48 protein-coding genes are annotated in these 53,303 nt (G+C 38.5%); 39 read left to right on the forward strand and 9 right to left on the reverse strand.

Annotation, left to right across the window (positions count from 1 at the left end; genetic code table 11):
- The 4 genes from J7E63_RS00655 to J7E63_RS00670 all read left to right on the forward strand — a co-directional run.
- Positions 1 to 188: transposase (locus J7E63_RS00655; protein ID WP_215009856.1), on the forward strand; the 188-nt coding region annotated here is incomplete at its 5' end.
- Positions 189 to 597: 409 nt separating this feature from the next.
- Complete coding sequence (locus J7E63_RS00660) at positions 598 to 1,890, forward strand: CitMHS family transporter (protein ID WP_215009857.1); 1,293 nt, start codon at positions 598 to 600, stop codon at positions 1,888 to 1,890.
- A 59-nt stretch (positions 1,891 to 1,949) separates the two neighbouring features.
- Positions 1,950 to 2,099: a hypothetical protein gene (locus J7E63_RS00665; protein ID WP_214712967.1), complete on the forward strand. Its 150-nt coding sequence runs from the start codon at positions 1,950 to 1,952 to the stop codon at positions 2,097 to 2,099.
- 147 nt (positions 2,100 to 2,246) lie between these two features.
- Positions 2,247 to 3,170 carry an AEC family transporter gene (locus tag J7E63_RS00670; RefSeq protein WP_215009858.1) on the forward strand — a complete coding sequence of 308 codons (924 nt, stop codon included), beginning with the start codon at positions 2,247 to 2,249 and terminating at the stop codon, positions 3,168 to 3,170.
- A 57-nt stretch (positions 3,171 to 3,227) separates the two neighbouring features.
- Here the strand turns inward: J7E63_RS00670 and J7E63_RS00675 are convergent, their stop codons facing one another.
- Together J7E63_RS00675 and J7E63_RS00680 are read right to left on the reverse strand one after the other, a co-directional pair.
- Positions 3,228 to 3,884, reverse strand: a complete 657-nt coding sequence (locus tag J7E63_RS00675) for a Crp/Fnr family transcriptional regulator (protein WP_215009859.1) — start codon at positions 3,882 to 3,884, stop codon at positions 3,228 to 3,230.
- Positions 3,881 to 4,516, reverse strand: a complete 636-nt coding sequence (locus J7E63_RS00680; protein ID WP_215009860.1) for a Crp/Fnr family transcriptional regulator — start codon at positions 4,514 to 4,516, stop codon at positions 3,881 to 3,883. The genes J7E63_RS00675 and J7E63_RS00680 overlap by 4 nt, the downstream gene beginning before the upstream one ends.
- Positions 4,517 to 4,899: 383 nt before the next feature.
- Here J7E63_RS00680 and J7E63_RS00685 point away from each other — a divergent pair, with 383 nt between their 5' ends.
- The 15 genes from J7E63_RS00685 to brnQ all read left to right on the forward strand — a co-directional run bounded on the left by J7E63_RS00685 (position 4,900) and on the right by brnQ (position 20,288).
- Positions 4,900 to 6,378: a 4-hydroxyphenylacetate 3-hydroxylase family protein gene (locus J7E63_RS00685; RefSeq protein ID WP_215009861.1), complete on the forward strand. Its 1,479-nt coding sequence runs from the start codon at positions 4,900 to 4,902 to the stop codon at positions 6,376 to 6,378.
- A 32-nt stretch (positions 6,379 to 6,410) separates the two neighbouring features.
- The gene (locus tag J7E63_RS00690; RefSeq protein ID WP_215009862.1) at positions 6,411 to 6,935 is read left to right on the forward strand and encodes an FAD synthetase family protein; all 525 of its coding nucleotides are present in this window, start codon (positions 6,411 to 6,413) and stop codon (positions 6,933 to 6,935) included.
- 61 nt (positions 6,936 to 6,996) lie between these two features.
- Positions 6,997 to 7,563: an NADPH-dependent FMN reductase gene (locus J7E63_RS00695; protein WP_215009863.1), complete on the forward strand. Its 567-nt coding sequence runs from the start codon at positions 6,997 to 6,999 to the stop codon at positions 7,561 to 7,563.
- A 35-nt stretch (positions 7,564 to 7,598) separates the two neighbouring features.
- The gene (locus tag J7E63_RS00700) at positions 7,599 to 8,138 is read left to right on the forward strand and encodes a 3-hydroxyanthranilate 3,4-dioxygenase (RefSeq protein ID WP_215009864.1); all 540 of its coding nucleotides are present in this window, start codon (positions 7,599 to 7,601) and stop codon (positions 8,136 to 8,138) included.
- The gene (locus tag J7E63_RS00705; RefSeq protein WP_215009893.1) at positions 8,129 to 9,133 is read left to right on the forward strand and encodes an amidohydrolase family protein; all 1,005 of its coding nucleotides are present in this window, start codon (positions 8,129 to 8,131) and stop codon (positions 9,131 to 9,133) included. The genes J7E63_RS00700 and J7E63_RS00705 overlap by 10 nt, the downstream gene beginning before the upstream one ends.
- Before the next feature lie 22 nt (positions 9,134 to 9,155).
- Positions 9,156 to 9,629: a RidA family protein gene (locus J7E63_RS00710; RefSeq protein ID WP_215009894.1), complete on the forward strand. Its 474-nt coding sequence runs from the start codon at positions 9,156 to 9,158 to the stop codon at positions 9,627 to 9,629.
- Entirely contained in the window at positions 9,622 to 11,088 is a 1,467-nt protein-coding gene (locus J7E63_RS00715; protein ID WP_374193690.1) for an aldehyde dehydrogenase, read from the forward strand. Before J7E63_RS00710 ends, J7E63_RS00715 begins: the two co-directional genes overlap by 8 nt.
- A gap of 69 nt (positions 11,089 to 11,157) precedes the next feature.
- On the forward strand, positions 11,158 to 11,937 hold the full coding sequence (locus tag J7E63_RS00720) for a 2-keto-4-pentenoate hydratase (RefSeq protein ID WP_215009866.1): 780 nt from the start codon (positions 11,158 to 11,160) through the stop codon (positions 11,935 to 11,937).
- A gap of 45 nt (positions 11,938 to 11,982) precedes the next feature.
- Positions 11,983 to 12,774, forward strand: coding sequence for a 2-keto-4-pentenoate hydratase (locus tag J7E63_RS00725; protein WP_215009867.1), 792 nt, complete (start codon positions 11,983 to 11,985; stop codon positions 12,772 to 12,774).
- 49 nt (positions 12,775 to 12,823) lie between these two features.
- Positions 12,824 to 14,095 carry a kynureninase gene (gene kynU, locus J7E63_RS00730; protein ID WP_215009868.1) on the forward strand — a complete coding sequence of 424 codons (1,272 nt, stop codon included), beginning with the start codon at positions 12,824 to 12,826 and terminating at the stop codon, positions 14,093 to 14,095.
- A 24-nt stretch (positions 14,096 to 14,119) separates the two neighbouring features.
- Positions 14,120 to 15,535 carry an amino acid permease gene (locus J7E63_RS00735; RefSeq protein WP_215009869.1) on the forward strand — a complete coding sequence of 472 codons (1,416 nt, stop codon included), beginning with the start codon at positions 14,120 to 14,122 and terminating at the stop codon, positions 15,533 to 15,535.
- Positions 15,536 to 15,591: 56 nt separating this feature from the next.
- The gene (gene kynA, locus J7E63_RS00740; protein ID WP_215009870.1) at positions 15,592 to 16,440 is read left to right on the forward strand and encodes a tryptophan 2,3-dioxygenase; all 849 of its coding nucleotides are present in this window, start codon (positions 15,592 to 15,594) and stop codon (positions 16,438 to 16,440) included.
- Between the two features lie 214 nt (positions 16,441 to 16,654).
- On the forward strand, positions 16,655 to 17,425 hold the full coding sequence (locus tag J7E63_RS00745) for a L,D-transpeptidase family protein (RefSeq protein ID WP_308161865.1): 771 nt from the start codon (positions 16,655 to 16,657) through the stop codon (positions 17,423 to 17,425).
- A 177-nt stretch (positions 17,426 to 17,602) separates the two neighbouring features.
- On the forward strand, positions 17,603 to 18,814 hold the full coding sequence (locus J7E63_RS00750; protein WP_215009871.1) for a GNAT family N-acetyltransferase: 1,212 nt from the start codon (positions 17,603 to 17,605) through the stop codon (positions 18,812 to 18,814).
- A 148-nt stretch (positions 18,815 to 18,962) separates the two neighbouring features.
- A complete protein-coding gene (gene brnQ, locus J7E63_RS00755) occupies positions 18,963 to 20,288 on the forward strand; it encodes a branched-chain amino acid transport system II carrier protein (protein WP_215009872.1) in 1,326 nt (441 codons plus the stop codon).
- A 190-nt stretch (positions 20,289 to 20,478) separates the two neighbouring features.
- Here the strand turns inward: brnQ and J7E63_RS00760 are convergent, their stop codons facing one another.
- A complete protein-coding gene (locus tag J7E63_RS00760; RefSeq protein WP_168243139.1) occupies positions 20,479 to 20,814 on the reverse strand; it encodes a hypothetical protein in 336 nt (111 codons plus the stop codon).
- Between the two features lie 197 nt (positions 20,815 to 21,011).
- Between J7E63_RS00760 and J7E63_RS00765 the strand changes: the two genes are divergently transcribed.
- Together J7E63_RS00765 and splB are read left to right on the forward strand one after the other, a co-directional pair.
- Positions 21,012 to 21,260 (forward strand): transcriptional regulator SplA domain-containing protein, encoded by a 249-nt coding sequence (locus tag J7E63_RS00765; protein WP_215009873.1) that lies wholly within the window; start codon positions 21,012 to 21,014, stop codon positions 21,258 to 21,260.
- Positions 21,253 to 22,281, forward strand: coding sequence for a spore photoproduct lyase (gene splB, locus J7E63_RS00770; RefSeq protein WP_215009874.1), 1,029 nt, complete (start codon positions 21,253 to 21,255; stop codon positions 22,279 to 22,281). The genes J7E63_RS00765 and splB overlap by 8 nt, the downstream gene beginning before the upstream one ends.
- A gap of 34 nt (positions 22,282 to 22,315) precedes the next feature.
- Here the strand turns inward: splB and J7E63_RS00775 are convergent, their stop codons facing one another.
- Together J7E63_RS00775 and J7E63_RS00780 are read right to left on the reverse strand one after the other, a co-directional pair.
- Entirely contained in the window at positions 22,316 to 23,920 is a 1,605-nt protein-coding gene (locus J7E63_RS00775) for an MDR family MFS transporter (RefSeq protein ID WP_215009875.1), read from the reverse strand.
- A 111-nt stretch (positions 23,921 to 24,031) separates the two neighbouring features.
- Positions 24,032 to 24,892, reverse strand: a complete 861-nt coding sequence (locus tag J7E63_RS00780) for a TetR/AcrR family transcriptional regulator (RefSeq protein WP_215009876.1) — start codon at positions 24,890 to 24,892, stop codon at positions 24,032 to 24,034.
- A gap of 154 nt (positions 24,893 to 25,046) precedes the next feature.
- Here J7E63_RS00780 and J7E63_RS00785 point away from each other — a divergent pair, with 154 nt between their 5' ends.
- The 14 genes from J7E63_RS00785 (at position 25,047) to J7E63_RS00850 (ending at position 42,871) form a co-directional block, all read left to right on the forward strand.
- Positions 25,047 to 28,211, forward strand: a complete 3,165-nt coding sequence (locus J7E63_RS00785) for an efflux RND transporter permease subunit (protein ID WP_215009877.1) — start codon at positions 25,047 to 25,049, stop codon at positions 28,209 to 28,211.
- A 462-nt stretch (positions 28,212 to 28,673) separates the two neighbouring features.
- Positions 28,674 to 30,629 (forward strand): lipoteichoic acid synthase, encoded by a 1,956-nt coding sequence (gene ltaS / locus J7E63_RS00790; RefSeq protein ID WP_215009878.1) that lies wholly within the window; start codon positions 28,674 to 28,676, stop codon positions 30,627 to 30,629.
- Between the two features lie 132 nt (positions 30,630 to 30,761).
- Positions 30,762 to 32,789 carry a YhgE/Pip domain-containing protein gene (locus J7E63_RS00795; protein ID WP_215009879.1) on the forward strand — a complete coding sequence of 676 codons (2,028 nt, stop codon included), beginning with the start codon at positions 30,762 to 30,764 and terminating at the stop codon, positions 32,787 to 32,789.
- A gap of 73 nt (positions 32,790 to 32,862) precedes the next feature.
- Positions 32,863 to 34,398: a spore germination protein gene (locus J7E63_RS00800; protein ID WP_215009880.1), complete on the forward strand. Its 1,536-nt coding sequence runs from the start codon at positions 32,863 to 32,865 to the stop codon at positions 34,396 to 34,398.
- Positions 34,391 to 35,653: a Ger(x)C family spore germination protein gene (locus tag J7E63_RS00805; protein ID WP_215009881.1), complete on the forward strand. Its 1,263-nt coding sequence runs from the start codon at positions 34,391 to 34,393 to the stop codon at positions 35,651 to 35,653. The genes J7E63_RS00800 and J7E63_RS00805 overlap by 8 nt, the downstream gene beginning before the upstream one ends.
- Positions 35,654 to 35,662: 9 nt before the next feature.
- Complete coding sequence (locus J7E63_RS00810; RefSeq protein WP_214712941.1) at positions 35,663 to 35,872, forward strand: hypothetical protein; 210 nt, start codon at positions 35,663 to 35,665, stop codon at positions 35,870 to 35,872.
- Between the two features lie 21 nt (positions 35,873 to 35,893).
- Positions 35,894 to 36,985: a GerAB/ArcD/ProY family transporter gene (locus J7E63_RS00815; RefSeq protein ID WP_215009882.1), complete on the forward strand. Its 1,092-nt coding sequence runs from the start codon at positions 35,894 to 35,896 to the stop codon at positions 36,983 to 36,985.
- Between the two features lie 185 nt (positions 36,986 to 37,170).
- Positions 37,171 to 37,326 carry a YezD family protein gene (locus J7E63_RS00820; RefSeq protein ID WP_285289242.1) on the forward strand — a complete coding sequence of 52 codons (156 nt, stop codon included), beginning with the start codon at positions 37,171 to 37,173 and terminating at the stop codon, positions 37,324 to 37,326.
- Positions 37,327 to 37,405: 79 nt separating this feature from the next.
- Complete coding sequence (locus tag J7E63_RS00825; RefSeq protein ID WP_215009883.1) at positions 37,406 to 38,122, forward strand: phosphoadenylyl-sulfate reductase; 717 nt, start codon at positions 37,406 to 37,408, stop codon at positions 38,120 to 38,122.
- A gap of 8 nt (positions 38,123 to 38,130) precedes the next feature.
- On the forward strand, positions 38,131 to 39,228 hold the full coding sequence (locus tag J7E63_RS00830) for a sulfate permease (RefSeq protein ID WP_308161867.1): 1,098 nt from the start codon (positions 38,131 to 38,133) through the stop codon (positions 39,226 to 39,228).
- Positions 39,229 to 39,233: 5 nt separating this feature from the next.
- A complete protein-coding gene (gene sat / locus J7E63_RS00835) occupies positions 39,234 to 40,382 on the forward strand; it encodes a sulfate adenylyltransferase (protein WP_215003324.1) in 1,149 nt (382 codons plus the stop codon).
- 16 nt (positions 40,383 to 40,398) lie between these two features.
- Positions 40,399 to 40,998, forward strand: a complete 600-nt coding sequence (gene cysC, locus J7E63_RS00840) for an adenylyl-sulfate kinase (RefSeq protein ID WP_215009885.1) — start codon at positions 40,399 to 40,401, stop codon at positions 40,996 to 40,998.
- A 24-nt stretch (positions 40,999 to 41,022) separates the two neighbouring features.
- Positions 41,023 to 41,748 carry a sirohydrochlorin chelatase gene (locus tag J7E63_RS00845; RefSeq protein ID WP_215009886.1) on the forward strand — a complete coding sequence of 242 codons (726 nt, stop codon included), beginning with the start codon at positions 41,023 to 41,025 and terminating at the stop codon, positions 41,746 to 41,748.
- A 238-nt stretch (positions 41,749 to 41,986) separates the two neighbouring features.
- The gene (locus tag J7E63_RS00850) at positions 41,987 to 42,871 is read left to right on the forward strand and encodes a YitT family protein (RefSeq protein ID WP_215009887.1); all 885 of its coding nucleotides are present in this window, start codon (positions 41,987 to 41,989) and stop codon (positions 42,869 to 42,871) included.
- Between the two features lie 48 nt (positions 42,872 to 42,919).
- Here the strand turns inward: J7E63_RS00850 and J7E63_RS00855 are convergent, their stop codons facing one another.
- Complete coding sequence (locus J7E63_RS00855) at positions 42,920 to 44,134, reverse strand: MFS transporter (protein ID WP_215009896.1); 1,215 nt, start codon at positions 44,132 to 44,134, stop codon at positions 42,920 to 42,922.
- Between the two features lie 228 nt (positions 44,135 to 44,362).
- On the opposite strand from J7E63_RS00855, the gene J7E63_RS00860 reads away from it, so the two are divergent.
- Positions 44,363 to 44,788, forward strand: a complete 426-nt coding sequence (locus J7E63_RS00860) for a MarR family winged helix-turn-helix transcriptional regulator (protein ID WP_215003315.1) — start codon at positions 44,363 to 44,365, stop codon at positions 44,786 to 44,788.
- Between the two features lie 42 nt (positions 44,789 to 44,830).
- A complete protein-coding gene (aspA, locus tag J7E63_RS00865; RefSeq protein WP_215009888.1) occupies positions 44,831 to 46,249 on the forward strand; it encodes an aspartate ammonia-lyase in 1,419 nt (472 codons plus the stop codon).
- An 87-nt stretch (positions 46,250 to 46,336) separates the two neighbouring features.
- On the opposite strand, the gene J7E63_RS00870 is transcribed toward aspA, so the two are convergent.
- Positions 46,337 to 47,503: a polysaccharide deacetylase family protein gene (locus J7E63_RS00870; RefSeq protein ID WP_215009889.1), complete on the reverse strand. Its 1,167-nt coding sequence runs from the start codon at positions 47,501 to 47,503 to the stop codon at positions 46,337 to 46,339.
- A 361-nt stretch (positions 47,504 to 47,864) separates the two neighbouring features.
- Between J7E63_RS00870 and J7E63_RS00875 the strand changes: the two genes are divergently transcribed.
- Positions 47,865 to 48,896, forward strand: a complete 1,032-nt coding sequence (locus J7E63_RS00875) for a VanW family protein (protein WP_215009890.1) — start codon at positions 47,865 to 47,867, stop codon at positions 48,894 to 48,896.
- Between the two features lie 577 nt (positions 48,897 to 49,473).
- On the opposite strand, the gene J7E63_RS00880 is transcribed toward J7E63_RS00875, so the two are convergent.
- A complete protein-coding gene (locus J7E63_RS00880) occupies positions 49,474 to 50,892 on the reverse strand; it encodes a sigma-54 interaction domain-containing protein (protein ID WP_215009891.1) in 1,419 nt (472 codons plus the stop codon).
- Positions 50,893 to 51,390: 498 nt separating this feature from the next.
- Here J7E63_RS00880 and J7E63_RS00885 point away from each other — a divergent pair, with 498 nt between their 5' ends.
- Positions 51,391 to 52,833: an amino acid permease gene (locus tag J7E63_RS00885; RefSeq protein WP_215009892.1), complete on the forward strand. Its 1,443-nt coding sequence runs from the start codon at positions 51,391 to 51,393 to the stop codon at positions 52,831 to 52,833.
- Between the two features lie 282 nt (positions 52,834 to 53,115).
- Here the strand turns inward: J7E63_RS00885 and J7E63_RS00890 are convergent.
- Positions 53,116 to 53,303 (reverse strand): transposase (locus tag J7E63_RS00890; protein ID WP_215009856.1); only part of this gene is annotated, 188 nt, incomplete at its 5' end.

Consider the following 53,303-nt stretch of genomic DNA (forward strand, 5'->3'; position numbering starts at 1 on the left):
TTAGAAAGGAAAAAATTGAGCGAAGCTTCGCAGACTCAAAAGAGCTGCACGGGCTTCGCTATTGCCGGTTACGGGGATTGAAGAAAGCAAGCGAACAGGCTCTCCTTACGGCAGCCTGCCAAAATATGAAAAAGATTGCAACACAATTAGCAAGGCTAGAAAAAGTGTGTTGCAATTCTTTAGGTTGATTACCTCCCTGTTGATTTCCGCGGAAGGCACGCAGACTCCTGCGGGAGTACGGGGCAGGGGAGACCCCGCAGGAGCATAGCGACGAGGAGGCTCCCCGGCACGCCCGCGGAAAGCGAAGTGCCTAGAGCGGAAATCAACAGGCCCATTAGCAGGTACAATGAATAATTAAATGCTGAGAATAAAAAATTGCCGAGAAAAATACCCTTTCTCGACAATCTAAGGGTGCCTAAAGGCATCCTTTTTTTATGTGCAAACCATTTAAGGAAACTCCAGTAGTCAGATAGGATTCTACCGTGAACAATATGAACAAAATATAGATTAATGTACGATAATAACTTTATTTTGGAAACGTTTTCACCTTAGAATATTTAGATTATTATTAATTTACAAACAAAAGGGGTGGAAAAGATGCTGGCAACTTTAGGATTTTTAATGATTATTATTTTTATGGTATTAATTATGACAAAACGCTTATCCGCAATGATTGCTCTAATGGTGATACCTGCTGTATTTGCATTGATAGGCGGATTCGGAAAAGAAATGGGACCAATGGCGCTTGAAGGTATAAAAAGCGTGGCACCAACGGGAATCATGATTCTATTTGCGATTCTCTTTTTTGGAATCATGATAGATGCAGGGGTTTTTGATCCTATCATTTCGACAATCTTGAAATTCGTAAAAGGGGATCCCGTAAAAATAGCGATTGGAACAGCAGTTCTTGCGTTAATAATCTCCCTTGATGGTGACGGAACAACTACATATATGATCACCATTTCTGCCATGCTTCCTTTGTATAAACGTATTGGCATGAAACCATTGGTACTTGCAGGAATCGCTGTATCATCTTCAGGTGTTATGAACCTTCTTCCTTGGGGAGGACCAACAGCTAGAGCAATGACAGCATTACATCTAGAGATGGGAGATATTTTTACTCCCGTAATTCCTAGTATGGTGGGGGGAGTGTTGTTTGTATTATTTATGGCCTACTGTCTTGGTAGAAAAGAGCGTAAACGGATAGGTGTTATGGAAATTGATTATAGCACATTGTCTTTGATGGCAGCTACATCTGAGGCTGCTTTCCTTAAACGTCCCAAATTAATTCTTGTAAACTATCTGCTAACTATTCTGCTTTTAGTTGCACTAATCCAAGAGATGCTGCCTACAACGGTATTATTTATGATAGGATTTGCAATTGCGATCACCATCAATTATCCGAATCTAAATGAACAAAAAGAACGGATTATGCACTACGCTGATAATGCACTATCAGTTGTGTCAATGGTTTTTGCTGCAGGTATTTTTACAGGTATTCTTTCTGGAACGAAAATGGTAGATGCTATGGCAACTACGATGATCTCTCATATTCCAGATGCTTTGGGCTCCCATTTTGCTATTATTACTGCGATTATTAGTGCACCATTAACATTTTTTATGTCCAACGATGCATTTTATTACGGAGTTTTGCCATTACTTGCCAAAGCAGGAAGTGTATATGGAATTGATCCGGCTGCAATTGGACGAGCGTCACTCATGGGGATGCCAGTACATTTATTAAGTCCTCTCGTACCTTCGACTTACTTATTAGTCGGTATGGTTGGAGAAGAATTCGGAGACTTGCAGAGAACATTCTTTAAATGGGCCTGTGGATCCACAGCGGCAATGATTTTTGTTGCTATAATTTTGTCCATTTTTCCCTTTTAATTTAAATTTGCTGAATTCTCATGAAAATCATTTAATAATTTGACTGGAGATGAATGATTATGTGGATACTCACTGTCTATTCAGAAGGGAAAATCCCTGCATTGTTTGAATATAATACAGAAAAAGAAGCTTTAGAAGCTTTTAATAAAGTAAAAGGTTGTAGGATTCTCTCAGAGGTTATTTACTATAACGACACTAAAGTATCCTGAATTTTCTGGTAAATAGGTACTATTAAACAGACTCTGTAACCTCCTTTGCTTAGTTGGAAACTCCAACTAAGCAAGGAGGTTTCTTATGTATCAATATGCTGTAGTATAGCAGTCCCGCTGCATTAGGTTTTAATTGGAGGGGAATTTTTGAGTGTTTTACTTCTTATCATATTAAATGTCATTTTACCTGTTTTTTGTCTTATTGGAATTGGTGCGTTTCTTCATCGAAAAATTACATTTGATATGAATACATTATCAAAATTAAATAACTATTTGCTCATGCCTGCTGTAAGTTTTGTCAACATTTATCAGACTAAAATGGAGGGAGAAACAGTCTTAAATATTCTTACTTTCTTAGTAGTCCAAAGTCTTTGTCTAATTTTCTTCAGTACCATCATATCTCGATTAGCCAAATTTGATAATAGACTATCTTCGACCTTCAAAAACAGTGTGATACTAAACAATTCTGGGAATTTTGGGTTACCTGTAAGTCAACTTGTATTTCAACATAATCCACTTGGTTTATCCATCCAAGTGGTGGTAATGATTTATCAAAATCTTCTTACCAATACATATGGGTTGTTTAATTCAATAAGAGTAAATTACAAAGGTTTACAAGCAATGAAAGTATTTATGAAAAATCCAGTTGTTTATGCCTTTTTGTTAGGTTTGGTTTTTAATTCACTTTCTATCAAAATACCAAAATACTTGTGGACTCCGCTTGAAAATATTTCAAATGCCTTTGTGGCTGTGGCACTGGTTACGCTCGGTGCACAAAGTGCTTTTTTAAAAATAAATCGATTCTCCATCTCACTTATTCTAAGTCTCTTTGGCCGTTTAATACTTTCTCCCTCCATCGCGATGATCATAATATTACTTTTAAAATTGGATGGAACGACGGCACAGGCTTTATTTATAGCAAGCTCGTTCCCAACTTCAAGAAACAGTGCCCTTTTCGCGTTAGAATACGGAAATCACCCAGAATATGCAGCACAAGTGGTCTTATTGTCTACATTACTAAGCATGATTACTGTGACTACGGTTGTATATTTGTCGACTATTTTATTTTAATACTGTGAAGACTAGTAAAAAGAAGCAGGAAACCTTAATGGCACCTGCTTCTTTCATCTATAGAGATAACATTAATACATCCAAGTTCGAAATGTCGATTGCACCAGAGTCTCGAATTTCTTTTAATGATTTAATATCTAGGATGTCAATTGTACGGGTTGATATTTGGATCCATTGTTGGCTTTTCCATTTATTCAGTATTTTATTTACCGTAATCCTAGAGGTCCCTATGTAACGGGCAAAAGAAGATTGGTCGATTGAAAAATTACCATTTTCGCTTACTAACTTTAATAGGAAGTGGGCCATTTGCTGCTCAATCGGCGAATTAAGAAAGGAAATAATTTCTGCAAGAATCCTAAATTTATAAATTAGTGAGTTGGTGAAAATACACGCTACCTCAGGATGTTCCTCACAAATCATGAATAAAGTCTCATCAGAAAAAAAATAGATCTCAGATGAACTACTCGAGGTGGCTGAGGTTAAATAGGGTTCATTTTTCACACCGTGCTCCCCAAATAGCATTCCTTCTGGTACATAATTCACCGTCCGTTCCACACCTTCTTGTGAGAGAAGGGTTATCTTTATCCCACCCTTAGATAAGTAGAAAAAACCCTTGCCTTCACTTCCCTGATGGTATACAACTGAATTTTCCTCAATCTCTAGTTTTTTTCCATATTTTAAAAATGGGCTCCACGAATATCGAAGATTTTTCATATTATCACCTTACCAAGAAGCTTTTTTAATTCATCAGGTTTCTTTATTAAAAACTTCTTACCACGAATCTCCATAATTTCTTCAGCTTTCCATTGTTTTATAATCTTATATAAGGTGATTCTCGTTAAGCCTGTGCATTTTGTAAGGTCTTGTTGTGTGAGAGGAACTTCGTAATTCTTAAATTCGTAACAAATATTTAGTAGTATCACCGACAGTTGTTGTTCTGGTGTGAGCGAGTCCAAATAAATTTTATCAGCTAATATGTGCATTTTATGAATAACGGTTTTGATAAAAATGTTAAGGATAGAAGGTTGAGCTTTAATTAATTTTTGAAAATGTTCACATGAGAAAAAATAGAGAATAGAGTCATTTACTGCCGTTGCGGTAGTAAAATGTGGCTGTCGGTCCATCGCTTGAACTCCTAATAGCTGCCCTGGAATAGCGATGTTTAACATACGCTCTTTTCCAATCGAAGTGGTAGTCGTTACTTTAATTAATCCCTTTTGGATATAATAAAATCCATCCCCGAGCGTCCCTTGCTGGTAAATAGCTGATTTCTCCTTGAAGAATTGTCTAGTACCAAACTGCAAGCATGATTCCCAATTAATATCACTGTCAAACAAGAGCGCCAACTAATCAACTCCTAAGTGAAATGTATGTAAAAACAATAAAACTGTAAATCTAGGAAATATGTAATTAATCAAATGCTATAAAATAGTTACACTAAATTGTTAACGCTTACATCTAAATGCAAGGAAAAAGTTTATATGCGTTAACCACTTAACAACAGTGTAAAAGATTAAAGATATAAAATCAATATTGGGTGGATGAAGTCTAGCATATATAAAAAGAAAAGCAGTTCACATCATTTGAATTCAGTATGATGTGAGCTGCTTTATTTATTTATTTTAATTAAATGAAAATTTTATTTTTTTAGAAAAAATGTTAATCAGACTACAATGACTTTAAAAAATCAATTTTATAATGAAAATATGAAATTAAAGGAGGATGTTTTATGGGAATTCGTACAGGAGCACAATATATCGAGGCATTAAAATCCCGAAATCCAGAAGTTTGGTTATCAGGAAAAAAAGTAAAAAATATCTTTGAAGAGCCAGTTTTTCATCAGCCAATTCTTCAAATTGCAAAGCTATATGATATGCAGCATGACTCCAAATTTCAAGAGGACATTACTCATATTTGTGAAGAAACGGGAGATAGGATCTCGAATGCATTCTTGGTACCAAAAAGCTATCAAGATTTACAAGCACGGAGAAGAACTTTCGAAGAGTTTGCCAAAGCGACCTTTGGATTAATGGGAAGAACACCTGATTTCTTAAATGTCGTCGTTACATCCATGGCGAGCAATTCGGAGTTCCTGGACAAATACAATCCTGAATGGGGAAAAAACATTCGATCGTATTATAAGCATATCCGCGATAATGATTTATTTTTAACTCATGCAATTATTAATCCGCAAAATGACCGCAGCAAATCATCACACGAACAACAGGATATGTTTACCCATCTAGGTGCTGTTAAAGAAACACCTGATGGCTTAATTGTAAGAGGAGCAAAAATGCTAGCTACCCTTGCACCGATCACTGACGAAGTGATTGTTTATTCTTTTCCTGGATTTAAGCCTGGTGATGAACGTTATGCGCTTGCGTTTGCACTTCCACTTGATACACCGGGTCTACGCATTATCTGCCGTGAAGCGATGCAGGATGGACAGCGTTCGGTTTATGACCATCCATTAGCATCAAGATTCGAAGAAATGGATGCGGTATTAGTCTTTAATGATGTTTTAGTACCTTGGGATCGTGTATTCCTTTATAACAATGTTGAAGCAGCCAATTTACTCTATCCGAAAACAGGAATTGCTCAGCAGCCAGCTCATCAGTCTGGTGTAAGAGGGTTAATTAAACTACAATTTGCAACCGAAGTGGCATGTAAAATCGCCGACTCCATCGGTGTGGATGCCTACCTAAATGTACAAAATGATTTAGGAGAATTAGTCCAATCGGTTGAATCGATTAGGGCATTACTCCGAATTTCAGAGTATGAACATGAAGTAACTGCTACTGGGGAAGCGATGCCGGCCTATGCACCACTTGAAACAATTAGAGGTTTGCTGCCAAAAATGTACCCACGTGCGATTGAGGTTATGCAAATCATTGGTGCAGGTGGACTTCTCATGTCTCCTACAGATGCTGATTTCGAGAATCCGGAATTAAGAGAGGATTTAGAGAAGTATTATCTTGGAAGAGAGGGAGTTTCAGCGGAAGAGCGCGTTCATCTCTTTAAGCTAGCATGGGATTTATGTGGCGAGGCATTTGGACAAAGAGTTCTTCAATACGAACGCTATTATACTGGCGATCCAATTCGTAAAAGAGCGATTTTCTATAACAACCACAAAAAGCAGAATTCCTTTGATCTGGCTGATGAAGCAATGAAAATATTTAATCGAAAAAATGAGGTTACAAGCTTATAAAAGTAAATCAAAAGTAAGAGGAGGTGTGAACGATGCAAACGCTAAAAGATGGAGTTTTGACATTATCTGGTTCGGTGATTGCTATTGGTGCTTTTGATGGAGTCCATAAAGGACATCAAGCTGTGATTAAGCAAGCTGTGGAAAAGAGTCGGGTTTATCAGGTTCCTAGCGTTGTATATACTTTCGACCCGCCTCCTCGAAATTTTTTTAAGGGCGTTCAAATTTTGACGCCAATTAAAGAAAAGATCAGCAGGATTGCGAAGTTAGGTGTAGATTATGTCATCGTTGCCAGCTTTGCTGAATGGTATGCGACCCGGCCACCTGAAGATTTTATTTGTGAATTATCAAAACTTAACCCGGTAGAGATTTCAGTTGGTTCTGATTTTCATTTTGGAAAGAATAGAGCTGGGGATGTAAATCTTTTAGAAAAGTATTTTCATATTAATATCACTCCCCCAGTTTATTGTAAGGGCGGAAAACTTATTTCATCGACGAGAATCCGCCAGTTGATTTCAGAGGGAGATTTCCAACAGTCCTACTCGTTACTAGGACTTTAGACGGGTCTACAGTAAATGTGGCTACGTGTTTTCTACTCAGCACTAGAAAGGAGTTCACTCTATGAAGTTATTAGGAATTTCAGGCACCATTATTGGTGCAAAAACAAGTATTGTTGTTCAAAAGGTATTAGAGGAAGTAAAGAAACATCATCCTAACGTTGAAGTAGAGCTGCTTGATTTAAGAGACTATGATGTTCAGTTCTGTGATGGAAGAAATCCTTCAACCTATACAGGTGATACGAAAAAAGTTCTCGATATTGTTAATTCTGCTGACTTCTATATTATCGGAACACCGATTTTCCAGGGATCATTAGCAGGTCCGCTCAAAAACTTATTTGATTTAATTAATCCAAAGGATATTCGCAACAAAATAATTGGTTTTGTTGCAACAGGTGGAACGTACCAGCATTTCCTTGTGATTGAAAATCAATTGAAGCCAATCGCAGGATTTTTCCGGGCTTTTGTGGCACCAAGTTATGTCTACGTCAATAACGATCATTTTAATAAAGAAAATGAAATTATCTATTCTGAGGTTCTTACTAGAATTACTGCCTTAGCCAAAGAAGTCGTCTTCATGCAGGAGGCATTAAAATCAACAGAGGAAAAATTTGCAACAATAAATGGATAAGCTTTTGTATTTAAAGTTGAGAGGAGAAGATTTTTATGACAAACACATTAAAACCAATTAACCTTTGGGGATTTATTGAAGAAAATAAGGATTTACTTAAGCCGCCAGTAAATAATAAAGTAGTTTGGAAGGATTCTGAAATAATGTTCATGGTCCTCGGGGGTCCAAACAAACGACGTGATTTTCATGTGGACCCATCTGAAGAGATATTTTATCAATTAAAAGGTGATTGCTACGTTGAAATTATTAATGCGGAAGGTAAAAGAGAAGTAATTACAGTGAGAGAAGGAGAAGTATTTCATCTCCCTCCAAATGTTCCCCACTCCCCACATCGGGTCGCTGATACAATCGGGATCGTAATTGAACGTGACAGAGGTGAAGGTGAATTAGAGGATTTTGTTTGGTTCTGTGATGAATGTGATCATGAAATGCACCGCGTTACCGTCCAATTGACAAATATTGAAGTCCAGGTAAAAGAAGCGATTCATGGATTTAACAGTAATTTAGAGCTTCGCTCTTGTAAGAACTGTGGACATATTATGCCCGAAGAAGCGAGTGAATGGAAATGCGAGTAGATTTTCATACACATATCATCCCTGAAAATTTCCCTGATTTTGCGAAAAAGTACCAAAACGACAAGTGGCCAGTCCTCCAGCCTACCTGCTCTTGCGGTGCTAATATAATGGTGGCTGGGAAGGTTTTTCGAGAAGTGACCGACCAAGTTTGGAGTCCAGAAAAAAGGATTCACGATATGGATGTAGAAAATGTAGACATACAAGTTTTATCGCCAATACCTGTAACGTTTTCCTATTGGGCTCCTACAGAAGAAGCGGTAGCTATGGCTAGATTTCAAAATGATTTTATCGCCGAAACAGTAGCCCAGCATCCCACCAAGTTTATTGGTTTAGGGACGGTTCCGCTGCAAAATGTCGAAGCAGCAATTCGTGAACTAGACCGCTGTATACATCAACTTGGCTTAAAAGGGATTGAGATTGGCACAAACATTAATGGCAAAAATTTAGACGATGAATCATTACTTGATTTCTTTGCGATGTGTGAGAAATGGAATGTTCCCATATTTGTTCATCCATGGGAAACACTGGGTGGAGATCGTTTTTCCTCCCATAACTTAATGTATACGGTTGGAATGCCAAGTGAAACAGCATTGGCTGCAGCAAGTCTGATCCTAGGAGGTGTCATCGAGAAATTTCCAAAACTTAAAATTTGTTTTTCTCATGGCGGCGGGTCACTTCCTTACATTCTCCCTAGACTTGATCATGGTTGGAATGTTTGGCCGCATTTGCAGCTCACGGAGCATCCTCCAAGTTTTTATGCCAAGAAATTTTTCTATGATTCAATCGTAAATAACCCTGTAAATATTAAATTCTTAGTCGAAAAATTTGGTGCTGAACAAGTCATCATGGGATCGGATTACCCATTCTTACTGCGGGAAACTCCACCAGGGAAGATTATTGATGACACCTTAACACTGAGCGAAGAACAGAAAAGAGCCATGTTAGGTGAAAATGCACTAAGATTTTTAAATATACCGGTTAATTTATTAATTTAATAGGAAATGAGATGAGAAGATGATAGACAAGGTGATTACCCCAGAAGAGAGATTAGAGGAACTTGGATTAAAGCTGCCGGCACTCCGCCCCGCATCTGGTAATTATGTAAGTTGTGTTCGGACAGGGAATCTTATTTTCACATCAGGTCAAGGTACAGATGAATACCGTGGAAAACTTGGTGAAGATGTATCGATAGAAGTAGGCTATCAAGCAGCAAGACAATGTATGCTTAATCTATTAGCAGTAGTCAAAAATGAACTGGGTGACCTTAGCAAAGTGAAAAGGATTGTTAAAATCCTTGGTATGGTCAACAGCACGCAGGATTTTAAAGACCATCCTAAAGTAATGAATGGATCCTCCGATTTGTTGGTGGAAGTGTTTGGTGAAAAGGGAAGGCATGCGAGATCAGCTGTTGGGATGTCACAGCTGCCACACGATAACGCTGTTGAAGTTGAGATGATTGTAGAAGTTGAGGATGGTGATCTTGGTGAGTAACGTCCTAGAAAAACAACTTCAAATTAACGATGCCAAGCTTTTTATTAATGGAGAATATCTAAGCGCTATTTCAGGAGAAACCTTTGACACGATTAATCCTGCCACGAATCAAAAATTAGCTGCTGTTGCTAGTGCAAGTGAGCAAGATGTAGAAAGAGCGATTCAGGTCGCAAAGCGTACCTATGATAGTGGTATTTGGAGTAAAATGCCAGTAGAAGAAAGAGCAAAGATCCTGTGCAGAATGGCAGATCTTGTCATGGAACGTGTCGAGGAGTTAGCGCTAATTGAAACATTAGATGTGGGTAAGCCCATTAGAGAAAGCAGAGATTTTGATATCCCGCGCGCCGCATTAAACTTAAGATTCTTTGCAGAAATGGCAAAATACATCAACCACGAGCATTACGAACAATCCAAGCATATGAGTTATACCAAATACGCTCCTGCTGGTGTTACTAGTTTAATTATTCCTTGGAATTTACCATTCATGCAAATGACATGGAAAGCTTCTGCTGCGTTAGCCGCTGGTAATACCGTGATCGTTAAGCCTGCATCCTATACACCGCTTAGTGCAGTCATGTTAGGTGAAATTGCCAACGAAGCAGGATTACCGCCAGGCGTGTTGAATATACTTACAGGTCCGGGTGGAACAGTAGGAACGGCAATGACCACTCATCCATACGTTCGCAGAATTTCCTTTGTCGGGGAAAGCTCTACTGGGAAAACGGTTATGAGAAATGCAGCATTACAATTAATTCCAGTATCATTAGAATTAGGTGGAAAATCCGCTAATATTGTATTTGAGGATGCTGACTTAGATGAAGCAGTGGCAGGCTCGATTGAAGCAATTTTTAGAAATCAAGGGGAAATCTGCTTAGCCGGTTCTCGACTATTGGTGCAAGAATCGGTTTATGATAAATTCCTAGAAAAATTTGTTACTGCTGCGAAGAACATCAAAGTGGGCGATCCATTGGATGAAACTACTGATATGGGTGCGCTTATATCAAAAGGTCACTTAGAAACGGTTGACAACTATGTGCAAATTGGAATTTCTGAAGGTGCGAAACTTGCTGTAGGCGGTAAGCGTGTGGCAGGATTGTCACAAGGAAACTTTTACGAGCCAACCGTGCTCTATGATGTAAATAACAAAATGAGAGTTGCACAGGAAGAAATCTTTGGCCCGGTATTAGTCGTCATTCCATTTAAAACGGAAGAGGAAGCGATTCAAATTGCCAACGATTCGATTTATGGTTTGGCAGGAGTCGTTTGGTCAAATGATTTAAGACGAGCTCATCGTGTCGCTTCTCAAATAGAATCAGGCTTATTCTGGATCAATTGCTGGTACTATCGAGATTTAAGAACGCCATTTGGTGGTTCAAAGGCGAGTGGTATTGGTCGGGAAGGTGGACGTCATAGTTTTGAATTTTACACGGAAGCCAAGACGATCACAATGAAATTATAAGATAAAAGTAAAGGTGGCTGAATGGCCACTTTTTATCTATTAATATAGAAAAGGAAGGTGTAGGAAGAAATGGGATTATTAGTAGAAAAGATTGCAAAAGAATTAATCGACGCAGAAAATCATCAATATTCTGTCGCACCACTAACGGAGCGCTTTTCCGAGTTGGATGTAAGCGATGCCTATCAAATCCAACTCGAAGTCATAGGTAAAAAGTTAGAAGAAGGACATAAAGTGATTGGGAAAAAGGTTGGGCTAACAAGTAAAGCGATGCAGCAAATGCTTGGCGTCGATGAACCTGATTACGGCCACCTGTTAGATACTATGAAAATAGCAGATGAAGCAACGGTGAAAATGGCTGATTTTATCAGTCCGAAAGTTGAGGCGGAAATTGGTTTTATTTTGGAGGAAGACTTGGTGGGTCCAAATGTGAATTATCTAGATGTGTTAATGGCAACGAAATATGTAGTACCAACCATTGAGATTATTGACAGCCGTATTTCAGATTGGAAAATCAAATTGGTTGATACGGTGGCAGATAATGGCTCGTCAGCTAGAGTAGTCGTTGGGAAAAAGCTGAGCACGATTGAAGGCTTGGATTTGCGAGCTCAAGGAATGGTCCTTTATAAAAACGATGAGCTTGTGGCTACAGGAGCTGGAACGGCCGCTCTAGGACACCCGGCCCAAGCCGTTGCTTGGTTAGCCAATAAATTGCATGAATTTGGGATTACTCTAAAAGCAGGTGAGTTAATTCTTCCCGGAGCACTTTCTGGTGCGATTGCAGTAAAAGAAGGCGACACGATACTAGCAGATTTTGGCCCATTAGGTAATGTATCTGTAACATTTAAGTAAGTAAGTTATTTCTCGAATAAAATTATTAAAAGTGGAGGTTCCATTATGACAATATTGCAGGGAACAGAACAAGAAATCGTAGACTACCTATTAGCTGCAGAAAAGGAAAAGCGGGAAGTCGAAAAAATCACCACTAGTTACCCTGATTTAACATTTGAGCATGCTTATGAAATACAACAAAAATTAATTGAGCAAAAAGAACAGGAGGGGCTTCGCCGAATTGGAGTGAAACTCGGTTTAACAAGTAAGGCAAAGCAAGAGATGATGGGTGTCCATGAAGCAATCTACGGTTACTTAATGGATGATATGCTTGTAACTGAATGGGAACCAGTCCAATTTAGCAGTTTTATCCATCCCAAAGCAGAGCCGGAAATTGCTTTCTTAATTAATGAAGATATCCAAGGCACTAGCGTTACCGCCGATGATATTTTAAAAGTGACGAAATATGTAGCACCAGCTATTGAGATAATTGATAGCCGGTATTTAGATTTTAAGTTTACACTGGTAGACGTTGTAGCGGATAACTGTTCTTCCTCCAAATTTATTGTAGGGAACAAATGGGTATCGCCGGATGCACTAAGCCTGAAAGAAATTGGCGTATACATGTCTAAGAATTCGGAGGTTGCAATAACTGGGACCAGTGCTGCTGTATTAGGAGACCCCGCTGCTGCGGTTGCATGGGCTGTAAACAAGCTAGGAGAAACTGGGCGGGGATTAAAGAAAGGTGATATCGTTCTAAGCGGAGCGATAACAGAAGCAATTAGTTTTCAAGCAGGTGATACGATTTTGGCACAATTTGCGGATCTAGGTAGTGTCTCATTTTCTTGTAAATCATAGATTATCTTCACCCACCAGCTAAAGAGAAAAAAATTAGAGGAGGATTAGTATGCTGATGACTTTAGAGTATTCACATCAATTGGACCAAGAAGATAGCCTGAAGAGATTTCGCGAAGAATTTTACATAAAGCCGAATTCCATTTATATGGACGGGAATTCATTGGGGCTTTTTTCGAAAAGAGCAGAACGGACTCTCTTGGAGTCCTTAAATGATTGGAAAGAGCATGGAATTGACGGGTGGACAAATGGGAAACACCCTTGGTTTTTTTTATCGGAAAAACTAGGAGAGATGGTGGCTCCGTTAGTAGGTGCTTTAGCTAATGAAGTGATTGTAACTGGATCCACAACTGTCAACTTGCATCAGTTAGTTGCTACCTTTTATAAGCCAGAAGGGAAACGGACTAAAATATTGGCTGACGAATTAACATTTCCATCAGATATTTATGCACTTCAAAGTCAGCTACGTATTCATGGATTTGATCCCGATACACATCTTATTCGTGTAAAAAGTCGGGATGGTCGCTTTTTAGAGGAAGAAGATATTATCGAAGCGATGACTGATGAAATTGCGCTTATCATTTTGCCAACAGTACTCTATCGAAGCGGCCAAATCTTGGACATGAAGCGTCTGACAGCGGAAGCGAACAGAAGAGGGATATTAATCGGTTTTGATGGATGTCATTCGATCGGAGCGATTCCACATTCGTTTAGTGAATGGGGCGTTGATTTTGCCTACTGGTGCAATTATAAACACTTAAATGGTGGTCCAGGAAGTGTTGGAGGATTATATGTGAATTCCAAACATTTTGGCACAGCCCCTGGATTGGCTGGCTGGTTTGGTTCCAAAAAAGAGAAACAATTCGATATGGAGCATTCTTTAACACCTGCTGATTCGGCCGGAGCCTATCAGATTGGGACACCGCATGTGTTGAGTCTTGCCCCATTACTTGGCGCTTTGGAGATTTTTGCAGAGGCTGGGATTGAAAATATTCGTGCTAAGTCATTAAAGATAAATCAATTTTTAATGGACCTATTGAAACAAGAATTAGCAGATTCGGGGTTTACAATTGGAAACCCTAGCGAAGATATCCGTCGAGGTGGCCATGTAAGTTTAGAACATAAAGAAGCCGCGCGAATTTGTAAAGCGTTGAAAGAAAATGGTGTGATTCCGGATTTCCGTGCACCAAATATCATTCGTCTTGCTCCTGTTGCACTTTATACCTCGTATACAGAGGTTTGGGAAGTAGTCCAGATTCTTAAGAAAATCATGCTTGAGAAGCAATATGAACTGTTTAAAAATGAACGTGAAGTTGTAGCTTAATCTAATCGAAAGAGGAGGAATTATATGGCGAACAATCATTTGAAAAATGGAAATGGATCAGGGCTAAAGCGTGAATTAAAAACCAGTCAACTAACAATGATTGCGATGGGATGTGCGATTGGAACAGGTCTTTTCCTTGGTAGTGGACTGGCCATTAGTACAGCTGGTCCTAGTGTATTAATCAGTTATGCCATTGGTGCTTTCATTGTCTTGCTTTTAATGGGATGTTTATCAGAAATGACTGTTGCCCATCCTACATCAGGGTCGTTTGGAACCATATCTGAGAAGTATATTAGTCCATTCGCAGGTTATCTTGTCCGCTATTCCTATTGGATTGCGAACGTTCTCGCTATAGGGGTTGAAGTAAGTGCAATTGCCGTTTATATGAAGTATTGGTTTCCAGATGTGCCTGGGTTTGTCTGGATTTTATTGTTCGCCGCTATCCTTATTTATGTAAATGCAACAAGTGTAAATACATTTGCAACTTTCGAGTATTGGTTCTCGATGATAAAAATCAGTGCAATCGTTGGGTTTATTCTACTAGGAGCTTATGTTTTCCTTGGAGGCTCGGCTCAGCCGGATATGGGACCTGAAAACCTTGTCAATGCTGGTGGTTTCTTACCGTTCGGCTGGTGGGGAATGTGGGTGGCTATCTTTATATCTTTATTTAGTTTTTTAGGAACAGAAATGATTGCGGTTACAGCAGGCGAAGCGAAGGACCCAGATGTTGCTGTGCCGAAAGCTCTGAAAGCAACCGTCTTCCGTTTATCGACATTTTATATTATTACTCTTGGCATCATGTTAATGATTGTTCCATGGAAATCAGCAGGAGTTGAGGAAAGTCCTTTCGTAAAAGTGATGGAACTCTTAAATATTCCAGGCGCTAGTGGAATTATGAATTTTATTATTTTAACAGCCGCACTATCGGCAATGAACAGTCAGCTTTATGCATCTACTAGAATGATGTTTTCATTATCTAGAGGAAATCATGCACCAGCCTTTTTAGGACATTTAAGTAAAAAAGGCGTTCCATTGAGTGCTCTTGCCATTTCTACATTGGGGATTTTTCTTGCAGCTGCAGTAAATGCGTTATTACCAGATTCTTCCTACGCTTTTATGATGGGAATTTCTATGTTTGGCGCCATCTTCACCTGGTTTATGGTGTTTGTTTCCCATTTGTTTTTTAGAAAAAAGTGGGAGAAGTCAGGCGGCCGTAAATTACCAGTAAGGATGATTGGGTTTCCTTATTTGACGATTGTTGGAGCAGTCCTTCTCCTTAGTTTAATGATCACCACTTGGTTTACAGGTTTTAAAATCATGCTCCAATTCGGTGTTCCTTGGTTACTGTTTTTATCTGTAGCCTACTTTATTCTTAATAAAAGAAGAAACAATCCTGAAAAGAACGAGTCGGATGCTGTTCTTAACAAAAAGGTAAATTAACGTGGTAAAATCTCATAAATAACTTAACTACAATAGAATGATGGAGGTCTAATATCATGAATTCACAAGAAAAAAACACGAACAATGGACTGGAGAAAGAGATTCAAACGGATTTTAAAAAAGCGATGTCCTATGGGGATTATCTTCATCTTGATAAAATCTTATCAAGTCAGCATCGGCAGTCAGATCACCATGATGAAATGTTATTTATCGTTATCCATCAAGCCAGTGAATTATGGATGAAATTAATCATTCATGAATTGTCAGCAGCAATTGAGTATATCCAAAACAATGATCTCGAGCCATCATTCAAAATCCTCTCGCGTGTGTCGAGGATACAACAGCAATTGATTCAGTCATGGAGTGTACTTTCGACGCTAACACCTGCTGAGTACTTAGAGTTTCGGGATAAATTGGGTCAATCGTCAGGATTCCAGTCGTATCAGAACCGTTTAATTGAATTTGCATTAGGAAACAAAAATGCTCATACATTAGCAGTCTATCAACATCAAACAGAACTTTATGAAAAAATGCAAGAGGCCCTTCATAAGCCAAGTATTTATGATGCTGCGATACAGGCTCTTGTTGCGCGTGGATTACCTATTGATCATGAAGTTCGTCATCGGGATTTGTCCAAAAACTATGAACCGAATGCTAGTGTCGAAGAAGCATGGCTAACAGTCTATCGAAATGTTGATCAATATTGGGACTTATACGAGTTGGCAGAGAAGTTAGTGGATATCGGCAATCAACAGCAATTATGGCGATTTAATCATATGAGTACGGTGGAAAGAATCATTGGTCATAAACAGGGGACTGGTGGGTCGTCAGGTGTGACTTATTTAAAAAGAGTACTAGATCAACAATTTTTCCCTGAGCTGTGGAGTCTAAGAACAAGGCTTTAGCTTGAAAAGGATGGGGTACAATAGGCCGCAAAACCTTGTTTTGCGGTTTTCTTATAAGATTAATAGGTGTTTCTGATTCCCGTGAAGAGGGAAATATCGGCACTAAACTACTCTTTGCCCAATTTGTAATATCTTTATTAAAATTGTAATGTGTACAAGCCCTTCCGACATATGATACACGGATTAGTATTTATGTCGTATAGGAGGGGTTCAATTGCCCAAAAAATGGTTGGTTTTTTTTGTATTTGCTTTTTTTATGCTGTCTAGCTTTTTTGTAGGTGTTCCGACAGGTTCAGCAGCCTCCAGTGGAAAGTTGATTATTATTAACAAGACTACCAACCGGCTTGCGTACTTTGAAAATGGAGTGTTTAAAAAACAGTTTAAAGTAGGAACAGGGAGAAAAAGATCGTATACACCAGAAGGCAAGTTCAAGGTTGTAGTTAAGATTAAGAACAGGCCTTATTATAAGGGACATATTCCAGGTGGAGATCCACGTAATCCACTCGGTAACCGCTGGCTTGGTTTGAACGCCCGGGGAACCTGGGGAACGACATATGCTATTCATGGTAACAACAATCCCGCCTCCATTGGAGGGTACGTAAGCAGCGGTTGTATTCGGATGTATGATAATGAAGTAGAATGGCTGTTCAATCAAGTACCAACTGGTACCCCAGTAATCATCACATCGTCAGGGAAATCCTTCAATGCAATTGCGGCTGCCAATGGGTATAAAGTTAATGGCGGGTCTAGTGCACCATCTGTTCCTGTTAGTACCAGTGGCGAAATCCTTAAAAAAGGCAGTCGGGGTCCTGCGGTCCAAGAACTTCAGCGCAAGCTGACTTCACTAGGATATAGTACAAAAGGTGTAGATGGTGTCTTTGGAGCAAACACAGATAGTGCAGTCCGCAAATTTCAACAGGCCCGTAAATTAACAGTTGATGGGGTGGTGGGGCCAGCCACGAAAAAAGCGCTCGGTATTAAATAATAATTTTAAAAAAGTTGCTCAACTGCTGAGCAACTTTTTATTATTTAATAAATAAGTACATCTATTAAATTTCTTGTGACAATAGGGAAATTTGAGTCAGTTTTTTTAATAGCCTTACATAAATTTACACAAAATACATGAACCTAGAGTAAGATTATTATTTTTGGAGGTAATGGTATGAGTCGATTGGACAGGCTCAAGATGGAGAAAGTGGAACCGAAACATTGGCGGCAGTTCAACGAGTTATTGCGTTATGTGTTCCAAGTGACCAAAAAAGACTTACAAACGGTGGGTTGGGAGGAACGTGAAATAGCATTAGCAAAACTTCCCGTTTTGGAACAGGCTGATGTGTTAGGCTGGTTTGATGGAGAAAAATTGATTTCCCAAATAGCTGTTTATCCCTTTCAAATAAATATTTTTGGGCGCACATTTGAGATGGGTGGTTTGACAGGCGTCGGTACATACCCTGAATACGCAAACTTGGGCCTAATGAATAAGTTGATTTGGCAGGCACTAGCGGATATGAAGGAAAGGAAGCAATCTATTTCCTATTTATACCCCTATTCATTGCCTTTTTACCGTAAAAGAGGTTGGGAGATTATTTCTGATAAGATGACCTTCGAAGTCAAAGACTATCAATTGCCTAAGGTAAAAAAAGTGTCAGGCTATGTTGATCGGCTAACTACCGATCATCCTGATATTAAAACGGTTTACAAACTCTTTTCTAGAAAACGCCATGCCGCTATGATTCGAAATAATTTGGCCTGGGAGGAGTATTGGCGATGGGATTTGGAGGATTTAACAGCAGCTGTTTATTATGATAGTTCCCACCAGCCCCAAGGGTATCTGTTGTACTGGATTTCACATGATGTGCTTCATATAAAAGAAATGGTCTATATAAATGAAGAGGCGCGGATTGGACTTTGGAATTTCATCAGTGCCCATTTTTCTATGGTTTCTAAAGTTTTAGGGGCCATCTATACGGATGAACCATTGGCATTTTGGCTGGAAGACGGGGATATAAAAGAAACAATCGCACCCTATTTTATGGCAAGAATTGTGGATGTTAAACAGTTTATATATCAATACCCGTTTAGAGCACCAGGCATAGATATAAACATGACGATTTTGCTTAATGATCCACTACTTGAGTGGAACCAGGGGTTATTCACACTCCATGTTTCCGCCACAGGTCAGGGAGAACTAACTCAAAGTGAGGATCAGCCTCTAGTGGCTGTTGATATCCAGACACTGACGACAATGTTACTCGGGTACAAACGACCATCCTATTTGGCAGCTATCGGCCGATTAACCAGCAATGACCAAACCGTGGGAATATTGGAAAATTTAATTGAACGACAGACTCCCTATTTCTCAGATTATTTTTGAATTAGATAAAGAAACAGTTAATTTCCTCTTTCGAAAAAATAAGAAAGAGGATTTTTATTAATTAGTTGTTAAAAATAAATATACCAACAAAGGGCAAATATAGTTTATTATTATGGAATAATATTTTTTTTCTTAAAGGAGATTTTTAATGAATTTTTCTGCCAAACAAATTGTCTTTATTAGTTTTATGCTTTTTTCAATGTTTTTCGGTGCAGGTAACCTTATATTTCCACCTTTTTTGGGGCAATCAGCGGGTACTCATCTTTGGACAGCTCTTGCTGGTTTTATAGTTTCAGCTGTTGGACTACCTATTTTAGGCGTTATAGCGGTTGCAAAGGCAGGAAGCTTTAACGAGCTAAACCAAAGGGTTCATCCTTTTTTTGCTTTCATTTTCCCATTTTTGATTTATATCGCTATCGGACCTGGACTAGCTATTCCTCGTGCAGGGAGTCTTGCGTTTGAAATGGGGTTAGCTCCTTTTTTGCCAGGACATTTAGTAGGCAACCCTGTTTCTTTGTTAGTGTATAGCATCATCTTTTTTGGATTAGTGGCATGGTTGTGTATGTTTCCGTCGAAACTTATTGACCTTTTCGGGAAATTATTGACTCCTATTCTTTTAGCTTTAATTACGATTATTTTTATAAAGAGCTTAATTGACCCAATGGGTACATTTGCAGTACCGAAGGGAAATTATGAGACAAACCCTGTATTTCAAGGGGTGTTAGATGGTTATTTAACTATGGATGCACTTGCTGCTTTAGCTTTTGGTATCGTGATTGCAAACACATTAAAAGCACAAGGTGTCCACGACAACAAAAAAAGATCTTTATACATGATGTACGCAGGATTAGGTGCTGGATTGCTGCTAACCGTGATTTATCTAATATTGGGGTATTTAGGGGCAGCAAGTTCGTCTTTAGGACAAACGGAAAATGGGGCACAAATATTGTCCAATGTAATGACTCACTTATTTGGTCAAAGCGGCACCTTAATTTTAGGCTTAGTCTTTACAATTGCATGTTTCTGCGTGTCAATTGGTTTAGTTACTTCCTGCAGTCAATTTTTCGCAAATGCCATACCAAAAATAGATTATAAGAAGTGGGTTATTATCTTATCTGTTCTGAGTACCGCCATTGCAAATTTAGGATTAACGCAAATATTACAGATTTCCGTTCCGATACTTGGGATGATCTACCCGTTGGCGATCGTAATTATCTTTTTAGGCCTCATCGATGATTTTATTAAAAGATATCCGCAGATTTATATCTATGTTGTAAGTTTTGTTGCCCTTTTTAGTATCATAGATACGATTAATAAAACTTTCCTTGCAAATAAATGGAATGGGGTACTTGATATTCTTCCTTTTTACATGGAAGGACTTGGGTGGATTATTCCTGCCCTTATCGGTTTAGTAGTAGGATTTCTTTTTGGAATGTTTAGGGGAACCTCTTCGGAAGATACAATAACCCAATAACGGTTAAATCTTCTTCATAGGATGAACAAGAAAAAACACGGCTAGTGATCAGTCGTGTTTTTCTTATATTAAAAATCGGAAAAGTTCCGATTGAGGTTATTGACGACTGATAGTGAGAAAAAAGGAAGGTTACTATAGTCAATAGGGGTTATTGACGACCGAAAGTTAACCGGCACCCTTTTACAAAAATCTACGATTGTTTTTTATCAGTTTTCTTCTCACTTAGAGCACGATAAATTTGCGTATACATACTGCCTTGAACAATATTTTGTAGGAAAAAGTCTCCAATAAGCTTTAAGTATTCCTCATCCTCAAACATTTTTTTGTTTTGTAATTCCATTTCAGCTAAGCCTTCATATTTGGTAAGTAGTGCGTATGTATGATCCTCACCTGAAACGGGTGTTAAGATCTCCACATTTTGATCATAATTCTCATTTCTGAATGTTTTTAGTTCCTTTAAATTTTCAATACCTTCTTTAAATTTATCCTGTTTGATCTCAAATGTCTGATACACAAAAATTGCCACTGGCAGCATCCCCTAGATTTTATTTTACAAACCTATCATTACATTTCCCTCAGATACTAAATTTATTCTTCATCAATGCTCTTTCATTAAAGCTGTAGGTTCCACGTTGGAAATGGAAATATTTCGTTCCACTTAAAAATCTCCTCTGGAGAATAATATCAATAGAAAACCTAGATATGAAAGGATTAGGTGGAAAAATGGAATCATACAAACCAGGACAAATCGTCCATATAATTATTCGGAACCCGCATGCACAGGATGTAGCCAATATCCAAGAAGCCGCAGTTGTGCAGAATCCTGAGAACCCTGATCAACTAGCACTTTTTGTCTACGAAACCTATTACCCCTTAACAGATGAAATTGCTGTCTATTCGTCGGCAAATGAGGCGGAATCTGCTTATCAGGAGGTGTTTGGAATGGCAGAGATGGGGGATTATTATGGTTAAGCCTTTTGTTCCTCAACTCGTTTACGTTGAACCAAGTGCACTGGAATATCCACTTGGGAAAGAGTTAATTGCCAAATTTGAACATATGGGCATTGAAATAAGGGAAACAACTTCACACAATCAAATAAGAAATTTACCTGGGGATAATGACTTTCAAAAATACCGCACCGCCAAATCCACGTTGGTCATTGGGGTAAGGAAAACATTAAAGTTTGATACCTCCAAACCATCTGCAGAATATGCCATCCCGTTTGTGACAGGATGTATGGGCCATTGCCATTATTGCTATTTACAGACAACTATGGGCAGTAAACCTTATATTCGTACCTATGTCAATCTTGAAGATATTTTTGAGGCTGCAGAGAATTACATGAAAGAACGTGCACCTGAACCAACCAGGTTTGAAGCCTCCTGTACATCCGATATCGTAGGCGTTGACCATTTGACCCATACATTAAAAAAGGCGATAGAGTTTTTCGGACAGTCTGAATATGGCAAGCTCCGCTTTGTCACTAAATTTGCCCATGTAGACCATTTGCTTGATGCTAAACACAATGGAAAAACTCGTTTTCGCTTTAGTGTCAATGACGATTATATTATCAAGAACTTTGAACCGGGAACATCAAGACTGCCCGATAGAATAGAGGCAGCAGGTAAAGTGGCAGGCGCTGGGTTTCCTTTAGGTTTCATTATTGCCCCGATATATCTGCACGAGGGATGGAAGGAAGGATATAAAGAAATGTTAGAAAAGCTGGAGGCGGAACTTCCGGAGTCGGCTAAACAGGATTTAACCTTTGAAATGATTCAGCATCGTTTTACAAAACCAGCTAAGCGTGTGATTCAAAAAAATTACCCGATGACAAAACTTGAATTAGATGAGACCAAACGTAAATGGAAATGGGGACGCTACGGGATTGGTAAATTCGTCTATACGAATGAAGAGCAAGAAGATATAAAAGATACTCTTGGCAGATATATTAACACCTATTTTCCGCAAGCAAAAATAGAATATTTCACATAGAAAAAGAGGGATTCAATTTGAATCCCTCTTCATCTTATGATTCAGTTGCATCTCGATTAAACGATGTCACTTGTTGTTCGCCGCTCTCATTAAGTTCGCTATCTCGTTTTATACGACCTTTGCCAACAGCAAGAGCCACAAAAACCCCCACTGCGATAAAAATGAGCCCTGTCAAGAAAACCGTAGAAAAAGAATCGGACCAGGCAATTTGAATAGCATGAATCACGCTATTTTGGATTTCTTCTGGCATTTTTAGAAGACTTGGATTAAGCAGCAAACTGAATAGAGAATCCGTTTTTTCTGAAAGAGCTTGTAATGCTTTATGAGCTATTGGATTTTCAGCATCATTAGCTGCAGTAACCATTTCTCCTTTAAGTGTGTGATTCATGATAGAATTTAAAACGGTAATCCCAATTGTTCCACCTATGGAGCGAAAGAAGGTGGAAGCTGATGTAACAGTTCCCAGTTGGGATTTTGGAAATTCATTTTGAATCGCAATCATTAATGTAGGCATCACTAAGCCCATCCCTAAACCAAGAACAACCATATATGCATAAGCAGTGTATTCGTTTGAATCGATGCCCATTGTACTCATTAAAAAGAATCCTAAAGCACCAAGCAGCATACCTGCTGTTAGTACAGAGCGAAAGCTAAATCTTAGTAATAGTTGCCCGCCAATTATACTTGCAGCAATCATAGCAATCATCATTGGAGTCATAGTAGTACCAGCCTGGGTTGGTGAAACGCCAAGAATACCTTGCATGTACATAGGTACGAACATAATGGCCCCAAACATACCAAGCCCAAGTAAAAATCCTAAAGCATTCATCGTTGCAAATGTTCGGTTTTTAAAAAATGAAAGATCCAAAATTGGTTCAATAGCTTTTCGTTCAATGAAACCGAAAATGATAAGCAGCATAATGGAACCACCGAAAATAAGGAAAGATGAGGTTGAGGCCCATTCAAATTTATCCCCGCCGAATGTCAAACCTAACAATAATAGGACAATGGCAGGAATTAATGTGATAATCCCTAAATAATCAATATTAACTTTGCCTTTACTTGCAACTGTTTCGTGTTTGAATCCTATAAAGATTAAGATAGCGGAAAGTAGTCCAAAGGGAACGTTAATCAGGAATATCCAGTGCCAGCTAATGCTATCGACAATTAATCCACCTAAGAAAGGACCGATAACTGAACTTAAACCAAAAAGTCCACCAAAAATTCCTTGCCACTTGGCCCGTTGTTCAGCAGTAAAGATGTCACCAATGATAGTCTGAGACAGGGGCATGATCATCCCGCCGCCGATCCCTTGAAGACCTCTATAGATAACTAACTGTTCCATTGATGTTGCAGTTGCACACAGACCTGAACCAATAATAAAAATAATCGTTCCGATTAAATAGAGGAACCTTCTACCGTACAAGTCAGATAGTTTCCCAACGATTGGGACAACCGTTGTCGATGTGATCATATAGGCGGTAGTAACCCATGCAAAAATGGTAAAGCCATTTAATTCTGAAATAATCGTAGGCATGGCTGTTCCTACGATGGTTTGTTCTAAAGCACTGAAAAACATACCAATAATTAAACCGGTAATGATTAATTTTGTGTTTATCTGTTTTTCTTCTATCTCCATATCGTTTTCTCCTATCTGGATGCTATTAATTAAGTACCGTCATAAAATATACAATAAAACTGGCTGGTCAGTCAATAATTTTTATAGTAAAGGATAGTTGAAACATATCCTCTATATGTCAAAGTCATAAAAATCAGCAATTTCCTTGGTGTATTTTTCAAGTGTTGGAATTCCTTTAAAGTTAGAAAGCATCCCTTTAATGACAGGAAGACGAGGGCTCTGTTTACTCATTTCCTCTTCAAGGACATCCAATGAAATTTCCAACGCTTCTCTATTTTCCATTTGATCGATTTCATTTCTCATCTTTTCAACAATATTATTTAGATTTACAGGTTCAAAAAATTGCTTAGAGTTTTTGATAATGTTTCCCAGCTTTTCCTCAGTTAAGAAGGGTTCTTCGTTTGAAATATCTTTTACGATACTATCCATCCTTCGCATCAAAAAGTGGGATAACTCTTCAATATCAAACTCCGCTGGTTCCATTATCAATAACCCTACATACGATTGAAACAACCCTTCAAGAATAAATGCCAGATCAATTGAGAAAGGCTCTGTGTTTGATCCATAAATAGAAACTAATCCTTTACGATATAATAAATGAGATTCAAAGCGCTTTTTGAAAAAAAGTTTCTTAATTTCTTCATTTCTTGGGATGGCTTGTTCTTTGGAGAGCATGATTAAAAACTCTTTATGTCCAATAAAGGTTCCGAAAAAAGCAGTGAGTTGCTTGATGAATTTTTCTCGGGGAGATAAACCCTGGTTTTCAAAATCTAACAGACTTGAATCGATGGTCTCGAATATATATTCCAATATTGCGAGTAATAAATCATCCTTTGACTTAAAATGCAGGTAGAAAGCTCCTTTAGAAATACCGCTTTCTGTTGCAATTTCTTGTATTGAAGTAGAGGAAAAACCTTTTTGAGCAAAAAGCTTCATCCCTGATTTTATGATTACTTTCTCCTTTTCCGTCAAAATAAACCCTCCATTAATTGATGTTCCTATTTTAAAAATTTATTATCATTGACTTATGACCTATTGGTCAGTATTATTATGTCTAATGTGACCGTATAGTCAATCCTATTCCAATCAAACCAAAATGTCAACAAGGTAAAAGAAGGAGCGAAATATGAAGAAAATCATTCAGTTTTCATTGAAGAACAAATTTGCCGTATGGCTGTTAACCATTATTATTACAATTGCTGGATTGTATTCTGGGATGAACATGAAACTAGAAACCATTCCTAATATCAGTACCCCGCTTGTTTCAATAATGGCTGTTTATCCAGGTGCAACACCTGAACAAGTAGCAGAGAAAGTTACTGAACCGATTGAAAAGCGTGTGGAGAATTTAGACGGGGTTTCTGTTGTTAGTTCCTCTTCGTTTCAAAATGCTTCATCTATACAAATAGAATACAATTTTGATAAAGATATGGAAAAAGCTCAAAATGAAGTAAAAGAAGCATTAAGCAATTTAGAACTTCCTGATGGAGTGGAGGCACCAAAAGTTTCCCGGATGAGTTTCTCAAGCTTTCCAGTCATGTCCTTAAGTATTACAAATTCAGACCAATCTTTGGCAGAATTAACAAAAACAGCTGAAGAGGAGATCATTCCAGAACTTGAGGGTGTTGAAGGAGTATCAACCGTTCAAATATCAGGTCAACAAGTTGACGAAGTTCAATTGAAATTTGATGAAACTAAATTAAAGAAATATGGTTTAACCCAAGAAACAATTAAGAATTTAATTAAAGCTACAGACGTTAAGTTTCCATTAGGTTTATACACATTTAAAGATACGCAAAAGTCAGTTGTCATTGATGGGAATGTGACATCGATCGATGACCTAAAAGCAATAAAAATTCCCGTAGTCCCATCTACAGGTGCACCACAGCAAGGAATGACGGGTGGTCAACAAAGTCAGGTACAACAAGGTATGACAAGCGGCCAAGTTAGCCAAGGCAATCAAACAGCACAGGTACCAGCATCGATTCCTACTGTAGAACTTAAAGATATAGCAACAATTGAAGTAGTAGGGAAAGCCGAATCTATTTCCAGGACAAATGGTGAGGAATCAATCGGTGTGCAAATTACAAGTGCACAAGATGCAAATACAGTAGATGTTGTTAACGCAGTAAAAGAAAAACTAAGTGGTTTTGAAGCTAAGATTGATGGGTTAAAAGTTACGACGATTTTTGATCAAGGGAAACCTATCGAAGAATCAGTTGCAACAATGCTTAATAAAGCGATATTTGGTGCGATCTTTGCCATGATTATCATATTGCTTTTCTTAAGAAATTTTCGGACAACAATTATTTCAGTCATTTCTATTCCTTTATCGATATTAATAGCTATTTTACTTCTTAAACAAATGGATATTACGCTAAATATGATGACACTCGGGGCAATGACAGTTGCGATCGGTCGAGTTATTGATGATTCAATTGTTGTCATCGAAAATATATTTAGACGAATGTCTCTTAAGAATGAAACACTTAGTGGTAAGGAATTAATTGTGGCAGCCACTAGAGAAATGTTTATGCCGATCTTTTCTTCAACGATTGTAACAATTGCTGTTTTCCTTCCATTAGGATTAGTAAAAGGTCCTGTTGGGGAAATGTTCTTACCATTTGCATTAACGATCGTCTTCGCATTAATGGCATCTCTTTTAGTAGCGATTACGGTTGTTCCAATGATGGCTCATTCCTTATTTAAAAAAGGAATTTCATCGAAACAAGTGCATGTTGAAAATAAACCGGGTAAATTAGCTTCAAATTATAAAAAGGTTCTTAATTGGTCGTTAAATCATAAAATTATTACCTTTGGGTTAGCTATCTTACTGTTAGTTGGCAGCTTGTTCCTTGTACCGGTCATTGGGGTAAGTTTCCTTCCTTCTGATGAGCAGAAAATGGTTGTTGCCACATACAAACCGGCACCAGGCCAAACATTGGATGAAGTTGAGAGGATTGCAACAGAAGCAGAAGAATTTTTTGAGGAAAGAACAGGAGTAAAAACCATTCAGTTTTCTGTTGGCGGAGAAAATCCAATGAATCCAGGGCAAAGTAATTCTGCCATGTTTTTTGTTGAATATGACAAAGATACTAAAAACTTTTCACATGAAACCGAAAAGGTTATCAATGACCTAAAGAAACGAAAAGATAAAGGTGAATGGGCAAGCCAAGATTTCTCTGGCATGGGATCATCGAATGCTCTAACGTTTAACGTCTATGGTGACAATATGGATGAAATTGAACCAGTCGTGAACAATATATCGAAGATTTTTAAGAAAAACGAATCCCTTAGAAATGTGAAAACGAGTATCTCGGATACGTATGAAGAATACACATTAGTTCCTAATCAGGAAAAGTTAAGCCAATTAGGTCTTACTGCAGCACAGGTTGGAATGGGCCTAGCTGGAAATGGCCAACGTCAAGTATTGACAACGATTGAAAATAACAGCAAAGAAATGAAGGTCTATCTAGAGGTTGAGAAAGATGAATATGAAGATATTAATGAATTGACAGATAAAACGCTTCAATCCCCTTTGGGTATGACAGTTCCCATTAAGGATGTCGTCGACGTTAAAGTGGGAAACACTTCTGACACGATTACAAGGCGTGATGGTCGTATTTATGCAAGTGTAAGTGCAGAAATTACCACTAAAGATGTATCAAAAGTTTCGAAGGCTGTTCAAAAGAAAGTAGATACGTTAAAAATGCCATCGACCGTGGATATATCTGTAGGCGGAGTATCAGAAGATATTGCTGAATCCTTTACACAGTTAGGCCTAGCAATGCTTGCAGCCATTGCAATTGTTTATCTAGTTCTCGTTATTACATTTGGTGGAGGTTTAGCACCACTAGCGATTCTATTCTCGTTGCCATTTACCATTATCGGCGGGTTATTAGGATTATTGATCGCTGGCGAAACCTTAAGTGTTTCAGCAATGATTGGCGCCTTGATGTTAATTGGGATTGTTGTAACGAATGCAATCGTATTAATTGATCGTGTCATTCATAAAGAAAATGATGGATTATCGACACGAGAAGCCCTTCTTGAGGCAGCTGGGACACGTGTTCGCCCAATTCTTATGACAGCAATTGCGACAATTGGTGCACTTATACCACTAGCAATCGGTATGGAAGGAAGTGGACTAATTTCGAAGGGATTAGGTGTCACCGTTATCGGTGGACTGACAAGTTCTACCCTGCTTACATTAGTAATTGTGCCAATTGTCTATGAAACACTAATGAAAATGAAGCGAAAAGAAAAGAAGCAAGTAGAGAAAGTTCTATAAGTAAGCAACGGTAAAACTTATTGTTGATTTTGGCACCCTGTTGACCTTCGTTCCAGGCGCGAAGACTCCTGCGGGAGGACGGGGCAGGGGAGACCCCGCAGGAGCGCAGCGACGAGGAGACTCCCCGGACCGCCCGCGGACCGTACGCGCCTGGAACGGAAATCAACAGGCAAGTTTAACCGTGCCTATAAGTAAAATAAAATGAATAGAAACTGATTCTCCGTTAACGCAACATTAACGGTAGGATCAGTTTCTTATTTTTTTACAGAGTCCTTGACATTTAAAAAAAATGGAGTATAGTAATATTCTTGTGTTGCCTAATTTAATTATTTTTAAAATATTCATGGATTGTTCATATTTAAATGCTAAAATAGATGATAGACTATTGGGAACAGTATCCACCCATTATTTTTAAAATAATGACTGAAATTATATAATCATAGATTACAAGGCAGGTGCTATATGAATAACGTATTTCAAAGAGGTCAAAGTATTTTTAATAAATATGTTGGCTTTTTCTTTTTGACTGTATTTTTCCTATGGATGAAGACATATATCGTTCAATTAACGCAATTTGACTTAGGAATTGAAAATTCTCTTCAGAAGTTTCTATTATTTATAAATCCGCTCGGTTCTTCTTTACTTTTCTTAGGACTTTCTTTCTTTTTAAAAGGTAGAAAAAAGTATATTGGGCTGATTGTCATCGATTTTCTTTTATCGTTTCTATTATATGCGAATATTCTATTTTACCGATTTTTTAATGATTTTATTACCTTACCGACTCTAACGCAGACACAAAATTTTGGCGATGTAAGCGGAAGTGTGACGTCCCTATTAAAACCGTATGATTTTTTATTCTTCATTGATATCATTATTTTGGCTGCCTTACTTGTTTTACGGTTTGTGAAAATTGAGGCCAATGACATGAATCGCGGAAAAGTGGCTGCCTTATTTTCAATGGCGCTTGCTATTTCTAGTGCAAACCTAGCTTTAGCTGAAACAGACCGTCCTCAATTATTAACTAGAGGATTTGACCGAAACTATATCGTGAAATATTTAGGTATGTACAATTACACCATTTATGATGCCGTTCAAAGTACGAAAGCATCCGCTCAAAGGGTTATGGCGAGCAGTGATGATATTACTGAAGTCGTTAACTATACAAAATCGAATTATGCAAAGCCAAATCCAGCTTACTTTGGTGCTGGAAAAGGAATGAATGTAATCTATTTACATCTTGAATCAATGCAAAACTTCCTTATTAATTACAAGTTGAATGGGGAAGAAGTAACACCATTTTTAAATTCATTAACGAATGATCAAAATACACTTTACTTTGATAATTTCTTCCATCAAACAGGACAAGGTAAAACGTCGGATGCTGAATTTATGTTAGAAAATTCATTATATGGATTACCTCAAGGGTCAGCATATACGACAAAAGGTTTAAACACCTATGAGGCTGCTCCCGCAATACTAGGTCAGCAAGGCTATACGTCTGCTGTATTTCACGGGAATTCAGGAAGCTTCTGGAATCGTAATGAAATTTATACATCATTTGGTTTTAACAAGTTCTTTGATTCAAACTACTATCAAATAGATTCTAAAGATCTAGCTGAGTATGGACTGATGGATAAGCCATTTTATGAACAATCGATTCCACTTTTGGAATCTTTACCAGAGCCATTCTATACAAAATTTATTACCGTATCGAATCATTATCCGTACCCGATTAATGAAGAAGACGCAACGATTGCACCAGGTACAACGGGTGATAAATCGGTTGATGGGTATTTTCAAACTGCACGATATGCGGACGAAGCATTGAAGCAATTCTTTGACTATCTGAAAAAATCAGGTTTATATGATCGTTCCATTATTGTGATGTACGGGGACCATTATGGTATTTCAGAAAATCATAATAAAGCAATGGCACAGGTAATGGGAAAAGAAATTACACCATTTGAAAATAGTGGATTACAGCGCGTGCCATTATTTATTCGTGTCCCAGGAATGGAAGGTGGAGTAAACCACGAATACGGTGGTCAAATCGATCTTCTTCCAACTCTTCTTCACTTGCTTGGAACTGACACAAAAGAATATGTCCAATTTGGAACCGACCTATTATCTGAGCAGCATGATGATGTAGTTCCTTTCAGAAATGGAGGCTTTGTAAGTTCAACTATCACCTCTATTGATGGTAAGTACTATGATTCCAAAACGGGAATGAAATTAGATAAAGCTAAAACCGAAGAAGCTAAGAAAGATCAGAAAATCGTCGAATATAAATTAAAGCTATCAGATAAAGTTGTAAATGGAGATTTATTACGTTTCTACAAACCTGAAACGTTTATTCCTGTCGACCGTTCAAAATATAACTATAATCCCACGACTGATGTGGAACCCAATAAGAAGTAAAACAAAGAGGGCTGCCTAAGTAAATTTTCTTAGGCAGCCCTCTTTGTGCATTTCGTTTCTATTTCCTGAATCTTTTCTTGTAGATAGTAGGAAGATAAGATCATGGACTACTAGTGAAAGGTGGAGGAAATAGTGGGGAAGATTTTTCATATTTACCAAACAGATTGGAGAAATATATTTAGAGTTCCAATTGTAGTTTTGTTAATTGGGGCACTAATGATCCTGCCTTCTGCCTATGCATGGGTTAATATCAAATCGATGTGGGACCCTTACGGCAATACATCGGGGATTCGGGTGGCTGTTAGCAACGAGGATGAAGGAGCGGAAATTCGTGGGAAGAAATTTAATGTTGGAAATGATACTGTAAAAAGCCTAAAAAAGAATCACCAGCTTGGTTGGGTTTTTGTGAATCGGAGCGATGCACAGAGTGGCGTAGAGAAAGGGCATTACTATGCATATCTCATTATCCCAAAGGATTTTTCAAAGAAACTTACGAGTATTTTAGAAGTGAACCCCCAAAAACCAAACATAGAGTTCGCTGTTAACGAAAAAATCAATGCCGTGGCGCCGAAAATTGCAAACTCAGGGGCTTCGAGTGTTACGGCACAAATTAGCCAGGCGTTTATTAAAACGGTGGGAAATGAGATATTCTCTGTATTTTATAGAGCAGGTATTGAGCTTGAGCAAGCATTGCCTTCCATTCATAATGTTGAGAAACAAATCTTTGAATTGGAAAAAGCATTACCGCAGATTGAGGAAATGGGAAAAAAGGCGATTGAACTGGAGGAGAGGCTGCCCGAAATACAAGCAAAGGGACAGAAAATTATTGAGCTTGAACAAAGAATACCCGAAATCCAGCAGGCCGGCACCAGTATCTTGAAGGCTGAAGCTAGTTTGCCAATTATAAAGGACGCCGGAGACAAAGTGATTGTACTACAAGGGAAACTTACTGATATTCAGCGTACCACCGATATTATTTCAGAAGTAGTCTCGAATTTAAACGAGGTAGAAACGAAACTTAAACAAGCAATCCAAAGCGTTAAAGATACAAAACAGGTAGATACTACATCAAATCAACAGCAATTAGACCAATTGTACGAGGAGTTAGTGAAAATCCATAGTAGCATCCATGAAACTCGGATTGGCATTCAACAGAAAGTGGACGAAGCAACCCGGGTTATAAATTCAGCAGCCTTATTTTTTAAAAATGATTTGCCCAGGGTTGAACAGAAACTACATAAGGCGGCTGATTTTGTGCGGAATGATTTGCCAAAAGTGGAGGAAGACATTCGAAGAGCAAGGAACCTTGTTCAAACAAGGCTTCCCGAACTTGTAAAAGTTGTTCATAAAGCAGCGGACTTAGCTCGAAATGACTTACCAGGATTTGAAACTAAAATTAGAAGTGCGGCCGATAAAATCCGTAAGTTTGAAGGCAGTGTGAATATAAATGATTTAATCCAATTTCTTAAACATGATCCTCAAAAAGAAAGTAACTTTTTATCGAGCCCAATCCTATTGAAAACGAAAAGGTTATTTCCTATCCCGAATTATGGATCGGCGATGACCCCTTTTTATACGATGCTGGCTCTATGGGTCGGAGCCACTCTCCTGATTGCTTCCTTAAAAGTAGATGTCGATGACCCTGAGAATAGATACAAAAGCTACCAAATCTATTTAGGGAGGCTGCTAACATTTCTGACGATCGGCATCTTCCAAGCAGCCATTGTAGCTCTGGGTGATTTGTTTTTAATTCACACGTATGCTGTGGACAAACTTTGGTTTGTACTTTTAAGCATTTTTATCAGTATCGTGTTTGTTACGATTACGTATTCCTTATGTTCGGTGTTCGGAAATATTGGAAAAGGTTTAGCAATCCTTTTCTTAGTCCTGCAAATATCTAGTTCGGGAGCTACGTTTCCAGTTAGTTTGACCTCTTCCTTTTTTCAAAAATTAAACCCCTTTATGCCGTTTACGTATGCGGTAAGCATGCTCCGTGAAACGGTCGGTGGAATGATCAAAGAGGTGGTTTTTAAAGATATCCTTTCATTAATTGTCTTTGTATTCATTAGTTTTCTTGTAGCACTGATATTAAAAAAACCATTAAGCAAACGGATTCAACAAACAGCAGAAAAAGCAAGGACATCAAAGATTATTCCTTAGTTCAATTAATTACTGTGTAGGTTGTATATTTTTAAAACTAAGTAAAACACTATTAGTTATGGAGGTGGAGATTGTGGTAAGTGGCCAGCAAAATTTGAGTGTGTATAGTTTTCTATCTTCCTCGCTAATTGAAAACATTGCTTCTATTAAGTGCGTGTTCGAATCCTGTGAAGATCTGGAATATAAACACATGGACATTTCAAATGTTGAAGGATGTTTAATCTACCATCCAGGAATGGTCGACCTTCAATTGTTAACCGAAATCGAAAGTCATGTCGTAACCATCAATGAACATCACACCGTCAGTACAAAACAAACCAATCAAAATTTCATAAAAAAGAATTTTTTATCTATTAATGTTAAACATTCAAATAGTTTAAGTACAATCGTTGAACAGTTGTTATTAGGGAATACTATTTTATTGATTGATAATGAAGACCAGGCATATATGCTGCAAACGGCTAAATATACGGGCAGAGCCATAACGGAGGCTGTTACTGAACGAACTGTTCGCGGGCCGCGTGAGGGTTTTATCGAGGATTTAGACACAAACCTAGCGCTTGTACGTAAACGGATACGAACTCCACAATTAAAAGTAAAATTTCTAACCCTGGGTCGACAAACCAATACAAAAATAGGCATTTTATATATGGCCGGAATTGCTAGTGAGGAAATTGTCCAAGAAATAAAAGACCGGCTTTCCAAAATAGACATTGATGGAATATTAGAGAGTCAATATATTGAGTCTCTAATCCAAGATTCAAAGCGGTCTCCGTTCCCAACCATTTACAATACTGATCGTCCAGATAAAGTATGTGGGAGCTTACTTGATGGAAAGGTCGCCATTATCATTGATGGGTCTCCCTTTGTATTGACAGCACCTGCCCTTTTTGTGGAATTCCTCCACACCAGTCAGGATTATTACGATAGTTCGCTAGCTGCAACAATGGTTCGTTGGGTCCGATTTTTGGGGCTTTTTGTAACCTTAATCCTTCCTGCTTTTTATGTAGCATTGACCACCTTTCATCCCGATTTATTACAAACAACACTTCTATTGAGAATTGCTGGGAGCCGTGAAGGTCTTCCATATCCCGTTTTAATTGAAGCGATCTTTATGGTCATGACTTACGAACTGATTCGGGAAGCTGGCTTGCGAATGCCTAAAACGTTTGGGAGTCCAATAATAATCACTCTTGCTTTAGTTATCGTTGGCCAAGCAGCCGTGCAGGCTGGAATTATTGGGCCAGTTTTAAGCATTGTTGTTTCGATCACAGCGTTAACATCATTTATTATGCCAAACTATGCGTTTCACCAAATAATTAGAATGTTAGGCATTCCCTTGCTTATTTTGGCTGGTTTTTTTGGATTCATGGGTATCCTTATTGGTCTGATGTTCGGCTTAACCCATGTTATTAGTCTGCGTTCTTTCGGTGTTCCCTATTTTTCGCCAGTATCACCTGCATTCTATCAGGGCTGGAAGGATGTCTTTATTCGGGCTCCTTGGTGGGGAATGAAGTCGCGTATTCCAGGTATGAATATCAACAATTTCCACCGAAGTGGAGAGGCTTCTTCATCATCAGTAGGCAGTAAGGAGAAAAAGGATGAGTAATATCAGTAAGTTTAGATGTTTAATAATCATTGTTATTAATTCTTTTTTGCTTATTTCTTTAACAGGCTGCTGGAGCTCACATGAGGCAGAGGAAATTGCAGTCACTGATATCATGGGAATTGATATCAATGAAAAAGGAGAATATGAAATCACAGCATCCATTGTAAAGACTTACCAAATATTTTCGTTAACATCAAAAAATAATTCGGATGGAAAAGGTGAGAATTCTTTAATTATTTCTACAACCGGTAAAAGCATAGTCCAAGCTATTTCCAGATTATCTAGTTCAATCCCGAAAAGACTTTATTTTGGACACATGAATGTACTTGTTTTGGGAAACACTTTTGCTTCTAAGGAAAACTTGGAGCAAAGTTTAGATTATTTTAAAAGAGAAAATGATTTTCGTCCGAATTTGCAACTTTATGTAACAAAAGGGAAGGCAAAGGATATTATTACCACAAAACCAGAGTTAAAGCCAACACTTGGTTTGGAAATAAGAGGCATGTTTGCGACGAATCGGTATGCCACATCTTCAATGGTCAAAGACCTTAGTAAATTTTCAGAGGCATTAAGCAGTGTTTCAACGGAACCTTATACAGGGGTACTATCTACCTCAATTAAGAATGATGAATTATCTAAAACAGGAAAAGTGGAACCCATTGCAAAAGAAAGTAGTAAAAGTCTGATTCCTCAGGAAAGTAAAGAGGCTTCACTAAGTTTAAACGAAACAGCTGTGTTTAAAAATGGGAAATTAGTTGGATACTTGAATAAAGAGGAGACGAATGGCTTATTGTGGCTTAAAGGAGACCTAGTTAAAGATGTGATCGTTGCTCCTTGTGGAGATGGGCCAAGTGAAGGGAACACTAGTCTCACCATAAGAAAGGTAAACACCTCAATTTCACCCGAAAAGAATGATTCGAAGATTGTTTTTCATGTTGATATTCATGCCGACGGTGAAATCAGTGAGATAACCTGTTCAACCCCTTCTATTTCAAGTAATTATTTAGCTAACCTAAATCGCCAGGTTGAAGGAATAGTAAGAAAAGAAATAGATGATTTGTTTAGAAAGATTAAATATGACTGGAATACAGATATCATTGGCTTTGGTGACCAATTTAAACGGAAATATCCTGAAGATTGGAGGGGAATGGCTTCGTCATGGAAAAAGGATGGTTTTAAAGATACAGACATCGATATAAACATAGATTTTTCCATAACAAGATTCGGCTTACAAAAAGGAACTACATCAGAATAGAGGGAAAAAATGAAAACGTTATTCTTCTTACTATTTATCATACTAGTAGGTATCACAACAGTTTTTCATCTATATACTTCCTGGAAAAAGAAAGAGAAAAAAGTGATGTTTATTCAAATGGGTATCCTGGGATTAGCAATTGTTTTAGGTGGTGTGTTGATATACGAATTCCAGCTTCCATCCTTATCAAAATTATTTAATACAATAAGCCCGTTTTAGTATGATTGGAGGGAATTTCCTATGATTGAAAAGGGAAGAATTAGTAATATTCAGGCTTCTATGTTAGCGATCACTTCTTTGACGATCATCGGGCATTTAATTATTTTGACGGTTGTGATGGCACATAGTAAGCAAGATGGGTGGATTGCAGGAATATTCGGAAGTGCACTGGGGCTCATTGGAATAGTCTCGTTGGTTAAGCTTTCTCAGCGATTTCCAGGCTTAACTTTAATTGAAATTCTTTTTCAGCATTTCTCTTGGATTGGGAAAATACTGGGATTCCTATATTTGTTTTATTTTTTTATCATGGCATGTTTGGCAACAAGACTCTACGCGGAGGCTTATAAAAGAATTATGATGGAAACACCAATGTGGGCATTTATTACGGTGATTCTTCTATTATCAATCTATATCGTTCATAAAGGTCTTGAAACATTAGGAAGATTGAACCAGGTGATGTTGCCGGTTTTGGTCATTTTCGCCATGGCTGTTGTAATCTTAACCATAAATGAAAAAAAGGATTATACCAACCTCCTGCCTTTTTTAGGTAACGGGTTATACCCCGTTTCTTTGGGCTCGCTCACCGTAATGGGGTGGTTTGGTGAATTTGCAATAATGGGAATGGTTTTACCGTATGTTCAAAATCCAAAAAAACTAATGAAAACAGGGATTTATAGCGCACTTTTAACATTGATCTTCTTTTTAGGGCCTATCACAGGGCCTATAGCACTATTTGGGCCAGAAGAAGCCGCGAAAATGGCTTTTCCTACTTTTTCGGAAGTAAGGTATATTGAAGCAGGCGATGTAATCAATCGCTTTGATGCCATTGCGATTCTCTTTTGGACGGTTGGATTAATGATACGTATTTCTTTATTCCTCTATGGGCTGTGCCTTGGGACCGCACAAATATTCAAAACCGATACATACAAACCTTTTATCATTCCATTCGGATGGTTAATCGGTGTAGGTGCCGTACTTTTCGCCAAGAACTATTCCGAAATAAATGAATTTCTGTTTCAGTCATATGTCCCCATAAATATTCTAATGGGAGCGGCTCTACCACTTCTATTCCTATTCATTACAATGATGCTGAAAAAGAAAAAAACGGTATAAGAACTGGTCTATAGTTCCTTGGATAGGACTAGGCAGACATTCGAATGAATGTCTGCCTCTTTTTAATTTTGGAACACTCTAGGATTTTTTAAATATTATAATAAATTATATTGACAATTCCTATGCGTATGGTAGGATTAATCTTAATTTAACAATTCAATGAGTTTTAAAGGGAGGCGAATCATCTGGAAGGTTCAGAATGGCAGGAAGTAAAGGAACATATTGAACGTATGCTGGACACATTAAAATATGGATCTATTACACTAGTAGTTCAGGATGGAAAAATAGTACAAATTGAGAAAAATGAAAAGGTTCGTCTTCAATCAAATAAAATTCGCTGACTAGAAAAACTTGAGGCGGTCTACACCTTTTTGGGGTGGGAGACAGCTTTTGTATTATGACAAAGGGGGTCCATAGAGGATGACAAAAACAGTGACTTATAATAATTGGAGTGAAATCTCGGAAAACTTCTCTATTCAGGATGAGACAAAGGGTGCCAGGTCTGTTTTAGAGTGGGCATATAGCAATTATCCTGAAGGGAAAATTATCTATGCATCCAGTTTTGGTGCTGAAGCAATTGTATTAATCGATTTGATTTATCAGGTAAAAAAAGATGCTCAGATTGTTTTTTTAGATACAGGGCTCCACTTTCCTGAAACGTATGAAGTGATTGATAAGATTGAAGCTCGTTTTCCAGAGTTACAAATCGAGCGAAAAACCCCTGATTTGAGTTTAGACCAACAAGCAGCAGAATATGGCTCGGCATTATGGAAACGTGATCCAAACCAATGCTGCCAAATCAGAAAGGTCATCCCTCTGCGCGAGGCATTGACTCCAAAAGATGCATGGATTTCAGGTCTTCGGAGAGAACAGTCGCCAACAAGGAAGGATACGCAATTCGTTAACAAAGATGATAAATTTAAAAATATAAAAATCTGTCCATTAATTCATTGGACGTGGGATGAGGTTTGGTCGTACATCAGGGAAAGAGACCTCCCTTATAACCAATTGCATGATCAAAACTATCCAAGTATTGGCTGTTTCCCATGTACACAGGCCGTCGGAACAAATGGTGATTCCCGAGATGGGCGTTGGACGGGCAGCAGTAAAACGGAGTGCGGTTTGCACTCTAAGTAAAGGAGGTCATTCCTACGCTTACCATAATTGCGGTTTCAATAGGATTATTTTTTGCAGTAAATATTGGTGCTAGTGGTGCTGCAGCGTCGATGGGTATATCCTATGGAGCCGGTGTAATAGCAAAAAGAAAGGCATTGGCTCTTTGTGCCATTGCAGTTTTCCTAGGTGCTTGGCTAGGTGGAGAGGAAGTCGTAAAGACTATTGGGAGCGGGATTGTCCCTAGCAGTACATTTACGACGGCGATTGCCTTGATTGTGCTTGCCTCAGCAGCATTATCATTATTCCTTGCCAACATTTTTGGGATTCCTCTTTCGACCAGCGAAGTGGCAGTAGGATCAGTTATTGGAGCTGGTGTAGTCTATCAATCGGTTTTTGTAGGCAAGGTTTTGTGGATAGCAATGTTTTGGCTGCTTACTCCTTTTGCTGCATTTGTTATTGCCATTTTGGCTGCATCACTGTTGAGGCGACCATTCATTAAAACATGGATGGATAAGTCAAAAGCTGGTCCTATATTAGCAATCATTGTTGTACTTATGGGCTTGTTTGAAGCCTTCTCCGCTGGAATGAATAATGTAGCAAATGCAGTTGGACCACTTGTTGCCGCAGGATTAATGCATAAGGGAGATGCGGTCATCTGGGGCGGTCTAGCCGTTGCACTCGGTGCATTCTTTCTCGGAAACCGAGTGCTTGAAACCAATGGGAAAAAAATAACGACTCTCAGGATAGAAGAAGGTTGTGTAATTTCTGGTACTGGTGCAAGTATTGTTACTGCTGCCTCTCTTTTTGGAATTCCGGTCCCATTAACGCAAATTACCACTTCCTCCATAATCGGAATTGGCTATGCTAAATATGGGAAGGCAGTCCTAAAAAAGGATATCGTGGTTCAACTACTAACTGTTTGGATTGTTTCTCCTGTTTTATCGATGGTGCTTTCATACACCATTATTCAATTGGTGATTGAACAGAACTTCTATCCAATTATTGCAATGATAGGTGTTCTAATCTCCGTTTTTGGTGTGATGTTCCTAATGAAGAAAACACCTTCGAAGGTAGTAGTCCCAAATACAAAAGTAGCGAATAAATTAAAATTTGTAGAGAAAGGTTGATCAAAATGTCATACTTACCAAAACCTCATGGAGGAAAACTTATTCAAGCATTCGACCCCAATTACGATCTAACCACTATCGAAAAGGAAATTGAAATTGATGCGATTGCATTAAGTGACTTAGAATTAATTGGTATCGGATTATTCAGTCCTTTAAAGGGCTTTCTTGGACAAAAAGACTATGAATCTGTCGTGAGCAATATGCGTTTAGCAGACAATACCATCTGGTCTATCCCTGTAACCTTACCCGTATCTTACGGTGTTGCTGAAACACTTGTGGAAGGAGAAGAGTACAAACTTTCATTTAACAAGGAAGTCTATGGTGTTATTCGGGTTTCAGAATGGTATGAACCTGATTTAGACAAAGAAGCACTTGAAGTATATAAAACAGAAGAACTTGCCCACCCTGGTGTGAAACGTCTTTACGAAAGAGGACCTGTTTACGTTGCTGGGGAAGTTGTACTCGTAAAAAAAGCCGAAAAAGGAGTATTCGGTGATGTGTGGTTTGAACCGAAGGAAACACGGGCTATTTTTGAAGAAAAGGGCTGGAAGACTGTTGTAGGTTTCCAAACAAGAAATCCTATTCATCGTGCACATGAGTACATTCAAAAAGCTGCCCTTGAAACAGTTGATGGCTTGTTCGTCAACCCGCTTGTAGGCGAAACAAAGTCAGATGATGTCCCTGCGGATGTCCGTTTGAAAAGTTACCGCGTTTTACTTGAGAATTATTATCCTAGCGAACGAGTTCAACTTGGTGTGTATCCAGCAGCTATGCGATATGCAGGACCAAGGGAAGCCATTTTCCATGCACTTGCCCGTAAAAACTTTGGCTGCACTCATTTTATTGTTGGTCGTGACCACGCAGGAGTTGGAAACTATTACGGAACTTACGATGCCCAGCATATTTTCAGTAATTTCACAGAAGAAGAACTTGGTATCAAGCCTTTGTTCTTTGAACACAGCTTCTACTGCAATAAATGCGAAGGAATGGCTTCTGATAAAACTTGTCCGCATAGCAAGGAAGACAGAGTGATTCTTTCTGGAACAAAGGTAAGAGAGATGCTGCGAGCAGGAGTACTTCCACCGGCTACCTTCAGCCGCAAAGAAGTTGTTGAAGTGTTAATCGAGGGAATGAAAGAAAAAGCAACCGTGTAAGGAGGAAAATAAATCAATGTCTAAACCAACGAATATTACTTGGCATGAAGCATCTATTTCCAAAAAAATTCGGCGTGAAAAAAATGGTCACGGAAGCTGTGTACTCTGGTTTACGGGACTCTCAGGATCGGGAAAATCAACTATCGCAAATGCTGTATCGAACGAATTGTTCCGTCAGGGGATCAATGAATATGTCCTCGATGGTGATAATATTCGCCACGGTTTAAACAAGGATCTTGGTTTTTCCGATTATGACCGAACTGAAAATATCCGAAGAATTGGCGAAGTTGCCAAGTTGTTTGTCGACAGCGGCAAAGTGGTGACCACCGCCTTTATTTCACCATTTCGCTCTGATCGTGAGCAAGTGCGGGCTTTATTTGAAGACGGTGAATTTATTGAAGTTTTTGTCCAATGTCCAATCGAGGAATGTGAACGTCGCGATCCCAAGCAACTCTATGCGAAAGCGCGTCGTGGCGAAATTAAAGATTTCACGGGAATCGATTCACCTTATGAAGCGCCAGAACAACCGGAAATCACCCTCCGTTCTGATCAGGTAAGTGTGGAAGAGGCAGTGGAACAAGTCTTTGCTTATTTAAGAGAGAAAAAAATTATCTAAATGATGAATAAAGGAGCAGCGAGAATGAGAGGGATTCTTTACATTGGCCACGGCACACGCTCAAAAGAAGGAGCAGCAGAAGCAAATTCCTTCATACATAGAGTAATGGAACGAATTGATGTTTCCATTCAGGAAATGAGCTTTCTAGAGTTGACCGAACCAAGTATTGAGGAAGGCTTTCGGCGCTGTGTGATTAGGGGAGCGACGGAAATTACAGTCATTCCCCTGTTCTTGTTGTCAGCAGGTCACATTAAAGAAGATATTCCTCAAGCACTGACTTCTCTTCAGAAGCGGTTTCCGAATATCGAAGTGAAAATAAGGAATCCTTTTGGTGTCCAGGGGAGGATTCTCGATGGAATTGCTGAACTCGTTAGGAACACTGTCGTAGATTTATCTTCGGAGGATTCCATTTTAATTGTTGGAAGAGGAAGCAGTGACCTGAGCATTCACACTGCCTTCGCACAGATATCTGAAGGGATTCAGGAACGTCTTAGGACGAAACTTGTTTCTGTTTGTTATTTGGCTGCTGCTGAGCCCAAGTTCCCAGAAGGTCTTGAGGTTATTTCCAAAAAATCAACTGGAAAAATAATCGTTGTTCCTTATTTATTATTTTCCGGTCTACTTTTAAAGGAAGTCGATCAAAAGGTCAGCATGAGACAAAATCTAGGTCAGCAAATTATCCACACAGGTTCGCTTAGCAAACATCGAGTCATTGAGGATATCATCATTGAGCGGGTTGCAGAATGTTAAAAATACTCTGATTATTGTAAATGCACATTAGCTAATAGTCCAATGGATTATTAGCTATTTCTTTGGAATCAAATTATATAAATGATCTCAAAACATGAACTAAAGTTCACTTTTTAATAGGATAAATGTTATAATAAAGGTGTAAATGTAAATATCTCTTACATAAATAAATCTAATAGAAGAGAGGCTAAAGCAGGGGATAATAAAATGGTAAAATCTAACGAAAAGATGTGATTATGTGACAGAACTTATGAATGAAAAAATTCAACACCGCAAGTTACCACTTCGAAAAGTTATTCTTCGAACCATCGCTATTACAATCGGAGCCATTCTTATGGCTACCGGGTTAGAAATTTTTCTAGTTCCTAATCATGTTATTGATGGCGGCATTACAGGTATTTCAATTATGCTTGCCCATATAATTGGATGGAAATTAGGGATCTTCATCTTCATATTAAACTTGCCTTTTGTTTATATGGGATATAAACAGATGGGGAAAACCTTTGCATTTTCTACTGTTTATGGAATAATCGTTTTATCTATTTTTGTATCATTTTTCCACCCGATTCCAGCTTTTACTGATGATATTCTCCTTGCTACTGTTTTTGGAGGGATGATTCTGGGTATGGGTGTAGGAATCGTCATCCGAAATGGCGGAGCGTTAGACGGGACAGAAATATTGGCACTTGTGATCACTAAAAAGGTCCCATTTTCAGTTGGCCAGATCATCATGTTTATCAATATCTTTATCTTAGGAGCTGCCGGTTTTGTGTTTAGTTGGGACCGGGCAATGTACTCTTTGTTAGCCTATGTTATTGCATCTAAAGCGATAGATTCTGTTGTTGCAGGATTAGAAGAGTCCAAATCTGTTTGGATTATTAGTGATGAAGCAGAAGAAATTGGAAATGCTATCAATGCCAGACTGGGAAGAGGGGTAACTTACATTAAGGGTCAAGGTGCTTTTACTGGAGATAGCAAGAAGGTCATTTTCAGTATTATCACGAGGTTGGAAGAATCTAAATTAACCACAATTGTAGAGGATATTGATCCGACAGCCTTTTTAGCTATAGCAGACATTTCAGAAGTCCGCGGAGGCCGATTTAAGAAAAAGGATATTCACTAACAATAAATAAAAGGATCTGCAAATGAATCACAGATCCTTCAACTAGTATTAGTGGCCTAAACCAATATCATCTACATGCTTAACATGTTTATTATTAACCCAGATAAAAAGGACCGAAACGATGACAAACCCTGCTCCAACAAGAAATGGAACACTTGGATTATAAATTTCGGCAAGTTTTCCGGCAGTAAAGGGAGCAATCGCGCCTCCAATAAAACGGAGGAAGCTATATGCAGCAGAGGCCGTTGATCGTTCAACGGGGGCAGCATTCATCACGGCTGTAGTGATGAGTGTATTGTTATTTCCTAATAACGCACCTGCTAGGATAACAGCGGCAATGATCACCCACTGGGTTGATATCCATATACCCATTGAAACCAAAAGGAGAGCAAACAAGATTAACATCATACACATCGATTTTATCGTTCCAAACCATTCGGAAAGTTTTGGAGCCATAAATACAGAGGTGACAGCCAGTAGGATACCCCAGCCAAGAAATACGAAGCCTAATCCGTGTTCATCCAAGCCCATAACGAAAGGTGCATATGCCAGCAAGGTGAAGAAGCCAAAATTGTAAAGGGCAGCTGCAATACCGAACACTAACAGTGAACGATGCTTTAAAGCGCGAAATGGATCTAATAATGAAGTGCGAGCTTTTACCACATTTTGAGCAGTTGCTTTTGGCATTAGGATGAAAAGGCCAATAAAGGCAATAACCATCAAGGTGGCGACCCCAAGAAACGGGCCACGCCATGACATCGCGCCAAGCCAACCGCCAAGTAGCGGGCCAACTGAAATCCCTAATCCGATTGCAGCTTCGTATAAAATGATTGCTTTTGCCGTTCCACTATTTGAGAGGGAAACGATCGCAGATAAAGCCGTTGCAACAAACAGTGCATTTCCAAGGCCCCAGCCGCCTCGAAGCCCAACGAGTGTCCAAATACCATTTGAAATACCGCCAAGTGCCGAAAATACCGCAATGATTACGATTCCAGAAAGTAACGTCCATTTGATGCCAAGCCTTGTTGAGATTACCCCAGTAATAAGCATGGCAACGGCCATAACGGCATTATAGCTAGTGAATAGTAAGGTTACTTCAGTTTGTGTGGCATTTAATTGTTCGGCGATTGCCGGTAAAATAGGATCAACAAGACCCAACCCCATGAACGCGATAATACTTGCAAAAAAAACAGCCCAAACTGCTTTTGGCTGGGTAAGTAAACCAACCTTTTTACCGATTGCCTCCGATTTGTGTGGCTGCATTGTTAATTTAGATTCTGGTCTTGGTGACATCTAATTCCCCCCTGTATTTTTGTTTCCATCCTTTTGAATTAGTTGTATGATGAAAGTATATAATTGTATTATACAATCAATTTCCACTGCGTCAATAGTGCTTTTGCAATGAATGTAAGGTTGAGATTACATATCATAGAGTACATATGTTATCATATTTGTTATATGAAATAAGGTTGACAGTGAGGAAGGAAAGAAATGGATGAACATTCATTAGAAATGATCGAACTTGAACTAGCAATTCTGATTCGCCGAACTACTTCAATTTCGAACAATAAAAAATTCGGGAATCTTGATAGATCTGCCTATTTAATCCTTCGCCGCATCAAATCGAAGGGGGCAGTAGGGGTTAAAGTTTTGGCGGAGGAATTCAAGTTAGATATATCTACAGTCAGTAGACAGGCAGCAGCTTTAGAGCATAAAGGTTATTTGTATAGAATTCCCGATCCATTGGATGGGAGAGCTTACACTCTTCAGTTAACTGAACAGGGTACAAATGAATTATTCGATTATAAACAGGCACGTTTGAAGCGAATTACCGAACTATTAGAAGACTGGACTGATGAGGAACGCAAATTATTCGGGATACTTTTGGAAAAATTCAATCAGTCATTTAATACCTAAATTTTTATAACTGTTTTTTATAAAGGGTAGGAGAAGATAATTATGGACACTAAAAGAATTGAACAAGACTTCTTAGGAAAAAAAGAAATACCAACAGATGCTTACTATGGTATTCAAACACTTAGGGCAGTTGAAAATTTTCCAATTACAGGTTATCGAATTCATGAAGATTTAATAATAGCGCTTGCGATGGTTAAAAAAGCGGCTGCAATTGCCAATATGAATACGAAGAGGCTGTATAGTGGACTTGGCAACGTTATTAGCCAAGCAGCTGATGAAATGATTGAAGGTAAATGGAACAATCAGTTTATCGTTGACCCGATCCAAGGTGGAGCAGGGACATCAATGAATATGAACGCTAATGAAGTGATTGCCAACCGTGCACTAGAATTACTCGGTCATGAAAAAGGTGCTTATATGCATTTAAGTCCCAATACACATGTTAATATGTCGCAATCAACGAATGATGTATTTCCTACAGCTATTCATATAGCAACACTCAGATTACTTGAAAAATTGCTAGCGACTATGCAGGATATGCTTAAGGTCTTTAAGGATAAAGCTAAGCAATTTGAAAACGTTATTAAAATGGGTCGGACCCATCTTCAGGATGCCGTTCCGATTCGATTAGGTCAGGAATTTGAGGCTTACTCTCGAGTGCTTGAACGGGATATTAAACGGGTCCATCTTTCACGGGGGAATTTATATGAAGTGAACATGGGGGCAACAGCAGTTGGAACAGGATTAAATGCAGACCCAAAATATATACTAGATGTGGTTAAACAGCTTACAGAAATCAGTGGATTACCGTTGGTCAATGCAAAACATTTGGTTGATGCTACGCAAAATACGGATGCTTATACCGAAGTTTCAGCAGCATTAAAGGTGTGTATGATGAACATGTCTAAAATCGCTAATGACCTTCGGTTAATGGCATCAGGGCCTCGTGCAGGCCTTGCTGAGATTTCCCTTCCAGCCCGCCAGCCAGGATCTTCGATCATGCCTGGAAAAGTAAACCCTGTTATGCCGGAACTGATTAATCAAATCGCCTTTCAGGTAATTGGAAACGATCATACCATTTGTCTAGCTTCAGAAGCAGGCCAGCTTGAATTGAACGTCATGGAACCTGTATTAGTCTTTAACCTACTTCAATCTATTAGTATTATGAACAACGGATTCCGATCGTTTACGGATCATTGTCTTGTAGGGATTGAGGCTAATGAGGCTCGCTTAAAAGAGAATGTTGAAAAAAGCGTAGGTATTATTACAGCGGTTAATCCACACCTTGGCTATGAAGTGGCAGCGAGAATCGCAAGAGAAGCAACTTTAACTGGCAAGTCTGTTCGTGAATTATGCCTGAAATATGATGTCTTAAGCGAAGAGGAATTAGATCTTATTTTGAATATATATGAAATGACCAAACCTGGAATCGCAGGTGCTTCTCTTTTAGAAAAAGATTAAAGTTCTTTTTACAAAAATATTATTCTTTTAAATAAGCAGTGCCTGACACCGGAAAATTTACGTAAGGAGTGTCAGGCACCATTTTTTTTACTGTAATAAGTCGCTCAATGGAACCAGTTGGTACCCTTGGGCTTTTAGCCATGGAATTACTTGATCAACAGCTTCCGGTGTGTTTATTCCACCGATATGCATGAGGATGATGTCACCGTTGCTTGCTCCAGTTTTAATACGGGAGATGATTACCCCAGTGGCCGGCTGCTGCCAGTCTTTCGTATCAAGTGACCACTGGATGCTGTACGGGTACCCAGCTTCGCCTGCTGTTTTAAGCGCGGATGAATTATATGATCCGAATGGAAAGCGAAAATACGGTTGGGGTGATTTTCCCGTTGCATTCTTGATTGCTTCTTCAGCTTTGATGATATCCTTTTTAAATTTACTAGCTGTCGTTTTTACTGCGTCCGGATGGGAATAAGAATGGTTACCTATATCATGTCCTTCATCGGCAATTCTTTTTGCGAGGTTTGGATATTTCACAACCCATTTACCGGTAAGGAAGAAGGTGGCTTTGACATTATGCTTTTTCAACACATCGAGTATCCCAATGCCCACTGCATCACTACCCGCATCAAAGGTTAATGCGATTTTTTTCTGCTGGAGGCTGCCGTTTGAAATAATCACAGATGAAGCTGTTGTAGGTGGGGGATCCTGCTTTGGTGGATCTGCAGGTTGTGCCGGCTCTACATTCTTCCCATAAAGCTTCAATATTTGACCTACATAGATGTCATCGGAGGGGAGTCGGTTCCATTGCTTAATTTTTTCTACAGTCACATTTGCTCGTTTGGCGATGGAGAATAAGGTATCGCCTTTAACGACCTTGTAGTCAACTGTTTCGTTATCACCCACAATAATTTGTTTGGGAGTAGTGGGGTTAGGTTGATTAGGTTCTTCTTTTGCAGGTTCTTCGGATGGAGGGTTTTCAATGTCGGGTGGATTTTCATTTCCTGAATCGGTTCCATTATTTTGTCCGGAACCTGAAGGTATCTCTGTTTTAGGAGAATCAACAGTTTCTCCACTCCTAAGGGCAGGCAGGTTCCTGTCGTGAAAAAACAACAGGAAAACAACGCATAGCAAACAGATTGTTGCCAGAGTATAATAAATTCCTTTTCCTCTTGTTCGATGGGCATGAGAAATTACTCCTAAAACAAGAGATACTGAAAATAAAAGAATGCTAACAAGTATTAAGATTTCTGTCATGGTAATTCCCCCTTTATTTTCGTTCTGACCAGGGTGCAGAAATCGTTTAGTACAAGGAATAATTTGGTGCTGAAGTCAAAGAGGGGACTAAAGTGGTATTGATATATAATTGATTTCTGCTTTAATTATACCATATGAGGAAATGGGCTTAGTTGCCACGCACCTTTAAAAAAAGCCTACGATTAATACAAACTTCATTTTGTTTATTATTTTTATATTATTATTTCCAACTTTTTTGCAGGAAATTGTAATTAAAAATGGAATAGAATAGGAGAGTCATATGAAACAAAATTCAATGGGTATCGTCTAACTATTTATAAAAGGGCATAGAGCTATAAAAAAAGGGGTCAAGTAGGATAAAATGGCGAAGCATAATTGGGTAATTTCACTATTAGTAGCAGTTTGTTTAATAGGAACTGGATGTACGGAACAAACCGCAAAAGAAAAAAAGGCAAAGGCAGCAGAAATTCAACAAAAGAGTGAAAAAGAGAAAAAATTACAAGAAGAAAAAAAATTGGCTGAAGCGAAGAAACGAGAAGAAGAACGAAAACGGGAAGAAGCAAGGCCTGTATATGTAAATATTATTGATCCGAATTCGAAAGACATAGTAAAAACTTTTAATACGAAGGATTTAGGGTATATAACGAATCCAGAAAATTATAAAGTTGAAATTGCAAAATTGACCAGAGAATTAGCGCGGGGATCTGAATCGACACCTGGGTACGATAAACGAATGGTTCTTGATAAGCTGGATGGAAATGGTCAGGTGATCAAAGGAACACCTCAAACAATCCTTGATGAAGAGGAATTGGCTGAAAAGATTATGCTCGTTTCTGAAAAAGGCGGCGATGTAGAGATTCCTTTATATATCAATGCGAGTGGATATGAAAACGAAGACGCGGCCCATTTAGATGAAGTGGTAATTGCCTCATATACTACTTATTTTAATAGTGGTGTTGTGGGAAGAACGAAAAATATTGAACTATCGGCAGAAGCGATAAATAATGTCATCCTTGGAACGAATGATTATTTCTCATTCAATACGACAGTTGGCCCGAGTGATGCGGAGCACGGGTACCAAAAAGCACCAGAAATTAATTACGGGAAATTAGTCGAGGGATATGGCGGAGGCATTTGCCAAACTTCTTCTACTTTGTATAATGCAATCGATCAACTAGCTGTAACTTATGTAGAAAAACATCATCATTCCTTAAAGGTCGGTTACGTGCCAAAAGGAAGAGATGCAACCGTATCCTATGGCGGCAAAGATTTTCGATTTCAAAATACATCTGGTGTACCTTTAATATTAAAGGCAATTGTAAGAAATGGGTCACTAACAGTAGAGGTAAGGACATCAAAAGCCCACCAAGACCAAGTAAAGAAAGGTATCTAGCTAGTAAGAATGTGAAGTTTGCCACATGAAAAGATGCCATTAAAGACAGACAGAATCCCTTCATTGAACCGAGAAAACGGATTTGATGAAGGGATTTTTTATGTTTATTTTTAATGGTTCACCTTTTACAGTATTACCTCATTTCCTCCCAATCTGTATATTGACCACTGCCTTGACATCCGGGGCATTCAAACGAATTAAAGTATGCAAATTCATTATAAGGGTACACGGTATAGCCTCGACCATAACAATCAGGACATTTGCCCTGGTCTTTCATATTCGAGACATGATTCTGGTATTTAGTCTCTTTCCACTGGTTAAAAGAGTTGAGTAGTCCCATTTTATTCACCTCATCTTTTTTCTTCTTAGTATGGAGAAAAAATGGAATTATTATGCTTGTATTATTTTATTGCATATAGGGTAACGATTGAAATATACAATTTTCCATTTATCAGATTTCAATACTTTTCTATAATAATTTTATGTAAAAACAGTCATTTTTGTGAGTGTTTTTACAATGGAAATAAAAAAAGTGGAAAGCATCATTGCTCTCCACCTTCATAAAATCGTATTTAGACTATTTCCCAGTAATGTTTAATTTTTTCATTCGATACTGTAAACTTTGCCGACTTAGTCCAAGTAGTTGGGCTGACTTAGAAACATTAAAATTATTTTTAGTTAAAACATGATCTATATAAGATTTTTCAAATAACTCCATTTGTTGTTTTAGCGGAACAGCTATCTCTGCATTTTCTTTTATAAAGTTATCAACTGTGGAAAGAGGGATCATTCTTTCTTTCATCTGCATTTTGCTTCTATATTGATAGGGTAAATGGGTGTACATGATCCATTCTTCATCGATCATAATATTCATTGCTGCTTCAATAATATGCTCAAGCTCACGAACATTTCCCAGCCAGTCATACTCAAAGAAAGACTGTTTAACTTCCTCTGACAAACCTTTTACATTCATCTGAAAAAGTCCATTGTATTTTTCAATAAAGTTTTGGACTAATAATGGTATATCTTCCTTGCGCTCTTTTAAGGGTGGGACAAAAATAGTTACGACTCCAAGCCGATAATATAAATCTTTACGCATTCGATTATTGGCAATAGCATCGATCGGATCTTCATTCATATTGGCAATAACCCGTACATCAACAGGTGTATCCTTCGTATCACCTATTCGCCGAATGGTCTTTTCCTGAAGAACACGAAGTAACTTTGCCTGAAGATTTAAATTTAATGAATTAATCTCATCTAGCAACAGTGTTCCACCATTTGCCTGTTCAAATAATCCCGGGGTATCGATAGCACCCGTGAAGGCACCACGCTTTGTCCCAAATAGGAGGCTTTCGATTAAATTATCAGGAAGGGCTGCACAGTTTTGAGAAATAAATGGTGCTGATAATCGCCCGCTCCCGTTGTGAATACTTTGGGCGAAAAGTTCTTTCCCGGTACCTGTATCTCCGACAATCAAAACATAGGAGGAAGTTCGGGTAGCACGTTTAGCTGATTCAATTACTTCCTTAATGGCACGGCTACTTCCGATGATTTTATCAAACGTGTATCGAGTCGATCCTTTATTCATATTGCCTTTAATTAATCGCTCTAGTTTTGTAACATCATTGGCAATTTCAACTGCACCTTGGAGTTTTTCTTCCGAATAAATTGGGATAGTATTGTTTATTGTCGTAATTTCTCGACCTTTATTGTTAAAATAGGTTTGTTTTACATTACTCGTTTTTTTTCCTTCGTGCAGCGCTTTTACAAGAGTACTAGATTGATCATCTTTAAACATAAACACATCTAATAGGTTTTTATCAATAACGTCATGAAGGTCCATCGATTCCATTTGCATCATTTTTTTATTATAAATAATCGTTTTTCCAGTCTCATCTACGGCATGAACACCAACATCCACCTCGTCCAAAATCCGTTTATACATTCGATTTACATAAAGTAAGTAATTGGCGGTTTGTTTAGTTTTCTCCATCGTGATTCATTCCCTTTGTTTTATAGCTTATGCACCTATTTAACCAAATAAAACGTAAAAATGCAAAATAGTTTTGCAGTTTCGTAGAAAAAACGTGGAAATTCGCAAAGAATATTGGCGTTTGTCAGATTATTTCTCAATTTGGTAATTTTCGCTAGATAAATACTCTTTCCTTTTTTGTGGAAAAATTATTTTTGCGGTATAAGTGCAAAATATTTATTAATCATGCAAAAATATTTTGCCTATTTGTTCAAAAAATGCTCACAAATAGGCATATTAATTTTGGCATGAAACTTGCATTTTAATATTTTGAATAATAGTGATAATTTAGAAATTATTAGCTAGTATTAGCTATTGAAAATAGGCTACTATTTCCGTATAATTTCTAATGCAAAAGGTTTTATTGTAGTGCTGCCATTTTAGGCAGAACATTATCCTATTATTTTGTGTTAATAAGGTTTGAAAGCGCATTCTTGAAGGGTAAAAGGGGGATATTTAATGAATTTGCAAGAAAATAATTCAAATCATGAATTAAAAAGAACGATGAAGACGAGACATTTATTTATGATCTCTTTAGGCGGGGTAATTGGATCAGGTCTTTTCTTAGGTTCAGGCTACACGATTAGCCAAGCAGGACCAACGGGTGCTATTCTTTCTTATATTGTTGGCGGTTTGATCATGTTTTTAACCATGCTATGTCTCGGTGAATTATCTGTTGCTATGCCGGTATCTGGTTCATTTCAAACGTATACCACGAAATTTATTGGTCCTGGAACTGGATTTGCACTTGGATGGCTCTATTGGTTAGGCTGGTCTGTAACTGTAGCATTGGAGTTATTATCTGCAGGACAGCTCATGCAAAGATGGTTTCCTCATTCCCCTATTTGGATTTGGTGTGCGATCTTTGCTGTTGTATTATTCTCACTGAATGCACTCTCAGCACGCGCGTTTGGCGAAACCGAATTTTGGTTTTCAAGTATTAAAATATTCGCTATCATCGCATTTATCGTTCTTGGTGGAGCGGCAATGTTTGGTTTAATTCACTTGAAAGGTGGACAACCAGCACCGTTTTTCTCTAATTTCACCGCACATGGTTTATTACCACATGGTTTTACTGCCTTAATTATTACAATGATTGCAGTTAACTTTTCGTTTCAGGGCACAGAATTAATCGGGATAGCTGCAGGTGAAAGTGAAGAACCTGAAAAGACGATTCCGAAATCGATTAAACAAACAGTTTGGAGAACTCTATTTTTCTTCGTTTTAGCGATATTTGTATTAGCCAGTTTAATTCCTATGAAACAAGCTGGAGTCGTGGAAAGTCCGTTTGTTGTCGTGTTTGATAGTATTGGAATCCCATATGCAGCAGACATGATGAACTTTGTTATTCTGACGGCGTTACTGTCTGTTGCAAACTCAGGACTGTATGCAGCAACACGAATGTTATATGCCATGTCTAAAGAAAAAATGACTAGACCTGCACTTGCAAAAGTAAATAAACAAGGAGTACCAATCAATGCGCTTGTTTTGACGATCGGGATAGCTTTATTATCCTTACTGTCAGGCTTTTTTGCCGAAGAAACAGTATTTGTTTGGCTGCTTTCCGTCGCAGGATTAGGTGCCCAGGTCGGTTGGATTTCAATCACAGCTTCACAAATTGCCTTCCGTAGAAAATTCATCCGCGAAGGCGGAAATGTAAAGGATCTTAAATTCAAAACGCCGCTTTATCCAGCACTGCCAATCATTGCCTTAACTTTAAACGTTATCGTATTGGCAAGTTTAGCGTTTGATTCAGAACAGCGTTTGGCTCTGTATCTTGGGGTTCCGTTTGTAGCAGCCTGTTACTTAATTTATCATTTTAGAATTAAAAAGAACCGCGAACAAGATGGTGAAGGTGAACAAGAATTACAACTGCATGAAAATAAAAAAATGATTATTTAGTTTACCAAGTAAAAAACGCTCAAATTGAGCGTTCAGGCTGTCGAGAAACTTTCGACAGCCTATTATTCTCTACAATAACTTTAACAATCCAACGCGTTAATTCGTTATAATATTATTAATATATAGGCTTTGCAACATGTCTGTTGATTTGCGCTCCAGGCACTTCGCTTTCCGCGGGCGTGCCGGGGAGCCTCCTCGGCGCTGAAGCGCCTGCGGGGTCTCCCCTGCCCCGTACTCCCGCAGGAGTCTGCGTGCCTTCCGCGGAAATCAACAGGGAGGTAATCAACCTAAAGAATTGCAACACACTTTTTCTAGCCTTGCTAATTGTGTTGCAATCTTTTTCATATTTTGGCAGGCTGCCGTAAGGAGAGCCTGTTCGCTTGCTTTCTTCAATCCCCGTAACCGGCAATAGCGAAGCCCGTGCAGCTCTTTTGAGTCTGCGAAGCTTCGCTCAATTTTTTCCTTTCTAA

Source organism: Bacillus sp. ISL-75, assembly GCF_018613095.1.

Bases quoted from the DNA above. Each gene is read 5' to 3' on its own strand.
- J7E63_RS00685 (WP_215009861.1), top strand. From the start codon at position 4,900: ATGGGAATTCGTACAGGAGCACAATATATCGAGGCATTAAAATCCCGA.
- J7E63_RS00665 (WP_214712967.1), top strand. From the start codon at position 1,950: ATGTGGATACTCACTGTCTATTCAGAAGGGAAAATCCCTGCATTGTTT.
- J7E63_RS00750 (WP_215009871.1), top strand. From the start codon at position 17,603: ATGAGTCGATTGGACAGGCTCAAGATGGAGAAAGTGGAACCGAAACAT.
- J7E63_RS00700 (WP_215009864.1), top strand. From the start codon at position 7,599: ATGACAAACACATTAAAACCAATTAACCTTTGGGGATTTATTGAAGAA.
- J7E63_RS00695 (WP_215009863.1), top strand. From the start codon at position 6,997: ATGAAGTTATTAGGAATTTCAGGCACCATTATTGGTGCAAAAACAAGT.
- J7E63_RS00690 (WP_215009862.1), top strand. From the start codon at position 6,411: ATGCAAACGCTAAAAGATGGAGTTTTGACATTATCTGGTTCGGTGATT.
- J7E63_RS00705 (WP_215009893.1), top strand. From the start codon at position 8,129: ATGCGAGTAGATTTTCATACACATATCATCCCTGAAAATTTCCCTGAT.
- J7E63_RS00735 (WP_215009869.1), top strand. From the start codon at position 14,120: ATGGCGAACAATCATTTGAAAAATGGAAATGGATCAGGGCTAAAGCGT.
- J7E63_RS00855 (WP_215009896.1), bottom strand. From the start codon at position 44,134: ATGCAGCCACACAAATCGGAGGCAATCGGTAAAAAGGTTGGTTTACTT.
- J7E63_RS00805 (WP_215009881.1), top strand. From the start codon at position 34,391: ATGAGTAATATCAGTAAGTTTAGATGTTTAATAATCATTGTTATTAAT.
- J7E63_RS00675 (WP_215009859.1), bottom strand. From the start codon at position 3,884: ATGAAAAATCTTCGATATTCGTGGAGCCCATTTTTAAAATATGGAAAA.
- J7E63_RS00660 (WP_215009857.1), top strand. From the start codon at position 598: ATGCTGGCAACTTTAGGATTTTTAATGATTATTATTTTTATGGTATTA.
- sat (WP_215003324.1), top strand. From the start codon at position 39,234: ATGTCATACTTACCAAAACCTCATGGAGGAAAACTTATTCAAGCATTC.
- aspA (WP_215009888.1), top strand. From the start codon at position 44,831: ATGGACACTAAAAGAATTGAACAAGACTTCTTAGGAAAAAAAGAAATA.
- J7E63_RS00775 (WP_215009875.1), bottom strand. From the start codon at position 23,920: ATGGAGATAGAAGAAAAACAGATAAACACAAAATTAATCATTACCGGT.
- J7E63_RS00880 (WP_215009891.1), bottom strand. From the start codon at position 50,892: ATGGAGAAAACTAAACAAACCGCCAATTACTTACTTTATGTAAATCGA.
- ltaS (WP_215009878.1), top strand. From the start codon at position 28,674: ATGAATAACGTATTTCAAAGAGGTCAAAGTATTTTTAATAAATATGTT.
- J7E63_RS00875 (WP_215009890.1), top strand. From the start codon at position 47,865: ATGGCGAAGCATAATTGGGTAATTTCACTATTAGTAGCAGTTTGTTTA.
- kynA (WP_215009870.1), top strand. From the start codon at position 15,592: ATGAATTCACAAGAAAAAAACACGAACAATGGACTGGAGAAAGAGATT.
- J7E63_RS00725 (WP_215009867.1), top strand. From the start codon at position 11,983: ATGACAATATTGCAGGGAACAGAACAAGAAATCGTAGACTACCTATTA.
- J7E63_RS00815 (WP_215009882.1), top strand. From the start codon at position 35,894: ATGATTGAAAAGGGAAGAATTAGTAATATTCAGGCTTCTATGTTAGCG.
- brnQ (WP_215009872.1), top strand. From the start codon at position 18,963: ATGAATTTTTCTGCCAAACAAATTGTCTTTATTAGTTTTATGCTTTTT.
- J7E63_RS00810 (WP_214712941.1), top strand. From the start codon at position 35,663: ATGAAAACGTTATTCTTCTTACTATTTATCATACTAGTAGGTATCACA.
- J7E63_RS00885 (WP_215009892.1), top strand. From the start codon at position 51,391: ATGAATTTGCAAGAAAATAATTCAAATCATGAATTAAAAAGAACGATG.
- kynU (WP_215009868.1), top strand. From the start codon at position 12,824: ATGCTGATGACTTTAGAGTATTCACATCAATTGGACCAAGAAGATAGC.
- J7E63_RS00870 (WP_215009889.1), bottom strand. From the start codon at position 47,503: ATGACAGAAATCTTAATACTTGTTAGCATTCTTTTATTTTCAGTATCT.
- J7E63_RS00765 (WP_215009873.1), top strand. From the start codon at position 21,012: ATGGAATCATACAAACCAGGACAAATCGTCCATATAATTATTCGGAAC.
- J7E63_RS00720 (WP_215009866.1), top strand. From the start codon at position 11,158: ATGGGATTATTAGTAGAAAAGATTGCAAAAGAATTAATCGACGCAGAA.
- J7E63_RS00860 (WP_215003315.1), top strand. From the start codon at position 44,363: ATGGATGAACATTCATTAGAAATGATCGAACTTGAACTAGCAATTCTG.
- J7E63_RS00785 (WP_215009877.1), top strand. From the start codon at position 25,047: ATGAAGAAAATCATTCAGTTTTCATTGAAGAACAAATTTGCCGTATGG.
- cysC (WP_215009885.1), top strand. From the start codon at position 40,399: ATGTCTAAACCAACGAATATTACTTGGCATGAAGCATCTATTTCCAAA.
- splB (WP_215009874.1), top strand. From the start codon at position 21,253: ATGGTTAAGCCTTTTGTTCCTCAACTCGTTTACGTTGAACCAAGTGCA.
- J7E63_RS00825 (WP_215009883.1), top strand. From the start codon at position 37,406: ATGACAAAAACAGTGACTTATAATAATTGGAGTGAAATCTCGGAAAAC.
- J7E63_RS00845 (WP_215009886.1), top strand. From the start codon at position 41,023: ATGAGAGGGATTCTTTACATTGGCCACGGCACACGCTCAAAAGAAGGA.